Genomic DNA, 53,476 nt, shown 5'->3' on the forward strand with positions numbered 1-53,476 from the left:
GCCACGGGGGGGCGGGGGTCGGGGGCCCCGCCCCCACCCCGGGGGGGGGGGCGGGGGCGGGCACGACACGCGGACACGGCCCGGGCGCGGGCCGGGGGGGGGGAAGCACGGGGCCGGTTCCGCCCCGCCCCGGCCCAGGGCCTGGCCAGGGTGGGCGCCTGGGCCGCCGGCGGTCCGCAGCGCGCGCTCAACGCCTTCGGCATCGGCACCGATCAGACCGCCGGCCAGGCCCAGCTCTCGGTCGCCTATGACGCCGATCTGTTCGGCCGCCTTGCCAACGCCAGCGCCGCCGCCCGCGCCGCGCTGCTCGCTACCCAGGCCGCGCGCGACAATGTCCGCCTCGCCGTCACCGCGTCCGCCGCCGGCGGCTATATCGGCCTGCGCGCGCTCGACGCGCGGCTGGCGGTGCTCCGCCAGACGGTCGAGGCCCGCCGCACCACGCTCCACCTCACCCAGCGCCGCGCCGAGACCGGCTATGCCCCGATGCTCGATCAGCGCCAGGCCGAGGCCGAGCTCGCCGCCACCGAAGCGTTGATCCCCGCCACCGAGCTGGCGATCCGCCGCCAGGAAGACGCCCTCAGCCTGCTCCTGGGCGAAAGCCCCCGCGAGATCGCGCGCGGCCTCGCGCTCGATGCCCTCCACACGCCGGAAACACCCGCAGGTCTCCCCTCCGAGCTGCTCCGCCGCCGCCCGGACATCGCCCAGGCCGAGCAGAGCGTGGTCGCCGCCGATCGCTCGCTCGACTCGGCACGCGCCGCCTTCATGCCGAACATCCGGCTGAGCGCGGCCGGCGGCCTGGTCGCCTCGACGCTGATCCCCGATCCGGTCACGATCTTCTCGCTGGGCGGCAGCATCCTCGCCCCGATCTTCGAGGGCGGGCGGCTCACCGCGCAGCAGGACGCCGCCGCCGCCCGGCGCGATCAGGCGGCCTTCGCCTATCGCAAGGCCGCGCTCACCGCCTTCCGCGAGGTCGAGGATTCGCTGGCGGGCGTGAGCCGCATCGCCGAGCAGGAGCAGGTGATCGAAGGCCAGCGCACCTCGCTCGCCGAAGTGCTACGCCTCGCCACCAACCGCTATCGCGCCGGCTATTCGCCCTATCTGGAGCAGCTCGACGCCCAGCGCGCCCTGCTCTCGGCCGAGCTCGCGCTGGTCCAGGCCCGCGCCGATCGGCTGTCGGCATCGGTCTCGCTCTACCAGGCGCTGGGCGGCGGCTGGAGCCCCGACGCCCCCTGAGCCCGGATCAATCCTGCAATATCGCCGCAAGCTCGCCGAGCGGCGCGCTCTCCGCGAATTGCGGCACGCTTTCGGGGATGACGATCCAGGGCTGCTTGCGCCCGACCCAGATATGCGCGCGCGGCACGATCCCGTCGCTCGCGTCCAGCGTCCCGGCGCGCAGGATCGCCAGCCCCGGCCGGGCGCTGTTCACATTGTAGATGCGCGTGTGGCACGTCCGGCATACGAACTGCCGCGACAGCGAGCCGCTCGGATTGGTGAAGCTGTATTCGACGATCGGCCCTTCGACCGCCAGCGCACCGTCCATCACCGGCGCCTGCTCGGTGAAGGCACTGGCCGACCAGGTCTGGCAATCGAGGCAATGGCAGCAATAGACCGCCGGCAGCGTCTCCACCGCCAGCGTGTAGCGGACGGCGCCGCAACGGCAGCCGCCCGCCAGCACGGTTATGCCGCCTTCTTCAGGTGCCGCCGGCCGAGCAGCTCGGCGATCTGCACCGCGTTCAGCGCCGCGCCCTTGCGGAGGTTGTCCGAAACGCACCACAGCGACAGCCCGTTGTCGACGGTCGAATCCTCGCGCACGCGGCTGATGAAGGTCGCATATTCGCCGACGCATTCGATCGGCGTCACGTATCCGCCGTCCTCATGCTTGTCGATCAGCATCACCCCCGGCGCCTCGCGCAGGATCGTCTTGGCCTTCGCGGCCGAGATCTCGTCCTCGAACTCGATGTTGATTGCCTCCGAATGGCCGACGAACACCGGCACGCGCACGCAGGTCGCCGTCACCTTGATCTTCGGATCGAGGATCTTCTTGGTCTCCACCACCATCTTCCACTCTTCCTTGGTCGATCCGTCGTCCAGGAAGCTGTCGATATGCGGGATCACGTTGAACGCGATCTGCTTGGTGAACTTCTGCGGCACGGCGGGATCGCCGACGAAGATGTTGCGGCTCTGCTCGAACAGCTCGTCCATCCCCGCCTTGCCCGCGCCGGAGACCGACTGATAGGTCGCGACCACCACGCGCTTGATCTTCGCGGCATCGTGCAGCGGCTTCAGCGCCACCACCATCTGCGCGGTCGAGCAGTTCGGGTTCGCGATGATGTTGCGCTTGGTATAGCCGTCGATCGCCTCGGGGTTCACCTCGGGCACGATCAGCGGCACGTCCGGGTCCATGCGGTAGAGCGAGGCATTGTCGATCACCGTGCAGCCCGCCGCGGCGAACTTCGGAGCGTATTTCGCACTGCCCTCGGATCCGATCGCGAACAGCGCCATGTCCCAGCCGGTGGGATCGAAATGCTCGATGTTCTGGACCTTGTACTGTTTCCCGGTCTCGCCGTAATCGACCGTGTCGCCGGTCGAGCGCGACGAGGCGAGCACCGCCAGATCGTCGATCGGGAATTCCCGCTCGGCCAGGATGTTCAGCATTTCACGCCCGACATTGCCGGTGGCGCCAGCGACCACGACACGGTAGCCCATCACATACTCCAGATTGAGGACGAGTGGTGCCGCTACGCCTCCGGGCGCTTCGGCGCAAGCAAGCCGTGCTTTGCCCGGCCCATGGCTCCGCTTTGGCCGGATTTCCGCAAGACCCGCCGCCCCGATTCGGGTAGGATGGCGAACGGCTTGAGGGGGACCGGGCAATGCGGCGAATGATGGCGATCGTCCTGCTGGGGCTGGCCCTGGGCAGCTGCGCGTGGCGCGGCGCGCTCAAGATGGACTGCGCCGATTTCGCCGCGCGCGTGCATCCGATCGAATACACCCCGCTCGAACGCCAGATCCGCGGACTCGATCTCGAAACCCTCCCCCCGTCCGATCGCGCGCTCGCCGCCCGCCTCGCCGCCCGCGAGATCGCCCGGCTGCGTACCGATGAGAATTATCTCCGCGCCCAGTCCGGGCCACGGCGCGCGGTGCTGCTGCTCTCGGGCGGCGGGCAATGGGGGGCGTTCGGCGTCGGGCTGATGAACAAGCTGGCCGAGGAGCGGCTGTTCCCCGATGTCGCCGTCGTCACCGGCGTCAGCACCGGGGCGCTGCAGTCGCTGTTCGTCGGCGCCGGGCTCGACCGCCCCGATGCCGAGGGCGCCGCGATCCGCAAGGCGCTGGAGAACGCCTATTCCCCCGTGCGCGAAAGCGACATCGTCGATCGCGAATCGATGCAGTTCCTCGCCGCGCTCGACGGCGCCCTGGCCAATCTCAAGCCGCTCAAGCGCCGCTTCGAGGAGCGCATCTGCCCGCGCCTCTACGATCCCAAATCGCCCGAGGGCCGCGCGGGCATCTGCCTGATCGCCCGGCTGCGCGACAATCCGGATCGCAAGGTGCTGCTCGGCATGATCGAGGCCAATTCGGGCGATTTCGGCTATGTCGACGTGCAGGAGCTGCTCGCGCCCTATGGCGACAGCGACGCGGATCTGGGCAAGGCCACCCAATGCCTTGCCGGCGCCGCGATCGCCTCGGCGGCGGTGCCGGTCTTCTACCAGCAGGTCCGCGTCGACGGAAAAACCTATTATGACGGCGGCGTCCGCCAGTCGGTGTTCCTCTCCTCGGTGGTCGAGGCACGCCGCCAGGCCGCATTGCTGGTCCGTCAGGAGCGCCGGCGGCTGCTCCAGGAACGCGGCCTCCAGCCGGCCGACACGCTCGCCGCGCCCGAACCGCCGCCGGTCTATGTCATCCGCAACGGCCCCACCGCGCTCCAGCCCGACGACAATCCCCCGCCCGGCGCGCGTGCCCGGATCGATCGCAACGCCGATGCGCTCAACGCCGCCCAGCGCAGCGAGGCGATCATGGTCAACCAGCTCGAGGTCGGCTCGATCGCGGCGCTGCGCCTCAACCAGCCCGGCGGCGCGATCTGGTTCGTCAGCGCCGACGGCTACCAGAACTATACGCCCACCTACGACCTGCATGTCCGCTGCGGCCCGCTCAAGACCCCGCGCGAGGCGATGTTCATCCCCGCCTTCATGCGCTGCATGATGGATTACGGCCGAAACCGCGCCACCGGCGGCGAGCCCTGGATCGACCTGTGCCATTATGACGGCACCGAGACCCGCACGATCTGCAAGCGTCCGGGCGACGCCGCGCCGGCGCGGCTGATGCGCTAGAATCGTCGCGCCGCCGTTCCTTTCTCATACCAGGGCCTGCTGCGCTTCACCAACGCGACGATCGACAGCATCACCGGAACTTCCACCAGCACGCCGACCACGGTGGCCAGCGCAGCGCCGGAGTTGAGCCCGAAAAGGCTGATTGCGGCCGCCACGGCCAGCTCGAAGAAGTTGGAGGCCCCGATGAGCGCGGCGGGCCCCGCCACGCACCAGGCGACGCCCAGGCGCCGGCTGAGCCAATAGGCGATACCGGCGTTGAGATAGACCTGGAACAGGATGGGCACGGCAATCAGCGCGATGACGAGCGGCTGCCGGAGGATCTGCTCGCCCTGGAAGCCGAACAGCAGGGCGAGCATGGCCAGCAGGCCGGCCAGGCTGACCGGCCCCGATACCGCGAGGAGCCTGTCGAAGGATCGCCGGCTGCGGCGCAGCAGTATCCGCCGCGCGAACTGGGCAACCACCACCGGCACGACGATGTAGAGCGCGACCGACAGGGCAAGCGTGTTCCACGGCACCGTGATCGAAGCCACGCCCAGCAACAGGCCGACAAGGGGCGCGAAGGCGAAGACCATGACGAGATCGTTCAACGCGACCTGGCTCAGGGTATAGCCCGGCTCGCCGTCCACGAGGTTCGACCAGACGAAGACCATGGCCGTGCAGGGCGCGGCGGCAAGCAGGATGAGCCCGGCAATATATCCGGATGCCTCCCCGGCCGGGAGCAAAGGCGCGAACAGATGGCCGAGGAAAAATGTCCCCAGCAGCGCCATCGAGAAGGGCTTGACCGCCCAGTTGACGAACAGGGTCACGCCGACGCCGCGCCAATGCCGGCGGACGCTCCCCAGCGCCCCGAAGTCCACCTTGAGCAGCATGGGGACGATCATCAGCCAGATCAGCAAGGCGACGACGAGGTTGACCCGCGCCGCTTGGAGCGCCGCGATCGCTGCGAACAGTCCGGGAAGCATATGCCCCAGGGCGACGCCCGCCACGATGCAAAGCGCCACCCACAGGGTCAGATACCGCTCGAATATGGTCATGCCGGTCCTTCGATCAGCGCTGTCGGGCGGCGGCGGTCATTGCCGCGTCGCCTCCACGACCTCGCCGTCCTCCTTCACGAAAACGCTCTTTTGCGGGGTCGGCAGGAGCTCCAGGACGACCTCGGACGGCCGGCAGAGCCTGACGCCCAGCGGGGACACGACGAGCGGCCGATTGATGAGGACGGGATGCTCGATCATGGCATCCACCAGCGCGCCGTCGCTCAGGCTCTCGTCGCCCAGTCCAAGATCCGCATAGGGCGTGCCTTTCTCCCGCAGCAGGGCGCGGGGCGTGATCCCGGCGCGGGCGATCAACTGGACCAGCAGGGCGCGGCTCGGCGGGGTCTTGAGATATTCGATGACATGGGGTTCGATCCCGGCATTGCGGATCATCGCCAGCACGTTCCGGGAAGTGCCGCATTCGGGATTGTGGTAGAGGATGATGTCGGTCATCGCGCCCGCGTTCAGCAACAGGCGAGTTCGGCCAGAAGCGGCTCGCAGAGTTCCGCCCGGCCCTGGCAGCAGTCCTTCGCCAGAAAGAGCATCAAGGCCCGCAGCCCGCCGATATCGGCACGCTGGATCTGCTGGCGCCCGCGTTTCTCGGACAGGACCAGCCCGGCCTTGGCAAGCACCGCCAGATGAGTCGAAAAGGTGCTTTGGCTCAGCCCCGAGGCTTCGACCAGCTGGCCGGTCGACAACCCATGGGGCTCATGCCGCACCAACAGGCGAAAGGCATCCAGCCGCGTGGGATGCGCCAGCGCGGCGAGAGCGGAGAGTGCGCGTTCCGAGTCCATGCATCGGGATTAACCGATGATTTCCTGCCGCTCAATACCCATCGGAAATTCCCGATGTAAAGGGCACCCCTTGCAATGTAGGATTTGAGCGCCGACCCCGGGGATCGGCTCTTTCTCATCGTCGAGGCACAGGAAACGCAGGCAAGCCCGCGTCCCGAAATACCCCTTTGGGGAGTCAACTTGGTCAACCGGCGGAGTCAACCGGTCCGGCGAAAATCCGCCGAACCCGTGGATTTCCGCCCAACCGGCGCGAGCCTGTTACTTGCCCTCCGTCCCCAGCCGCCGGTCCAGGAAGCCCAGGATCGTGCCCCAGAGATGCTGGCTGATGCCGGGGCCGCCCACGCGGTGGGTATAGCCGGGATACATCATCATCTCGAACGGCACCTCATGCTGCTGGAGCGTCGCCGCCATCGCGGTGGTGTGCTCCAGCACGACATTGTCGTCGGCCATGCCGTGGACGATCAGCAGCGGGTCGGCGATCTTGGCCGCATCGGCGATATTGTCGGACTTCTCATACGCTTCGGGCACCTTGTTCGGATCGCCCATGTAGCGCTCGGTATAATGGGTGTCGTAGAGTTCCCACTTCGTCACCGGCGCCCCCGCCACGCCCGCGGCGAACACGCCCGGCGCGGATTCGAGCATCTTCAGCGTCATGTATCCGCCATAGGACCAGCCATAGATCGCGATCCTGTCCGGATCGACGAAGCCCAGGCTCTTCAGATAGCGCGCCCCGGCAAGCTGGTCGGCGACTTCCACCGAACCCATCGCGTGCCAGATCGCGTCCTCGAATTCCTTGCCGCGATTGGCCGATCCGCGATTGTCGATCTGGAACCAGATATAGCCGCGATCGACCAGATATTGCTGGAGCGCGCCGCCCCAGGCCCGCGTGACGGTCTGCGAATGCGGTCCGCCATAATGCTGGAAGAACACGGAGTAGCGCTTGCCCGGCTCCAGCCTGGGCGTAATCATCTCCCAGTGCAGCACCGTGCCGTCATCGGCCTTCACCGTGCCGAAGGTCCGCTCGCGGTGGCCGGCGAGATAGGGATGATAGGGGTGATCCGCCGCAGTCACCGCATTCTCGCTCACCCAGGCCAGCCGCTTGCCGGTGGCGTCGGCCAGATAGACCTGGCTCGGCTGGTTGATGTTCGATCGCGTCACGATCGCCCGCGTCGCCGATCCATCCATCGTCGCGCTGTTCCACCAGCCCGCCTCGGTCAGCCGCGCCGGGACGCCCGGCTTGGCGTAATCGACCGAATAGAGCTGCCGCTCCAGCACATCGTCCTTGTTGCCCAGGAAGAAGACGCGGTGCTTCGCCTCATCGACATAGGTAGCGTCGATCGCGACTTCCCAATCGCCCTTGGTGAGCTGGGTCCATTTCCCCGCCTTCCAGCGATAGAGATGGCCGTGCCCGTCGCGCTCGGACCACCAGATCAGGCTGCCGTCGGAGAGCGGCTCGAAGCCGTTGGACAGGTTCACCCAGCTCCGCGGCTCCGATTTCTCGGTGAAGAGGATGCTCGACTTGCCGGTCGCGGGATCGACCTTGAGCATGTCGAGCACGGTCTGGTCGCGGTTCTGGCGCTGGACGTAGAGTGCGCTGCCGTCCTTCGCCCAATCGACCCGCGCGACATAGATGTCGGTCTCCTTGCCCAGATCGACCTTCACCCGGTTCGCGCCGGCCGGGTCCATGACATAGAGCTCGACCAGCGCATTGGGCGTGCCCGCCTTGGGGTAGCGCTGCTGGTAGATATTGGTGCCCTCGGCGCCGATCGCGGCGCGGGTGACGATGCCCACCGGCGCCTCGTCGAACCGCTCGACCGCGACATAGCGATCGCCCGGCGACCACCAATAACCGCTGAACCGGTCCATCTCCTCTTGGGCCACGAACTCGGCCTCGCCCCAATGGACGGTATCCTTGCCGTCCTGGGTGATCGGCGCGGCCTTGCCGGTCGCCAGGTTCATCACCACCAGATTCTGGTCCTGGACATAGCTGGCATAGCCGCCGGCCGGGCTGATCGCGGCGTTGAGCTTCGGCCCGGCGCCGGCGGGCAGCTTCTCGGCCTTGCCGTCCAGCGTGGCGCGATACAGCTCGCCTTCCAGCGGCACCAGGATCGATCGGCTGTCGGGCGCCCAGTCATAGGCGACGATGCCCTTGCTCCCGCCGATGCGGGCGCGCTCGCGCTGCATCTTCTCGGCCTCGGAAAGCTCGGCGCCGCTGCCGACCTTCTTCGAATCGACCAGCATCCGCCATTCGCCGCTGGTGGTATCCATCGCCCACAGGTCGAAGCGCTCCTTCTCGTCGGCGCGGGCACGCAGCAGCGTCAGCCATTTGCCGTCGGGCGAGAGCTTCATCGCCCGCGGCGCCGATCCGGCGATGTCGGGGCTGGAGAAGACGCGATCGAGCGTCAGGCGGCTCACCTGCGCGTTCGCGTCAGCCGGCACGATCAGCGTTCCACCCGCGGTCAAAGCCAGACCCAACAGCCATTTGCGCATACCTTATTCGCCTCCCTGAGCGCGCGCGTTATCGCGGGGGATCGCGGCGCGGTAAAGAGCGCAGGCGAAACGAACCCCGGATCGCGACGCCGGCCATGCCCAACGCCGCGATAACCTTCATTTTCGGAAACCCTTAAGCACGCGCGCCGGTTTTTACGGGACAGGGAGAAAGCCGCCATGTCCATGAATACCGATATCGCCAAGCTGGACGATCTGATCGTCACCACGATCGACAGCATCCGTGGCTATGAACATTCGGCCGGCCATGCCCAGGCGGGGCGCTATGCCGATTTCTTCCGCTCGATAGCCGCCGAACGGCGCAACGTCGTCGCGCGCCTCCAGGCCGCCAGCCGCGAACTGGGCGGCACCCCGGCCGAATATGGATCGACCGCCACACGCCTCCATGGCCGCTGGGAGAAGCTCCGCCGCGCCCTGGACGGCGACGGCGTGGCGCTGGTCAGCGAAGTCGAACGCGGCGAGGAGCATCTGAAGGAAGCGTTCGAGCGCGCGATGCACGACGACCACCTCTATCCGGATACCCGCGAGTTGATCGCCCAGTGCCATGAATCGGTGCTGCACGGCTATGACCGCGCCCATGCGCTCGCACATCAGTTCGAAGCCACCAGGGGCTGAAACGGAAAAGGGCGCGGACACCTTCGTGTCCACGCCCTTGTCTCGAAAAGCCGGAGCTTATTCGGCGGCGGCCGTCTCGGTCGGGCGCACGTCGCGGCGCTCGGCGATACGGGCCGACTTGCCGGTGCGGCCGCGCAGATAATAGAGCTTCGCACGACGCACGACGCCGCGGCGGACGACTTCGATCGAATCGATGTTCGGCGAATAGAGCGGGAAGACACGCTCGACGCCCTCGCCGAACGAGATCTTCCGCACGGTGAAGTTGGAGCCCATGCCCTTGTTCGAACGCGCGATGCACACGCCTTCATAGTTCTGAACGCGGGTGCGCTCGCCTTCGACGACCTTCACGCCGACCTTCAGCGTGTCGCCCGCGCGGAATTCCGGAATCTTCTTCGCCGCGTTGAACTTGGCGATCTGCTCGGCTTCGAGCGTCTGGATGACGTTCATGTCATTCGTCCTTGTTTCGTCGCCGCGCGCCAGAGGGAGACTGGGCCCGAGCGCCCTCGTGGCGCTCCCAAAGGTCCGGCCTCCTTAGCCGTGTATCGGTCTCGGCCATGTGCTTTCGCCAGGCCGCGATCCTCGCATGATCCCCCGATCGCAGCACTTCGGGGATCGTGCGCCCTTCCCATTCAGCAGGTCGGGTATATTGCGGATATTCGAGAAGCCCCGTTTCGAAGCTCTCGTCCACGCCGCTGGAAGGCGCGCCCATTACTCCGGGAATGAGCCGAATGCAAGCGTCGAGCAGCGTCAGCGCCGCCATTTCCCCGCCGGACAGGATATAGTCGCCGATCGAGACCTGCTCGATCGCGCGCGCCTCGAACAGCCGCTCGTCGATCCCCTCGAACCTGCCGCACAGGATCGTCACGCCCGGCCCGTCGGCAAGCGCCCGCACCCGCTCCTGCGTGAGCGGCGCGCCGCGCGGCGTCATCGCCAGCATCGGCCGCCCCGGCGCGACGCTGTCGAGCGCGGCGGCGAGCACGTCGGCACGCATCACCATCCCCGCCCCGCCCCCCGCCGGCGTGTCGTCCACCGAGCGATGCCTGTCAGTGGCGAAGTCGCGGATCTGCACCGCCTCCAGGCCCCACAGCCCCTCGCGCAGCGCCCGCCCGGCGAGGGAAATGCCGAGCGGCCCGGGAAACATCTCCGGATAGAGCGTCAATACGGTCGCGGCGAAGGTCACAGGGTCCAGTTCTCGATTTTCAGGCCGGGGATGTCTGCGAAGTCGCCCGGATTATTCGTTATCAGCGTCATGCCGACTGCAAGGGCATGCGCGGCGATCAACCTGTCGAAACGCGCCCGTTTGAACGGAAGCGTTCCATAGATCCGCGCCGCCGTCTCATCGAAAGCCAGCACCGGTATATTGGCGACGAATGCCGCCAGATCGGGCGCATCCTGAGCATTCGCTCCGTAACCGACTGCGATCTCGGCAAGCGAAACGGCAGAGACGAACAGCGTATCAGCTGACTGGTCCGCTACGCGCGCAGACAATGTCGGCGACGCGTTGTTCAACAAGTAGATGCAGATATCGCTGTCGAGCAGGAACAGGCCGTCAGCCATCCCGTTTCAGCCGCTTGCCTTCCCAGTCCAATTCCCGCTCTTCGAAGATGCGATCCTCGGGCTTCAACGGCTTCAGCCATGGCGCTTTCCCGGCGAAACCGCTGATATCGATCTTCCGCTTCGGTGCCTCTACCGGTTCGACCACATAGCGCCCCTGCTCCTCGCGCACGCGCATCTCCATGCCTTCCTTCAGGCCCAGCGCCTTCGGCAGCCGCAACGCCACCGAATTGCCCGACTTGAACACCTTGGCGCGATATTCCTCGCCCATGCCGATCCTCCGTATATACGCAATGTATATACAGCGCACCACAGGGTCAAGGAGACAGGACCGGCACGGCCGAAACGGTCATCAAACGATTGCCGAAAATAGCCGCACTCCCTACGAGAATGCGCAATTGGGGAGAGTATGGACGATGCACATCCGGTCCGCCTTGGCCGCCCTCGCCTTCGCCGCGGCGACGCCCGCCGCCGCACAGGTCGCCGCGCCCGCGGAAACGGTGCAGACCGGGGACGTCGATCGCTTCTGGACCGCCTATGACGCAATCCGCGCGGCCCAGGATCCGGCGCAGAAGCTCGCGCTGGTCCAGAGCATGTACATCGACAAGGGCACGCCGGGCCTCCACGCGCTGATGGCCGCGCGGCGCTACACTGCCCAGCAATATGTCGACGCGATCGGCAACTGGCCCAAATTCTGGACCTCGGTGCGCCCGCTCACCGCGCGCGCCCTCCAGGCCGCCGCGCCGCTCTCCCGCGATATCGAGAAGTTCCGCCAGCTCTATCCGGCACTCAAGCCGGCGAGCATCACCTATGCGGTGGGCGTGCTGCGCACCGGCGGCACCACCACCGGCAACATGGTGCTGATCGGCGCCGAGCTGGCGCTGGGCGACGAGACGGTGGACGTGTCCGAACTCCCCGAGCCGCTGCGCACCCGGCTCGGCACCTTCTTCAAGAGCCGGCCCTTCGCCAATAACGGCCAGAACAACGTCCACGAATATGTCCACACCCAGCAGCAGGATTCGGGCGAGCTGCTGGTCGGCCGCATCGCGATGGAGGGCGTGGCCGAGTTCGTCGCCGAGCAGATCACCGGCCGCCGGCCCGCCCTGCCGCTCTACACCTATGGTCCCGCGCACGAAGCCGAGGTCCGCGACCGTTTCCGCGCCGAGATGGACGGCGATGCCTGGGGCAACTGGCTCTACAACAGCGCCGACAATGCCTTCGGCGTCAGCGACATGGGCTATTATGTCGGCTATCGGATCGCCCAGGACTATTTTGCCCGCGCGGCGGACAAGAAGCGAGCGATCAAGGAAATGATCGAGCTGCCTTATGCCGATGCCGCCGCGGTGAAGGCGTATATCGCCAGGTCCGGCTATCTCGATTAGGCCGAGCGCTCAGCGCTCGATAAAGGCTTCGGAGACGATCAACCGCTCCGCGTCCCATTCGGGCACCGCTTCGGGCCGCATCGGCACCATGAAGCGCCTGGCGTCGGGCCGCTCGATCTCGAGCACGTCCCCTGCACCGTAATTGTCGATCGCGATCACCTTGCCCAGCGCCTCGCCGCCCTCCGAGACGACGGGCAGGCCGAGCAGGTCGATATGATAATATTCGCCCTCGCCCAGCGGCGGGAGGGCGGAACGCGGGACGGTAAGCTGCGTCCCGCGCAGCGCCTCGGCGGCGTTGCGATCGGCCACCTCGGCGAAGCGCGCGATCGCCCCGTTCGATCCGGGCCGGATCGACTTGAGCGTCAGCGCGCCGCCGTTGAACGACTGGTGCGCCCCAAGATCCTCGGCGAAGACCTTGAGGCGGACCTCGCCCGTCACGCCATGCGCGCCGATGACGGCGGCGAGCGTGACGGGCCGATCGCTGGCCAAGGATCAGGCCTCGGCCGGCGGGGTCTCTTCGGAAACCGCCTCGGCGACCTGCTCGGCCTCCGGGGTCGGCGCTTCGGTCGCGGCTTCCACCTCGGCGGCGATCACCGCTTCGGCTTCCTCGTTGCTGTCGGCGGCCGGAGCCTCGGGCGCCGGCGCGGCAGCGGCCTCGGCGGCGGCTTCCTCGGCAGCCTTCAGCTTCTCGGCACGCTCCTCGGCGCGCTCGGTGGCCTTCTCGCCCGGCTTGCCCTTGTTCGGGTTGCTGCGCGCGGCACGCTCCTTGACGCCGGCGGCGTCAAGGAAACGGGCGACGCGATCGGTCGGTTGGGCACCGACGCTCAGCCAATGCTTGGCGCGGTCGCCGTCGAGCACGATGCGCTTCTCGTCGTCCTTGGCGAGCAGCGGGTTATAGGTGCCGATCTTCTCGATGAACTTGCCGTCGCGGGGCGAACGGGCGTCCGCGATCACGATCCGGTAATAGGGGCGCTTCTTGGAACCACCGCGCGAGAGACGCATCGAAATAGCCATTAATAGTCCTTCTTGATATTCAGAGTTTATATTCGGGTTTAACTTATTTCTTCTTCAACAAATTCTCGAAGCCCGGCGGCAGGTTCGCGCCGCCCGGCATGCCGGGCAGGCCGCCGCCCATCTTGCCCATCATCTCGCCCATCTCCGGGCCGCCCAGGGCATTGCCGATGCCGCCCATGCCGCCGCCGGGGCCGCCCTTGCCGAGCATGCCCAGCATGCCCTTCAGGCCGCCCATCTTCTTCAGCCGCTTCATCGCGGTCTGCATTTCCTGGTGCATCTTGAGCAGCTTGTTGACGTCCTGCACGGTCGTCCCCGAGCCCTTGGCGACGCGGATCTTGCGCTTGGCGTTGAGCAATTCGGGCTTGGCGCGCTCCTTGGGAGTCATCGACGTTATCATCGCGTCCATGCGCAGCAGGATCTTCTCGTCCATGCCGCCGCCGGCCATCGCGGCCTGGGCCTTCTTCATGCCCGGGATCATGCCCGCCAGCGCACCCAGCCCGCCCATGCGGCGCATCTGCTGAAGCTGGCTGCGCAGGTCGTTCATGTCGAACTGGCCCTTGGCGAGCCGGGTCGCCATGCGCTCCGCGTCTTCCTGCTGGATCGACTCGGCCGCGCGCTCGACCAGCGAGACGACGTCGCCCATGCCCAGGATGCGGCCGGCGACGCGCTTGGGATGGAACGGCTCGATCGCATCGAGCTTCTCGCCCATGCCGGCAAACTTGATCGGCTTGCCGGTGACGGCCCGCATCGAAAGCGCCGCGCCGCCGCGGGCATCGCCGTCCATGCGGGTCAGGATCACGCCAGTCAGCGGCACCTGAGCCGAGAAGCTGGAGGCGACGTTCACCGCGTCCTGGCCGGTGAGCGAATCGACGACGAGCAGGATCTCGGCCGGCGTGGCGATGTCCGCCACCGCCTTCATCTCGTCCATGAGCTGCTGGTCGACGTGCAGGCGGCCCGCCGTGTCGAGCATCAGCACGTCATAGCCCTGGAGCTTCGCCGCCTGGAGCGCGCGCCGGGCAATATCCACCGGCTGCTGGCCCTGGACGATCGGCAGCGTCGCCACCTCGGTCTGGGTGCCGAGCACCGCGAGCTGCTCCTGCGCGGCCGGGCGATTGACGTCGAGCGACGCCATCAGCACCTTCTTGCCCTGCGTCTTGCTCAGCAGCTTCGCCAGCTTGGCGGTGGTAGTCGTCTTGCCCGAGCCCTGGAGGCCGACCAGCATGATGACAGCCGGCGGCGTGACCGCGATCTCGAGCTCGGACGTGTCCGAACCGAGCATGTCGACCAGCGCGTCATGGACGATCTTGACGACCTGCTGGCCCGGCGTGATCGAGCGCAGCACCTGCTGACCGACCGCCTGCTCGGTAATCTTGTCGACGAAGTCGCGCGCCACCGGAAGCGCGACATCGGCCTCCAGCAGGGCGATCCGCACTTCGCGCATCGCGGTGCGGACATCGGCTTCATTGAGCGCACCGCGCCCGCGCAGGCGCTCGAAGACGCCGCCAAGCCGTTCGCTCAGACTATCGAACATGGGTCCGGTTCACTCCAAAATTCATCGCCGATCCGCCAAACGCAAAACACGCCGGCGGACGAAACCTCGTCGGCCGGCGTCACCCCTCGGGGTGGCAATGTCTCGCGTTCCACGGGAACGGCAAGTGGCGCCCATAGCGGGACTGGCCCCGCGATGCAACCATTACGCATTTAACCTGATCTATACTCTCCGCATGTGAGAAACGCCCATCCGCATGGGGAGCCTATCCCGGCAATGTCGCTGGTCCACGAAGAAGACATTCACAACAATAGAGAATCGCACCCGAGCATTGTCACGGGTGCGATCAGCGTCGCCGCGATCCTGCTTTTCGTCGGAACGGGCAGCTCGGTCCTGTCCAAGACCTTGCAGCACTATATGTCGGGCACCGAACCGGCCGACCAGACGCTCGTCATCGCCCTGCTCCTGAACGTCGCGCTGATCCTGTTCGGCTGGCGCCGCCACCATGCGCTGTCGATGGAGGTCGAGATCCGCGCGGCGGCGGAGGAGCGCGCCCAGCATCTCGCCAGCCGCGATCCCCTCACCGGCTTCCTCAATCGCCGCAGCCTGGCCGAGGAAGGCGCCGCGATGTTCACCCGCGCCCATCGCCGCCGCAAGGCGATGGCGCTCGTCATGCTCGATCTCGATCATTTCAAGACGATCAACGACATGCATGGCCATGCCGTGGGCGATGCGCTGCTGCGCGGAGTCGCGACCGAGATCGCCCATGCCATGCCCCCGATCGCGCTCACCGCGCGGCTGGGCGGCGACGAATTCTCCTGCGGCTTCCTGTTCGATCCGGCCGAGCCCGGCACGGTGGAGCGCATCGCAGAGCGGCTCGTCAGCCGCATGGCCCAGCCGTTCGAGGCCGAGGGGCTTCGCCTCCACATCTCCTGCTCGCTCGGCATCGCCCGTTCGGACTTCGACTGCGCCAGCATCGACGCGCTGATGCGCTCGGCCGACATCGCCATGTACCAGGCGAAGAAGGCGGGCCGGAACCGCTATGCCTGGTTCGACCAGTCGATGGAGCGCGAGCTCCAGACCCGCAACGAGCTGGAAAGCGGCCTCCGCCTCGCCATTCCGCGCCAGGAGATCGTCCCCTATTTCGAGCAGCAGGTCGACTTGTCGACCGGGCGCCTCCACGGCTTCGAAGTGCTCGCGCGCTGGGAGCACCCCACCCGCGGCCTGATAAGCCCCGACCTGTTCATCCCGATCGCGGAGGAGACCGGCATGATCGCCGATCTCTCGCTCTCGATCATGCGCCAGGCGTTCATTGCCGCGCGCGACTGGGATTCCTCGCTCAGCCTGTCGATCAACGTCTCGCCCTGGCAGCTCCGCGACGCCTGGCTGGCGCAGAAGATCATCAAGGTGCTCACCGAGACCGGCTTCCCCGCGAACCGGCTGGAGGTAGAGATCACCGAAAGCGCGCTGTTCGACAATCTGGCGCTCGCCCAGTCGATCGTCGGCAGCCTCAAGAACCAGGGCATCCATCTCGCGCTCGACGATTTCGGCACCGGCTATTCGTCGCTGGCGCATCTGCGCGCGCTGCCCTTCGATCGCATCAAGATCGACAAGAGCTTCGTGATGTCGCTGAACGAAAGCGCCGATTCGGCCGCGATCGTCAATGCGATCATCAGCCTGGGCGAGAGCCTGAACCTGCCGATCACCGCCGAGGGCGTCGAGGATGCGGGGATCGAGGAGCGGCTGCGCGTGCTCGGCTGCGCCAAGGCGCAGGGCTGGCATTATGGCCGCCCGCTCTCGGTCGCCAGCGTGCGCCGCCTGCTCGCCGAGCGCCGCCTGCTCCAGCATGTCCCCGCGCCTCCGGAACCCGCCGAAGTCACCGCCGGCCAGCGCCGCGCCGGCTGAGCGGCCCTTTTCCCCTATAATCGTCATCCCGGCGAAGGCCGGGATCCAGAGTTTCCCTGCCGCGTCGCTTGTGGCTCTGTATCCCGGCCTTTGCCGGGATGACGGCTGGGAGGTTCCCTCGGCGCGCGTGGACTTCCGGCGCCGGCAACCCTAGATCGCTCGCCAGATGCCGATCCCTGCGCCGCATGTCGTCAACCTGGGCTGCCGCCTGAACCTCGCCGAGGGGGAGTCGATCCGTGCCCTGCTGGCGGGCCGCGACACGATCGTGGTGAACAGTTGCGCGGTCACCAACGAGGCGGTCAAGCAGACCCGCCAGGCAATCCGCCGCGCCCGCCGCGACCGGCCCGATGCCGAGCTGGTCGTCACCGGTTGCGCCGCGCAGATCGACGCGCAAGCCTTCGCCGCGATGCCCGAGGTCGATCGCGTGATCGGCAATGCCGAAAAGCTGCTTCCCGCCGCCTGGGCCTCGTCCGCCGAGGTACAGGTGCAGGACATCATGGCCGTGCGCGAGACCGCGCCGCATCTTGCCGCCAGCTTCTCCACCCATGCCCGCGCCTTCGTCGAGGTCCAGAACGGCTGCGACCATCGCTGCACCTTCTGCGCGATCCCGTTCGGGCGCGGCAACAGCCGCTCGGTGCCCGCCGGCGCGGTGATCGACCGCATCGCCGCGCTCGCCGAGCATCATGCCGAGATCGTCCTGACCGGCGTGGACCTTACCAGCTACGGCCCCGATCTCCCGGGCGCGCCGTCGCTAGGCCGGCTCGTCGAACGCATCCTGACCCATGTCCCGCGCCTCCAGCGCCTGCGCCTCTCCTCGCTCGACGGCATCGAGGTGGACGACCGCCTCTTCGCGCTGCTCACCCAGGAAGAGCGGATCATGCCGCACGTCCATCTCTCGCTCCAGGCGGGCGACGACATGGTCCTCAAGCGGATGAAGCGCCGCCACAGCCGCGCGCAATCGGTCGCGCTCGCCCGGCGCCTCCACGCCGCCCGGCCGGACATCGCGATCGGCGCCGACCTGATCGCCGGCTTCCCGACGGAGACCGAGGCGATGTTCGAGAACAGCCGCGCGCTGATCGCCGATTGCGGCATCGTCCACGCACATATCTTCCCCTATAGCCCGCGCGCCGGCACCCCCGCCACGCGCATGCCCCAGATCGAGCCCGAGGTCGTGAAGGCCCGCGCGGCCCGCCTCAGGGAAACCGCGGCGGAACAGCGCGGACGCTGGCTGCAAAGCCTGATAGGCACCACCCAACAAGTGCTGGTAGAGCGCCCCGGAGACCGCGGCCATGCCGGCAATTTCGCCGAGGTGCGCCTCGCGCCAACCCAAGTCGGAGAGATCGTGACTGTGAAAATCGAAGCGGTTCGGGATGGAAAGCTGATCGCATGAGCAGCAACCCCTCCTGGCATGAGCGCCTGCTCGGCGGCTTCCGCAAGACGTCCGACCGGCTGCTCGGCAATCTCGCCGGCCTCAGCCTCGCGCGGCTCGACGAAGCGACGCTCGACGAAATCGAGGAAGCGCTGATCGCTTCCGATCTCGGCCCCGCCACCGCCGCCCGCGTTCGCGCGCGCCTCGCCGAGGGGCAGTTCGAGCGCAACCTGGAGGAGCTCGGCATCCGCCTGATCGTCGCGGACGAAGTCGCCAAGACGCTCGAGCCCGTCGCCAAGCCGCTGGAGATCGAGGCATTCCCCCGCCCCCAGGTGATCCTGGTGATCGGCGTCAACGGATCGGGCAAGACCACCACCATCGCCAAGCTCGCCAACCAGCTCCTCGACCAAGACTATAGCGTGATGCTGGCGGCCGGCGACACGTTCCGCGCCGCCGCGATCGGGCAGCTCCGCACCTGGGCTGAGCGGATCGGCGTGCCGATCGTCTCGGGCGCCGAGGGCGGCGACGCTGCCGGCATCGTGTTCGAAGCGGTCAAGCAGGCCACCGAGAAGGGCATCGACGTGCTGATCGTCGACACTGCCGGACGCCTCCAGAACAAGCGCGAGCTGATGGACGAGCTCGCCAAGATCCGCCGCGTCCTCGGCCGCCTCAATCCTGCGAGCCCGCACGACGTGGTGCTCGTGCTCGACGCGACCACCGGCCAGAACGCGCTCAGCCAGATCGAGGTGTTCAAGGAAGTCGCCGGCGTCACCGGCCTCGTCATGACCAAGCTCGACGGCACCGCACGCGGCGGCGTGCTGGTGGCGGCGGCCGAAAAATACGGCCTGCCCATCCACGCGATCGGCGTCGGCGAGAAGGTCGACGATCTCCGCCCGTTCGATGCGCAGGAGGTTGCGCGGATCATCGCCGGCGTGGAAGGAGCTGCCAATGGCTGACAATTCCAAGCCCGCCGTATCGCCGGGCCTCCGCATGGCGATCGATTTCGGTCCGCTGATCGTGTTCTTCGCGGTCAACAGTCTTGCGTCCGGCCCGCAGATCGCCCGCATCCTCACCGCCACGGTCGCCTTCATGGTGGCGATGGTGGTGGCGATGGCGCTGTCGTGGTGGCGTGCGCGGCACATCTCGCCGATGCTGTGGATCACCGGCCTGCTGGTGCTCGTGTTCGGCGGGCTGACGCTCTATTATCACGACCAGACCTTCATCCAGGTCAAGCCGACGATCGTCTACGTCATGTTCGCGGTAATCCTGGGCTATGGCCTGATCGCCAACAAGCCGCTGCTCCAGATGCTGCTCGAATCCGCCTATCCCGGCCTTTCGGCCAAGGGCTGGCGCCTGCTGACGATCAACTGGACCGGATTCTTCGCCGCCGCCGCGCTGCTCAACGAAGTCATGCGCCACCTGCTCGACTGGGATCGCTGGGTGCTGTTCAAGGCCTGGGGCATGATCCCGCTGACGCTCGTCTTCGCGATGCTCAACATCCCGATGCTGCTCAAGCACGGCCTCCAGCTCGAAAAGCCCGAAGACGCCCCGCTGCCGCCAGAAGGCTAAGCTGAGCGACATTCAGAATTATGGGGCGCTGACCACAACTGGGTCGTCACCCCGGCCGAAGTGCCGGGGTCTACTGTGCGGCTGGGAGAGCGCCTCGAGCCTCTAGCCGCTCTCTCGCGGATAAGTAGACCCCGGCACTTTGGCCGGGGTGACGACGGAGGAGTACCGGCACGCCTCCGTGCCGAGTGATCGATCCGCGCCAAGACCCGAGGAACTGCACAGAAAAAAGGGGCGGCGGGCCATGGCATGGCCCGCCGCCCCTTTTTCTTGGATATTGTCGGGATCAGCCCTGGTCGGCCCGGCTCGCGCCTTCGCCGTCGAGGTTCTGGGCCACGAATTCCCAGTTCACCAGATTGTTGAGCAGCGTGTCCACGAACACCGGACGCGCATTGCGATAGTCGATGTAATAGGCGTGTTCCCACACGTCGATCGTCAGCAGCGGCGTCACGCCGTGCGCCACCGGCGAATCGCCGTCGTGGAACGACGTGACCTTGAGCTTGCCGTCCTCGAGCACCAGCCAGCCCCAGCCGCTCGCGAAATGGCCGACGGACTCCGCCTTCAGCTTCTCGACCAGCGCTTCCTGGCTGCCGAAACCCTCGGCGATCAGTTCGGCCAGCTTGCCGGTCGGCGCCTGCTTCTCCGGCGAGAGGCACTGCCAGAAGAAGCTGTGGTTCCAGATCTGCGAGCTGTTGTTGAAAAGGCCCTTGTTGCCCTTTTCCTTGGCATATTTGATGACGTCGGTCAGCTTGGCGCCCGCCAGTTCGGGGATGTCGGCCACCAGCTTGTTGGCGTTGTCGACATATGCCTTGTGGTGCTTGCCATAGTGGAAATCGAGCGTCTCGGCCGACATGTGCGGCGCCAGCGCATCCTTGGCATAGGGCAGTTCGGGAAGTTCGAAGGCCATTTTTGGATACTCCGTCCGGGGTTTCGTCCGCCCAACGATCGGCCGGGCTTGCAGGTCCGCCCTAGCGCCGAAAAGGCGCGCCTGTCCCGCAAAAATCATTGCAGGCGGCAAACGAATTTTCCGAACACGTCCAGCGAACCCAGGCGATCAATGCGATCAGCCCCCCGCCCCCAGCAGTTCGTGCCGCTTGAGCGCATGGCGGAGCTGGTCATAGGTCAGCCCCAGCGCCTCGGCGGTGGTGCGCTGGTTGAAGCGGTGCTCGGCCAGCGCGCGCGACAGCAATTCGCGCTCGAACCGCGCCACCCGCGTCTTGAAGTCCGCCGGGCCGTCAAGCGCCGGCATCGCGGGCGCAGCCTCCACCGCGGCGGGCGCGGAAGCCGCCGGAGTGGCCGCGCCCTGCGCCGTCCGCGGCCGATAGGGCGACTGGAACGGATCGATCTCGATCGCGTCGATCGGCCCGTCATGCTCCCAGCGATAGACCGCGCGCTCCACCACGTTGCGCAGCTCGCGGACATTGCCCGGCCAGTCATAGTTCTGGAGGATATCGAGCGCGTTCGGCCCCCAGCCCGGCCAGTCGACCCGGCCGATCTCGGACGCCATGCGCCGCCCATAGAATTCGGCCAGCACCTCCACGTCGCCCGTCCGGTGCCTGAGCGGCGGCAATGTCACCACCTCGAAGCTCAGCCGGTCGAGCAGGTCGGCGCGGAACGTCCCCTTCTCCACCCGCTCGGGCAGATGCTCGTTGGTCGCCGCGACGATGCGCACATCGACCCGGATCGGCCGCGACGAGCCGATCCGCGTGACCTCGCCATATTCCACCGCGCGCAGCAGCCGCTCCTGCGCGCCCATCGAGAGCGTGCCGAGCTCGTCGAGGAACAAGGTGCCGCCATCGGCCTCCTCGAACCGCCCCGTCCGCGCCTTGGTCGCGCCGGTGAAGGCACCCGCCTCGTGCCCGAACAGCTCGGCCTCGATCAGCGTCTCGGGCAAAGCCGCGCAGTTCATCACCACCAGCGCCTGATCCCAGCGCGGGCTCAACCGGTGCAGGCGCTCGGCCACCAGCTCCTTGCCGGTCCCGCGCTCGCCGATGACGAGCACCGGCCGATCGAGCGCGGCCGCCCGGCTCGCGCGTTCGAGGGCGTCGAGAAAGGCCGGCGACTGGCCGATGACATGCGTTGCGCGTTCCACACCAAATCCTTGGCGAATTTTCCCAATTGTTGGCAAGGAAATTTTGCAGCCCTCACCGCCGAAAAGCCGGAAAACGGCGGAAAACCGTGAGTTTCAAAAACTGGCACGGCTTCTGCAGAGCTGTGAGCAAGCCCGATGACGGGCCACGAAACAAGCCAAGGTTCAAGGAAAAAGACCATGACCTACCAAGCCGCCACGCTTCGCAATGCCTTTGTCGCAGTCGCCTTCACCTTCCTCGCCAGCGCCATCTTCATGGCCGGCGCGGTCGGCCCCGCGATCGCCTGAGGCGCCACGAGGTCTCCCCATCTCACCTCCCTCGGTGAGAAGGGCCCCGCCGGAAGGGGTACCCCCTAACCCCTTCCGGCGGTAACCAAAGTACGAAGGAGTTCATCAAATGGGCATTTTTTCGCGAACCCGGGACATCATCGCCGCCAACGTCACCGACCTGCTCGACAAGGCGGAAGACCCTGCCAAGATGATCCGCATGATCATCCTCGAGATGGAGGAGACGCTGGTCGAGGTCCGCGCCAGCGCGGCGCGCACCATCGCCGACCAGAAGGAGATGCGCCGCCACATCGTGAAGCTCGAAAAGCTCCAGGAGAGCTGGACCGAGAAGGCCGAGCTGGCGCTGTCGAAGGGCCGCGAGGATCTCGCCAAGGCCGCCCTGGTCGAGAAGCAGAAGGCCGGCGACATGTGCGACCAGCTCGCCCAGGAGATCGCGGTGCTCGACGAGACGCTGAAGGCTTCGGAGGAGGACATCGCCAAGCTCCAGAACAAGCTGCGCGAGGCCCGCACCCGCCAGAACTCGATCGTCGCCCGGCTGGAGAGCGCGAACAACCGCGTCCGCCTGCGGGAGATGACCAACGGCACGAAGATGCAGGACGCCTTCTCGCGCTTCGACGTCCTCGAACGCCGGGTCGATTTCGCCGAAGGCCGCGCCGAAGCGGCCGGCCTGGGCGGCGCGCCCAAGACGCTGGAGGAGGAAATCGCCGAGCTCCGTTCGTCGGAGAAGGTCGATGCCGAGCTCGAAGCGCTGAAGGCACGCCTGGGCAAGGGAGCCTGATCGATGGAAGACGTGCTCGGCATCCTCGTCGGTGCGCTCGCTGTCGTCATCCTCTTCCTGGGCCTGCCGTGGCTGATCTTCCACTACATCACCAAGTGGAAGCAGGCCGCATCGCTGACCGGAGAGGATGAGAAGCTCCTCGACGAACTCCACTACACGGCCCGCCGGCTGGAAGAGCGGCTCACGACGATCGAGCGGATCATCGCCGCCGACAATCCCGACTTCCGTCCCAGCCAGTCCACGGAGCCTTCGCCCTACGACCTCAGCAGGAGGAACTAAGATGTCCGCCAGCCGCACCAAATTCTATCTCGACAAGCAGAATGCCAAATGGTCGGGCGTGTGTGCCGGGATCGCCGATTATACCGGCATCGACGTGACCTGGGTGCGGGTGGGCGCAGTGCTGCTCACCTTCGCCACCAGCGGATGGCCGCTGATCGCCTATTTCGTGATCGCCTGGATCGCGAATCCCAAGCCGACCGGGCTCTACGATACGCCGGAAGACGCCAAGTTCTGGCAAGGCGTGCGATCGAACCCCAAGCGCTCGGCACATGCGGTCCGCTCGACCTTCCGCGACATCGATCGCCGGCTCGCCGACATCGAGATGTACTATACGAGCCGCAACACGCGCCTCGCCGACGAGATCGACAGCCTGCGCTGAGGCGCAGGCGGTCAACAGGGAGGAAACCCATGCAGGATGGAATGATCTTCGTGGTGCTCCTGGTCGGGATTTCGACCATGGGCTGGCTGGCCAACAACTGGATCCGTGCCCGGCACGGCTACCCGGTCGAGAATGAGTGGAAGGGCACGACCGCCAAGGGCGACCCCGATGCCGAGCGCAGGATCGAGCTTCTCTCCTCGGAGAACGAGCGCCTCACCGGCCAGATCTCGCGCCTGGAGGAACGGATCTCGGTCCTGGAACGGATCGCCACCGATCCCGCCGAGCGCACCGCCCGCGAAATCGACGCGCTGCGCTGAGAAAGGAGTTCGACATGATTAACCCCCTGCTCATCCCCATCCTCGGCATCTCCTGCGGACTGCTCGCCATCATCGGCGGCGTGTTCATCAAGCCCTGGCTCGCGCTCCAGCAGCGCAAGATGGAGCTCGAAGCCCAGATGGTCGCCGAAAAGGCCGCCCAATATGCCGCCCAGACCGAACGGCTCGAACAGCGGGTCCGGGTGCTCGAACGAATCGTGACCGACCGCGGCATCGACGTCGCGGATGAAATCGAAAAGCTGCGCGACGCGCCGCTCAACTAAAAGGATAGTCCCATGATCGTTTTGTTCGCAGTGCTGACGGCACTGTGCGGGGGGTCTATTGCCCTCGCGGAAAGCCGCGATCGCCCCCGCCGCCGCGCAGAGCGCACGGCCCGGCTCGCAGCCCAGCAATCGAACTGAGCGCCGCCGCGCTCGCACAAGAGGGAGGAAGGCCAGATGAACCCGTTCGAAATGGTCGTCGCGATCATCGTGGTAGTGACGATCGGGCGCGTGCTCACGGCCCGCTACGGTGTCCACAAGGACAAGCACGGCAACGAATATCTCCGCGCCGACCCCGCGGAAGCCGCCGAGAATGCCCGGCTCCGCGAAGAGCTCCGCTCGCTGAAAGAGCGGGTCCAGGTGCTGGAGCGCGTGATTACCGACAACAACAGCAGCCTGCGTCTCGATGCCGAGATCGAAAAGCTGCGCGACAACAACCGCGCCTGATGCGCCCCTGACTAGGGAAACATGGCAATGACCAACGATCCCAATCTCTATCTCACCCTTGCCGCCTCGGGCCTTGCCGGCCTGGGCATGGTGACGGCGGCGAGCCTTTCGGGCTGGCGCGGCTGGCTGGCGCTCAAGCACCAGGAGATCACCACCCGCCAGGCCGCCCGCACCGCCGGCGACCAGGAGCCGGCCGGCATCCCCTCCGCCGCTTCGCGCATCGAGATCGCCGACCTCAAGGAACGCATCCGCAAGCTCGAAGCGATCGCGGCAGGCGTGGATCTCTGATCCTCGCCCCAGCCAAAACCGTCATCCCGGCGAAGACCGGGATCCGGAGCCAAACAGGGCATCGCTCGTGACTCCTGGATCCCGGCCTTCGCCGGGATGACGATCGAAGGATCGAAGGGCGGTGGAATTGTCTCGGGCCGGCGCTATAGCCCGCATCCATGCCGAGCCTCGCCGAACTCCAGGACGAATATGAATTCCTCGAAGCCGATGATCGCTATCGCCTGCTGATCGATCTCGGCCGCGGCCTGGAGCCGATGCCCGATCCGCTCAAGACCGACGCGACCTTGGTGCGGGGCTGTTCGGCGGCGGTGTGGGTCTATCCCACCCGCCGCGACGATGGCCGGCTCCATTTCCTGGCCGATTCCAACGCCGCGATCACCAAGGGCATCATCGCCCTCGTCCTGCTGACGGTCCAGGATCGCGCCCCCGCCGAGATCCTCGCCACCGACATCGACGCCGCGCTGGCGCCGTTCGACCTGCGCAACCAGCTCAGCTCGAACCGGACCCAGGGCATCCCCAACATGATCGCCCTCATCCGCGACACCGCCGCGCGCTACGCCTGAAAGATAGCCCTCTCCCGCTTGCGGGAGAGGGTTGGGTGAGGGTTAAGTGCAATGCACGATCGAATCGCACCTTCATCCGACTCACCCTCACCCCGGCCCTCTCCCGCAAGCGGGAGAGGGAGAACTATCCGACGGATAAAACAGCCCCTATTTCTGGAAGGTCTTGACCCCGAACGCGCAGGTGCCGCCGCACTTCTCCATCGTCACGCGCGCGACATAGTTGCCCGACGCATCCACCCCGACGATCGGGAAATCGTCGGTCTGGTCGTCCTTGTCGACCAGCTTGCCGCTGGCATCGTACAGATGGATGTCGAGATTCTCGCAATCGCCGTCGCAGACGCCGATGATCTGATATTCGCTGGCGCCGTTCAGCGCGAGCTGGAAGACCTGCTCCTTGCCCTGCTCCAGCGAGCCGCGGCGCTCCCAGCCGGTGGCGGTATAGCCCTTGTTCGAATAGATCTCGCTGGCCTTGTCGAAGAGCTGGCCGATGATGTCGTCGGCCCCCGAAGCCGCGACCGGAACGGCGGCGGCGATCAGGGCGGCGAGGCCCATTCCGGCTTTGAGCAGCATCGATATTCCCCCGTAATCCTGTATTAGCTGTCCCCGCCGCATGCCGCCAAGTCAAGCGCCCAGGCCGAGCTCATCCGCCAATTCGGCCATGTCGGCGCGTGCGGGCACCAGCAGCCAGTCGCGCGAGGCGGCTCCGTTGACCACCGTCACCGCGCCGCGCGGGCACACGCCCAGGCACTTCACCTCGACGATCCCCGCCCCGGCCTTGCGCCCCTTCTTCAGCCCCAGATATTTGCGCAGCGCCTTGGCCAGCGGCGTCCTGCCCTTCGGCCCGAAGCCGCCGTCGAGCTTCTTCGAGCACTTCGCGCACACCAGGATCGCATTGTCCCAGTTGGAACGGACATGGTGCTTCAATCGGGCTTCCAGGTCCGGCGCTCCTCCGCTGCCTTGAGCACCTCATAGGCCGCCTGGATCGCCTGGAAGCGCTTCGCGGCGTCGGCATCGCCGGGCTTCACGTCCGGATGATTGGATTTCGCCATCCGCCGCCACGCCATCCGCACCGCTTCGAAATCGGCGTCGACCTCGAGATCGAGCACTTCCAGCGCGCGCATCTCGTCGCGCGAGCGGCTGCCGTCGCCCGGCCCCGCCCAGCCATTATACTTCGCCTCGGTATAGCCCGATGCGTCGCGCCGCTCCTCGGCTTCGCGCTTGGCGGCTTCCTCGGCGGTCAGCCCCTCGAAATAATTCCAGTTGCGATTGTACTCGCCCGCATGCGTCTCGCAGAAATACCAGCGCTCGGGGCTGTTGGGCGATTTGGGTGCGGGCCGGTCCCCCGGTTCCTCGCAGCCGTGCCGGTCGCACAGCCGCACCTTCACGGCCTCGCGCTCGGCGCCATAGCTGCGCCAGCGCGGGAAGCCCCAGTCCTGAGATCGTGTCTGACGTGCCATCTTGTCCCGCAGATAGGAGGACGCGGCCCTATACGCCAGCGCGATGACGGAAATATGCCAGAGGGTCTATAAGCCGGGTTCTGTCCACCCCTCCCAAGAATCCCTGGGCGAGGCTGTGCGGCCATTCCTCTAGGCGGCGGATCGCTCCGCCGCTCAAGCAACCAACCCGGACGACGAGGCGGAACACCTCATATGCCGTCCCTATTCGGTCTTGCTCCCGGTGGGGTTTGCCATGCCGCTTCCGTTACCGGTCGCGCGGTGCGCTCTTGCCGCACCCTTTCACCCTTGCCCTTAGCCCGCCGTCCGAAAACTTGGGGCCAGTGGGCGGTCTGCTCTCTGTGGCACTTTCCCTGGGGTCGCCCCCGCCGGGCATTACCCGGCACCGTCGTTTCCGTGGAGCCCGGACTTTCCTCGCGTGCTTGCGCACCCGCGGCCGCCCAACCCTCTGGCACGCGCCGCTCTAGCGCACCCCCGCCCGAGCGCAAGCGGTCAATCGCCCTCGGGCGCGTCCTTGTCCTCGGCTTTTTCGGTTTCATCGACGGCGGCGACCGCCGTACCCCAGGCCTGGACCTCGACCCGCCACAGCGATTGCAGCGGCCCGGCGGCGATCGCGGCGCGGCGATAGTCGGATGCGACGCCCATCACCCCGTCCGCGCCGCTGACCTGCGCGACGCGATTGAGCGCGGCGACGGCTTCCGCGGCGTTCGGCGCATTGACCGATGCGGTCTCCTGCCCATTGGCGTCGCCCCGCACCGTGCCGACCAGGCGCACGCGCACCGGGCCGATCGGCATCATCGAGGGTCGGATTCCATTGGCGCTCACGGCAAACACCTCCGTCCCTCCTATACTCCTCCTTTACCTGCGAAAGGGTGAAGGAATATATTGAACGGCGCGGAAACCGTCTTGGCTTCGATCAGTCGTCGCCCTGCGGCTTGGGCAGCAGCAGCGCGAGCAGGATGCAGCGGCACTCGCCGTCGATCTCGCCGTCGATCAGTTCGGGCCGGAAGCGGCGCTGGAACGCGATCACCGCCGCCTCGCGATCCTCGACGTCATAGCCGAAGCGCTCCAGCGCCAGCATGAAGCCCGCATCGGGCCAGCCGGGATCGACCAGGTTGCGCGTCGGCCGCGGCAGCGCGAGCCTGAGCCGCGCCAGGGCATGCCAGTTGAACAGCTCGCCCGGATCCTGCTTGCGCGCCGGCGCCACGTCCGAATGGCCGACCACATTGCCGCGGGTGATGCCGTGCCGCGCCTTGATGTCGGCGACGAGCGGGATCAGCGCGCCCATCTGCGCGGCCGGAAAGGGGCGATAGCCGAATTCATGCCCCGGATTGACGATCTCGATCCCGATCGAGGCGCTGTTGACGTCCTTGATCCCGCGCCAGTGCGAGCGGCCCGCATGCCAGGCGCGCTTGTCCTCGTCCACTAGCCGCAGGATGCTGCCGTCCTCGTCCACCACATAATGGGCGGAGACCTTGGCCTCCGGATCGCGCAGCCGCGCGACTGCGGCCCCGGCGCTTTCCATGCCCGTATAATGGAGCACGATCATCGTGATCGGCAGCGCGCGCGCGTCGAAATTCGGCGAGGGCGCGGACATGATGGCAAGACCGTCGGACATCGCCGCTAGTTAGGGCGCGCCGGGTGCCGCCCGCAAGCGGTTCAGCCCGCCGCGGCGCGCGACGCGGACGGGCAGCTCTCCACCGCCTTGTAGAAGCCGCGATATTCGTCGCTCGGCACGAAATGCTCGGTCTGCCCGATCACCGTCTCGCCCGCGCCCAGCACCAGCATGCCGCCCGGCCGGATCGCCGTGGCAAGCCGGTCGAACACCTGGCGCCGCAGCGCCACCGAGAAATAGAGCATCACGTTGCGGCACAGGATGATGTCGAACCGGCCCGAAGGCGCCGGATCGCCGGTCAGGTTGTGCTGGCGGAACTGCACCTTGCGCACCAGCTCCGGCTTCGCCACCCAGTCGCCGCCCACGGTGTCGAACCAGTTGACCATGCGCCGCACCGGCAACCCGCGCTGGATCTCGAACTGCGAGAAGCGGCCGCTGCGCGCGCGCGTCAGCGCCGCCGGCGAAACGTCGGTCGCGACGATCTCAGGCAATTGGCCGCCCAATGCCTCGATCTGCTCGGAAAAGAGCATCGCGAGCGAAAAGGGCTCCTGCCCGGTCGAGCATCCGGCGCACCAGACCCGCAGGCGCCGCCCATGTCCCTCGGCATGCATCGCGCGCGCCGCGTCGGCGATCGTATCGAGCACCGCGGCGTCGCGGAAGAAGCTGGTCTCCTGGTTGAGCAGCGCATCGACCACCTTGTCCGCGAGCTCCCCCGTCCGCGCGGCGATCAGTTGCGCCACCAGTTCGTCCAGCGTGGTCAGGCCGCGCTCGCGCAGCACGGGCTTCAGCGCCGTCTCGATCCGCCAGGAGCGATTGGCCGCGATCTGCTGCCCGGTGCGCTGTTCCAGCAGCGCGGTAATCATCATCATCGTGCTCGGCGTGCCGGGCGCCGTCTGTGCGGAGAGGTGGATCATTCCCCCGCCCCTTCGCGCGCGATCAGCCGGCCGATCTCGTCGGGCGGCAGCACCGCGCTGGCCCGGCCCGCATTCGCGATGGCGCCGGGCATGCCCCACACCACCGAAGTCTCGCGGTTCTGCACCAGCACGCGCGCGCCCGCATCGGCCAGCCGCTTGGCGCCCTCGCACCCGTCGCGCCCCATGCCGCTCAGCACCACGCCCACCGCACGATTGCCGAACACGTCGGCCACGGTCTCGAACATCGGATCGACCGAGGGCATGCAGCCGCTCAGCGATTTCTCGTCGGTCAGGCGGATCGATGCGCCGTCGGACATCCTGACCACGCGCATATGCGCGTCGCCCGGCGCGACGACGATCCGGCCCGGCCGGATCCGCATGTGATTGACCGCGACCTCGCACGGGCGCCCGCCGAGCACCGCGAGCTGCGCCGCGAAATAGCTCATGAACGACACCGGCAGATGCTGCGTCACCAGGATCGGCACCTGGAAGCTCGCCGGGATCGCGCGGAGCAACTGGCTGAGCGCATGGATGCCGCCGGTGGAGGCGCCGATCGCGACCAGCTCGAAATCGTCGGATGCCGTCGCCGCCGGGATGGCACGCGTCACATGCGGCACGGAATCGTGCGGCGCGTCGAACAGCTTGGCCAGCCGTTCCTCCAGCACTTCGGCGAAGCGCCCGCCGAACGCGCCGATGCCGGGCTTCACCAGCGTATCCGCCGCGCCCAGCGCCAGCGCCTGCACGGTCACCGCCGCGCCTTCGTCGGCGCTCGAGGAAACGACCAGCACCTTGGCGCCCCTGCCCGCCGCGAGCATATCGGGCAGCGCGGTCAGGCCGTCGATCCCGGGCATCTGGATGTCGAGCAGGATGATGTCGACGCTGTGCGCCCTGAGATAGTCGAGCGCCGCGCGCACGTCGCCCAGCGCGGCGGCGACGCGGAAGCGCCGCGTCCCTTCCACCATCCGCCCCAGCACCGAACGCGCGACGACCGAATCGTCGACGATCAGCACCTGCGCCGGGCCGGCGGCCACGCCGCCAAAGGCCGCGTCCGCTATAGGATGGGGGTTGGACACCCGGCTATTCTCCTGGGCGTGGCCCGTTCAGGCGACGCCGACGATCTGCAGCTTGCTTTCCAGGGTCTCGCGATCGAACGGCTTCATCACATATTCGTCGGCGCCGGCTTCGATCGCGGCGCGGATATAGGCCATGCCGTTCTCGGTGGTGCAGAACACCACCTTGGGACGGTTCGGCAGACCCGAATCCTTCAGCGCGCGCAGGAAGTCCATGCCGCTCATCACGGGCATGTTCCAGTCGAGCAGGATCACGTCCGGCGGGGTCGACAGGCAGGAATCGAGCGCCTCGCGGCCGTCACCGGCCTCGCGCACTTCGAAATCGAGCGTCTCGAGAATATGCCGGGCGACCTTCCGGATCACCTTCGAGTCGTCGACGACGAGACAAGTCTTCATTTTGCCCTGTTCCCCGTTGGCAGGTGTCATTGGACAGCCCTTTTACCCCGAAGGCGTAATCTTCGCGTTAATCCGATAATCTCATTGTAGAGCGGTCGAGCCCGGAACGAGCGATGCCAGGTCGATTGCGAGGATCGGCTCGCCGTCGCGCTCGATGATCCCGCGCCCCGCGCTGCGCCACGCCGCGTCGAGCGAGATGCCGCCCGCCAGCGGCAACAGGTCGAACGGCGCCACATCGTCCAGCGAATCGACCAGCAGCGCATAATGATGCCCCTCGACGCGGGTAATCACCGCGCGCTTCGCCTGGCCGCCAGCATCGAGCCCCAGCGCCGATTGCGTATCGACCACCGTCACCACCCGGCTCCGCAGCGCCGCCAGCCCGCGGACATGCCCGGATGCGCGCGGCACCGCAGTCACCTCGCCGATATCGACCACCGACTCCACCTGGTCCGAATCGATCGCCACCGCACGACCCGCGATCTGCGCGATCAGATAGAGATGCGCCATTATTGCCCAGCCTTTCCGGCCACACGGGCCTCGAGCGCGGAGAGAAGCCCCGCGCGATCATAACGATAGACGCTGTCGTCGCCCTGTTTCGCGGCACGGCGGCGGCGCAGGCGCACGATCGGCGCACCCGCCTCGCTCGGCATCGGCGCATCCTCGGAGGAGAGCACCACCGCCGGAGTCTCCCCGGCGGCAAGCTGCGCGGTGACGCGATAGCCCGCGGATTCGAGCAGCGGCCGCACGAACGACGCCATCCACCCGTCCTGGTCGCCCGCGATCAGGCAGAGCGGCGCATCGTCCTCGACCTCGCGATCGGCATGCTCGTCGAACACCCAGAGCACGTCGAGCAGTTCGACCTGCTCGCCGTCGATCAGCATCACCCCGGCCACCGGCCCCGCCTCGCGCGCCGGGGCGATCTCGCGCGGCAGGATGATGATGTCGAGCGCCTCGTCGATCGCGTAGCTCACTTCGGTCGCATCGTCCTTCAGGCGCAGCACGTTGAGCTTGCGCCGCCCCTCGATCTCGCCCTGCGCGGCCAGCGGCAGGATGCGTCCGTCGATCGCCAGCCGGAAGCGTCCGGCGGCGAAGCGCACCTGCTCCGCCAGCACCTGCTCGACCCGGTCGACCGCCGCGAGCGGCACCGCGCGGCGCATCCCGTCCAGGTCGCAGAACAGCAGCGCCGGCACGCCCGGCGCCTCGGCGGCTTCCTCGGCCTCGTCGAAGGCGTGATCCGCGTCGCGATTGAAGTTGAGCCCCGCCACGCTCGCCATGCCCGCGCAATCGAGCAGCAGCATCGGCAGGCCGGAATCCGGCAGCGTCTGGCCGGCATAGAGCCCGGTGGTCATCACTGCGGGAGACGCCGGCTTGATGACCAGTTCCTCATTGTCGAGCACGGTATCGACGGCGAGCGCATAGCTGCCCTCGCTCACGCTGACGATCGCGAGCATCTGGCTGCCGCCATGCTGCTCGGAACGCGGGCCACGCTCCAGCCCCAGCAGGTTCGCCAGGTCGAGCAGCGGCATCCGCCGCTCGCGCACCGTCGCCACCTGGGTTCCGCCCAACACGTCGATGCGGATCGCCTCGCCGCGCTCGGTGACGATCTCCTCGATCGACTGGCGCGGGATCGCGAAGCGCTGGTTGCCCGAACCCACGACGATCGCCGAGATGATCGACAGCGTCAGCGGCACATGGATCGCGATGCGCAGCCCCTTGCCGGGCACATTGTCGAGCTCGACGCGGCCGCCGATCTGCTCGATCGAGGCGCGGACCACGTCCATGCCCACGCCGCGGCCAGAAACCTCGGAGACCTCGTCCTTGCTCGAAAGCCCCGGCTGGAAGATCAGATCGAGCTTGGCCCGCTCCGAAAGCGCCATCAGCTCGCGCTCGCTGCGCCCGCCGGTCGCGGCCAGCTTCTTTATCAGCCGCTCGGTATCGATGCCGCGCCCATCATCGGCGATCTCGACGATGATCTGGTTGCCCGATTGGCGCGCGGCGACGCTCAGCCGGCCATTCTCGCGCTTGCCCACCGCGCGGCGCATCGCCGGCGCCTCGATGCCGTGATCGATCGCGTTGCGGACGATATGAACCAGCGGATCGCGCATCACCTCGATCATCTCGCGATCGAGCTCGACGTCCGATCCCTCGATATGCAGCGTCACGGACTTGCCCAGCCCCGCCGCGGTATCGCGCACCATGCGCGGCAGCGCGGAGAACAGCGCGTCGATCTTCTGCATCCGCGTCCGCGTGACGGTATCGCGCATCTCGCCGACGGTCAGCGACAGCCGCTCCAGCGCCGCCTCGATCGCGGGATCGATATCGCCATGGCGCAGCCGCCGCGCCAACTCGTTGCGGGCCAGCACCATCTCCGACATGCCCGACATCATCCGATCGAGCAGCTCGACGTTCAGGCGAACGCTGCGCGACGGCGCGCGCTGCACATTCGCCGACGACAGCATCGCGACGTGATCCGATCCCTGGGCCAGCGCCGCGATCAGCAGTTCCTCGCCGCTGTCGGGCACGCTGTTGCCCGCGTCGATCGCCTCGACCAGCTCGCCGATCCGGTCGACCACGCCCAGCACCGCGTTCACCAGCCCGCGATCCGGCTCGCGCTCGCCCGAGCGCACCTGCGCCAGCACGCCCTCGGCGGCATGGGCCAGCCGCTCCAGGCGCGGCAGGTCGAGAAAGCCGCAGCTTCCCTTCACCGTGTGCACGAATCGGAAGATCGCATCCAGGCGCGCGCCGTCGCCGGGATGCGCTTCCCAGGCGACGATCTCGCCTGAAAGCGCCTCGAGCGTCTCGCGCGTCTCGGCGATGAATTCCTGTAACAGGTCGTCCATGAGGCCCCGGAGCAAATTTGCAGGGACCACAATGGGGGTTAGAGGGTTAATTCGCGGTTAGCCCGCAGCCCGAAACGCCTCATCCTTGATAGGAGGGGTTTGGAGCCCTCAACCCACCCGGAACTGCGCGCCGAACAGCAGCACTTCGGAATCGGGCGGGCTCACCTGCAGCACGCCGTCGCCCTGCGTCACCAGCGCATGCGCGAGATATGCCGCCGCCGCGCGCGGCGTGATCGGCAGTTCGTCCTTGCCCCCGGCCAGCGCGCTGCGCAGCTCGGGATCGAGCACGATGCGCGGCCCGTCGGCGCGCACCACGATCTCGATCTGGCCTTCGTTGATCTCGGCGCCGATATCGAGCTGCCCGCCGCGGATCAGCGCGTCGCCGCCGATCAGCGCGAGGTTGAGCAGCACCTTGATCGCCTGTTTGGGCAGCACCGGATCCTCGACCATCCAGCCGATCTTCACCCGGTGATTGTCGCCGAACAGCCCCTCGATCGCCGCCTGCGCCTCGCGCGTATCGACGGTCTCGCCGAAACCGCCCGCCGCGCCGAAGGCCAGCCGGAAGAATTTCAGCTTGTTCGCCGAAGCCTTGGCGCTCTCGCTCAGCAGCTCCAGGCAGCGCGCGCGCATCTCGGGATCATGCTCGTCGGCGAGCAGTTCGAGACCGTTGTTGAGCGCCCCGACCGGGCTCAACAGGTCGTGGCAGAGCCTGGAGCAAAGCAGGCTCGCGAATTCGGTCGGGCTGATGTTCAAGGATATGGCTCCGCTTCCCCAACGGGCTTCTTAGGCGCAGCCACGCCGATGCTGCAAGCTACGCCTAATGTCGGGGAAACCAGCCGCTATACTACCCGCCGTCCCGAGAAAAGCTGGATCAGCCCGACGACGAGCGCGACGATCAGAAGAATGTGGATCAGCCCGCCGGCGACATGAAGCGAGAAGCCCAGCAGCCAGAGCACGACCAGGATAACGACGATAGTCCACAACATGGCGATACCTCTCCGATATGGTTCTGGAATGCCAACGTGTTGCGGGGCCGAAACGTTCCACTTCCAGCCTTCTTAGCCCTCTCCCGCTCGCGGGAGAGGGTTGGGTGAGGGTCAAGCGCAATGCACTATCGATCGCATCCTTCTCACCCTCGCGGGAGCGTGGAGAAAGAATTATGCGATCTCCAGCGCCACCGCCTCGAACCGCCCATGCAGCCCGCGCTCCCCCGCCCGCCAGGCGGTCACCGTCTCGCCCCCCACGACCAGCCACAATTTCCCGTCCGGAGCCGCCATCGCCGCGTCGGTAGCGGAAGGCGTCGCATCGCCGCTCGGGTGCGAATGCCAATACCCTACAACTCTCGGCCCACCCGCCCGCTCCGCCCGCAGCGCCGCGAACAGCGCGCCCGGCTCGATCTCGAACCGCGTCTCGGGCTGTTCCGCGACATTCCCCGTCGCCCGGAAACCGGTTATCCCCACCCCGTCGCCGAACAGCAGCCCGCACGCCTCAAGCGGCGCAGCATCGGCGGAAAACCGTCGAATACCGATCAGTACAGATCTTGAAATGGTCATCCGCATCCCCATTTACGGTAAAACATGAATCAAGGGGTTTCCATCATCGAAGCGCGCATCGCGGAGGCGGCCAATGGCTGGCGCCTCGATCGCGCGCTGGCGGACGCGGTGCCGGCGCTCTCGCGCGAGCGGCTGAAGGTGCTGATCGCCTCCGGTCAGGTGACCGGCCCCGACGGCCTCGCCCGCGATCCCGCGCGCAAGGCCCAGGCCGGCGCGCTGTTCAGCGTCGCGGTGCCCGAGCCCAGGCCCGCGCACAACGAAGCACAGGACATCGCGCTGAACGTCGTGTTCGAGGACGAGCACCTGATCGTGATCGACAAGCCCGCGGGCCTCGTCGTCCATCCGGCGGCGGGCAATCTCGACGGGACGCTGGTCAACGCGTTGCTGCATCATTGTCACGGAAGTTTGTCGGGCATCGGCGGCGTCGCGCGGCCCGGCATCGTCCACCGGATCGACAAGGATACGTCGGGGCTGCTGGTCGCCGCCAAGACCGATCGCGCCCATGTCGGCCTCGCCGCGCAGTTCAAGGCGCACTCGATCGACCGGCGCTACAAGGCGATCGTCTCGGGCCGGGTGCAAACTTCCGCGGGCACAGTGGATGCTCCGCTCGCCCGTTCGCCCCAGAATCGCAAGAAGATCGCGATAGTTAAGGGAAATGGCGGCAGGCACGCGATCACCCATTGGCGCAAGATCCGCGAACTTCGGGATGCAGCCCTTCTGGAATGCAGGCTCGAAACCGGAAGGACGCATCAGGTCCGCGTCCATATGGCATCGATCGGCCATGCGTTGCTGGGCGATCCCGTATACGGAACTTCGCGCGGGCATCGTGCGCTTTTGGCAACCTTGAATTTCCACCGGCAGGCCTTGCATGCCGCACATCTCGGGTTCATCCACCCCGTGAAAAGTAACGCTTTGGCGTTCCAAAGCGAAATGCCTTCGGACATGCAGGAACTGTTCGATAACCTCTTTGTATAATTTTCGGCACTACGCCCCTGTGGCATTGTGCCCCTCGTGAAAGGGAGATTGGATCATGGCTAGCGGCAGCAACGTCCCGGCGACGATCCCCGCACTTGGCGGAGAGGCGAGCCTCAACCGCTATCTCGCTGAGATCAAGAAGTTCCCCATCCTGGCGCCCGAGCAGGAATATATGCTCGCCAAGCGCTTCCAGGAACATGGCGACACCGATGCGGCGGCGCAGCTCGTCACGTCGCACCTGCGTCTCGTCGCGAAGATCGCGATGGGCTATCGCGGCTATGGCCTGCCGGTCAGCGAGTTGATCTCCGAGGGCAATATCGGCCTGATGCAGGGCGTGAAGAAGTTCGAGCCCGATCGCGGCTTCCGCCTCGCCACCTATGCGATGTGGTGGATCCGCGCCTCGATCCAGGAATTCATCCTGCGCTCGTGGAGCCTGGTGAAGATGGGCACCACCGCCGCGCAGAAGAAGCTGTTCTTCAACCTGCGCCGGATGAAGGCCAAGCTCGATGCGTTCGAGGACGGCGACCTGTCCCCCGAGCATCTCGCCAAGATCGCCACCGATCTGGGCGTGACCGAGGACGAGGTCACCTCGATGAACCGCCGCATGGCGATGGGCGGGGATACCTCGCTCAACGTGCCGATGCGCGAGGATGGCGAGAGCCAGTGGCAGGATTGGCTGCAGGACGACAGCCCCCTGCAGGACGAGGCCGTGGCCGAGGCCCAGGAAGCGGACGTCCGCCACTCGATGCTGACCGAGGCGATGGACGACCTCAACGAGCGCGAGAAGCACATCCTCACCGAGCGTCGCCTGACCGACGATCCCAAGACGCTCGAGGAGCTGAGCCAGGTCTATGGCGTGTCGCGCGAGCGCGTCCGCCAGATCGAGGTCCGCGCCTTCGAGAAGCTGCAAAAGGCGATGATGCGCCTGGCCGGCGAGAAGCGGCTCCTCGCCGCCGTCTGAGGCCAACTGGACTTGGCGGGCGGCCGGGCATAGCCTGGCCGCCTCGCCGGGTGGAGGGGGCTTGCGATGTGGAAGTGGATCAAGATTCCCAAGGGCATCGCGTTGGTCGCGTTCGTCCTGCCCTGGATGACGGTTTCCTGCTCGGGCACCCGGCTGATCTCCGCCACCGGTTTCGGCCTCGCCTTTGGCCGCTACACCGCCGACGTCCCGCTGAATCGCGCCGCGAGCGCCTCCAGCCGCGCCGAAATGAACCTCTGGCTCATCCTCGCCCTGGCCGCGATCGTCATCGGCCTGATCGTCTCGCTGCGGCCCTCGGGCAAGGCCAATGCGCTGGTCCTCACCGCCGCCAGCGCCGCCGGAGTCGCGCTGATCTGGCTCGGCACGATGCGCTACAGCAAGTCCGCGCTGCTCGCCGAAGCGGCGAAGCGCGGCGGCGGCAGGGCGCGCGATCTCAACGATTTCGCCACCGGCATGGATCGCACCGCCGCCGCGATGATCCAGGTCGACTGGCATTTCGGCTTCTATCTCGCCATACTCGCGCTCGTCGCGGCCGGCGTGATGGCGTGGCTCAGCTATAGCGGTCGCGATACGGCGGTGGAGCAATCGGTCCGCGAGGCCATGGCCAATGCCGCCGCCAAGGCGGCCCCGCCCGAACCGCCGATCACCTGCCCCACTTGCGGCCGATCCAATCCGCCCGGTACACGCTTCTGCCCCGAAGACGGCACCGCCCTGCGCTGAGCCTTTCAACCCGAAGTGACCGCCCCCAAGTGACCCAAGCCTGTCGTTCCCGGAAGCCCGGCTCATGAAGCCTCCCTTGTGGCGCCGCCTCGCCTTCCTGCTGCTCAAGATCGTGCTGGGTTTCCTGCTGCTCTCGGTGCTGTGGGTCGCGATCCTGCGCTTCATCGCGCCGCCGATCACCTTCACGATGATGGGCGACATTGTCGGCGGCCACGGCGCGACGCGGCAATGGATGCCGCTTTCCCGCATCGATCCCAGCATGGCCCGCGCCGTGATCGCCGCCGAGGATTCGCGCTTCTGCCAGCATCACGGCTTCGATCTGAAGGCGATCGAGCAAGCCTATGCCCGCAACCAGAAGGGCGGCCGCATCCGCGGCGGCTCGACGATCAGCCAGCAGACCGCGAAGAACGTCTTCCTGTGGCAGGGCGGCGGCTATGTCCGGAAAGCCTTCGAGGCCTATTTCACCGTCCTGATCGAGAATATCTGGGGCAAGCGCCGGATCATGGAAGTGTATCTGAACATCGCCGAGACCGGCATCGGCACCTATGGCGTCAATGCCGGCGCGATGCGCTATTTCAAGCACGATGCCTCCCGCCTCTCCGATCGCGAGGCCGCCCAGATCGCCGCGGTCCTGCCACTCCCGAAGAAGCGCGCGGCGATAGATCCAGCCGGCTATACCCGCCGCTATGGCAACCGGATCAACGCGCGGATCGGCGTGGTCGCCGGCAGCGGCTACGACAATTGCCTGCGCTGATGGAACCCATCCACATCGCCGCCGCGCTGATCGACGACGGCGCGGGCAACATGCTGCTGGTCCGCAAGCACGGCTCGGACTTCTACATGCAGGCCGGCGGCAAGATCGAGCCGGGCGAGGCACCGGTCGAAGCGCTGCGCCGCGAACTGGAGGAGGAGATCGGCCTGCTCCTCGATGCCGTCCCCGCCTATCTCGGCCGCTTCCGCGCCGATGCGGCGAACGAGGCCGGCCGAGGCCGGCCGCGTGGTGGAGGCCGAGTTGTTCCACCTCACCACGCCGCACCAGCCCATCGTCGCCGCCGAGATCGCAGAGGCGCGCTGGGTCGCGATCGATCGTGCTTCTGAACTCGTGCTGGCGCCGATGACGCGCGATCACGTCCTCCCGATCGCGCTCGCGCTCTGAGCTGGCGCCCCTCCCCGGCGAAGGCCGGGGCCAGGATCGACGCAGATGCTCCCTTGCGATCTTGGTGGAAACTGGGCCCCGGCCTTCGCCGGGAGGGGATTGCCAACGCTCCCGGTCAAACTTCAGCGATTGGTGATGGCGTCTCCGGCATCCTTCGCCGTGTCACCGACCTCCTTTGCGGCATCGCCCACCTTGTCGGCGGCCTGGGTGACCGCATCGGTCTTCAGATTCTCGCGACTGTTCTGGTTGAACAGATACACCGCGCCGATCACCACTGCGATCAGCAGCACGAGCCCAACCACCAGCGCAACACCGCTGCCGCGGCGCTCCACGATCACGGTGCTCCCGCCGGTTTCGGTGACGCGCTCGGCAGTCACGCCGTCGCTACGCTCGGTTACGCGCTCAACCATCCTATCCTCCTCGAATTGCTGCGAAAGCAACCGAGAGCGAAGGCGATGGTTCCGCCGGCCCTGATTCAGATCAGAAAGGCAGCTTGAAACCCGGCGGCAGCGGCAGGCCGCTCGTCATCTTGCTCATCGCTTCCTGCGAGGCCGCATCCGCCTTGGCGCGCGCATCGTTGAAGGCCGCTGCCAGCAGATCCTCCAGCATGCCCTTCTCGCTCGGGCTCAGCAGCGAATCGTCGATGTCGAGGCCGATGATCCGGCCCTTGGCCGAAGCCTTGACCTTCACCAGCCCGCCGCCGGAAACGCCCTCGACTTCGATCGTGTCGAGATTGGCCTGGGCCTTGGTCAGCTCCTCCTGGACGTTCTGCGCCATGGCCATGATATCTTCGAGGCTCTTCATGCCTGATTGCTCCGTGTCGTGGTCCAGCCGATCAGCTCGGCATCGGGAAAGGCTTGCATCGCGGCGGCGACCACCGGCGAGCGGAGCACCGCTTCGCGCTCGGCCGCCTCGTTCGCCGCCTGCTGCTCGCGCAGCGTCGGCGCCGTGGCGCCTTCGGCCACTCTTAGCCGCCAATTGGTGCCGGTGGTATCCTTTAGCGCGGCACCGAGATCCTTCACGAAATCATAGGGCAGCGGCCGCGCCGCACCAAACTCGATCTCGGTCCCCTCGAAACGCACCGGCCGCAGATAGTCGCGCACCTGCGTCGCCAGCTGGAGCCGGCGATTCTGCTCCAGATGCTCGGCAAGCTGCGCCATCGTCGCGGGCATCGCCGGCTGCGACGATTGGGGAGCTGCGGCAGTTGCGGACACCGCCCCGCCCGCGATCTGCCGCGCCAGCTCGCCCGGATCGGGAAGCTGCGAGGCATGGATCACCCGCAGCAGCGCCATCTCGCACGCCTCGATCGGCAGCACCGCGCGTGCCACCTCGTCATGCCCGCGCAGCAGGAGCTGCCACAGCCGATGCAGCGCCGCGAACGAGAGCCCCGCGGCCCAGTCCCCCAGCGCCTTCAATTCCTCGGCCGATTGCCCGGCCACCGCCTCGGTGCCGAGCTTGGCGAGCGTCACCCCGTGCACCGTCTCCAGCAGCGTGCGCAGCACCGCCAGCGGATCGACGCCCAGGTCGTATTGCCCGCGCAATGCCGCCAGCGCGCCCGGCGCGTCGCCCTCCAGCAACAGTCCGAACAGCGCGCGGATCGCCCCGCGGTCCGACAGGCCGAGCATCGCCCGCACCGCGTCGGCCTTCACGCCCTCGCCCTCCAGCCCCGCATGCGCGATCGCCTGGTCGAGGATAGAGAGCCCGTCGCGCGCCGACCCTTCCGCCGCGCGCGCGATCATCGCCAGCGCCTCGGGCTCGGCTTCGACGCCTTCCTTTTCGGAGACCATCGCGAAATGCTCGGCCAGCTTCTCGGCCGGGATACGGCGCAGGTCGAAGCGCTGGCAGCGCGACAGGACCGTCACCGGCACCTTGTTCACCTCGGTCGTGGCGAACAGGAACTTCACATGCGCCGGCGGCTCCTCGAGCGTCTTCAGCAGGCCGTTGAACGCCGCCTTGGAGAGCATATGGACTTCGTCGATGATGTAGATCTTGTAGCGCGCCGAAACTGCGGCATAGCGTGACGCCTCGATGATCTCGCGGATATCGTCGATGCCGGTATGGCTGGCGGCGTCCATCTCGATCACGTCGATATGGCGCCCCTCTGCGATCGCGCGGCACGGCTCGCAGACGCCGCAGGGATCGATCGTCGGCCCGCCCTGCCCGTCCGGCCCGATGCAGTTGAGCGCCTTGGCGATCAGCCGCGCGGTGGAGGTCTTGCCCACCCCGCGCACCCCGGTCAGCAGGAAGGCATGCGCCAACCGGTCGCGCTTGATCGCATTGCCCAGCGTGGTGACCATGGCGTCCTGCCCGATCAGCTCGGAAAAGGTCTGCGGCCGATATTTGCGCGCCAGCACGCGATAGGCTTCGGCCCGCCGCGGCTGGGGCGGCTCGTCTAGGCCAAGGAAGGATTCTTCGGACATCACCGCCTATCTAGGCGGCCGCCCGGCGTTTGTCGAAGCCTCAACGCAGGCGGCGGGATGCGTCCATGCGCTTATGCCTGCCTGCTATGATCGAGACGCTGGCATATTCCACGCCGCGAAAACTCCGCCCGGCCGGAACGCTTGTCAATGTGAGGAAAGGTGGGAGCCGGAACGACCCGACACGAAATCGTTACGGCTGCTTCCTTCCGGATCTGACCGGGTTGGCGACGGCATCGTCCGCCCGACTCCCGCGGCGCATATGGGGGAAGGTTTCGATCGAGGCAAGAGCGGCTCGGCAAGGGTCGGGAGCGTCCGGGTCGGGGACGCTCCCATTCGCTCCTGGCTTAGCGCCAGGCACGAACCTTGCGGCAGACGCGGACGCGGCGGTGCCCACGCCGCTCGGTCTTGCAGACGGTGCGCCAATAGGCCCGGCGGTGACGGCGCTGGTCAAAGGCTTCCGCAGCCGCGGCATGGCTCACCACGGGCTTGCCGGCCGAAATCGGCGCGGCGGAAGCGGTGGCGGGAATGGCAAAAGTGGCGACAGCCGCCGCCGCGAGAAGCGCGATCATCTTCATTCGGTCTCTCCTGTGCAAGAATCCCCCTGCGTCAGGCGAAATCGTTACGGGTAGGAGATGGTTCCACGGCAATGCGATAAATCAAACGCGCGGCCGATCGGGGCGCCTCGCCCTCCCCGGAAGGTCAGCGCCCCTGCATGTCGCGATGCTGCGGCGGCATCCGCACGGTCAGCCCGTCCAGCTCGGGCGTGAGCAGGATCTGGCAGGCGAGCCGGCTGGTGCGCGTCGCGCCCATCGCGAGATCGAGCATGTCCTCCTCCTCCTCGCTGGCCCGCGGCAGCCGCGCGAAATCCTCCGCCGCGACGATCACATGGCAGGTGGAGCAGGCCATCTGCCCCTCGCACGTGCCCTCCAGCGGCTGGCCGTCATTCTGCGCGACTTCGAGCAGGCGATGGCCCTCCGGCGCCGCCACCTCATGAGTCTCATTCCCGTCGGCACTGACGAAGCGGACACGGATCACGCGGCGACCTTCTGCCCGCGCGCGGCGGCGGTGATGCGGTCGAGCGCGGTCATCAGTTCCTCTTCGGTGGTGTAGCGGCCAAAGCCGATACGGATGCTCGACTTGGCCTCGGCATCGCTCAGCCCGATCGCCCGCAGCACATGGCTGGGCCGCCCCGATCCGCTGGCGCAGGCGGAACCCGCCGAGAAGGCGATATCGCGCAGGTCGCTCATCAGCCGCGCAACATCCAGCCCCGCACGGCGGAGGTTGAGATTGCCGTGATAGCGCTCGCCCAGCGATCCATTGAGCGTCCAATCGGCGCCCATATGCTCCAGCGCGGCGCGGAAGAGCTGCTCGGCATGGGCATGGTCCGCCCCGAAGCGCTGCTTGGCGAGCAATGCCGCCGCGCCGAACCCGGCGCAGAGCGCCGGCGACAGCGTGCCCGATCGCCCCGCCGGCTCCTGCCCGCCGCCATGCAGCAGCGGCTCCAGCGTCACCCCGTCGCGGATCCAGAGGCCGCCCACGCCCTTCGGCCCATGGATCTTGTGCGCCGATACCGCGATCAGGTCGCAGCCATCGGGAATAAGTTCGCGGCCATAGCCCTGCACCGCGTCGCATAGGAACAGCGCCCCCGCCACATGCGCCAGACGGGCGATCTCCTCGACCGGATGGATCACCCCGATCTCGTTGTTGACCAGCATCGCCGCGACCAGCCCCGTCCCCGGCACGATCGCCTCCCGCGCCGCCGCCATATCGGGCAGCCCGTCCGCTCCGACCGGCACCACGATCGCCTGCCGCCCCTTGCGCGCCTCGGCCTCCACCGTGTCGAGCACTGCGGCATGCTCGGTCGCAAAGGTCACGATCGGGCCGGTGCTGCCCTTGATCGCCCAGTTGAGCGCCTCGGTCGCGCCGCCGGTGAAGGAGAAGGTGCCGCCGCCCGGCAGCAGGTCGGCGATCTGCTCGCGCGCCACCTCCACCGCCGCCCTGGCCGCGCGCCCGGCGGCATGGGCCGAATGCGGATTGGCATATTGGCTCTCCAGCCAGGGCAGCATCGCCGCCAGCGCCTCGGGGGCGAGCGGCGTCGTTGCCTGATAATCGAGATAGATCATGCCGCCCGCGCCTTCGCTTCGCCCGCGATCGTCCGCCACATTTCGGCGAAGCGATCCACTTCCGCCTCGCCGGTCGCCCGGCCGAAGCTGACCCGCACGACTTCGCGCAATTCCGGCTCCTTCCAGCCCATCGCCGTCAGCACATGGCTCGGCCGCATGCTCCCGGAGGAACAGGCGCTTCCCGCCGACACCGAAATGCCGGAAAGATCGAACCGGATGAGCTGCGCCGCCGAGGAGACGCCCGGCATCCGATAGGCCCCGATCGCCGGTGTCCGCGCGCTCGCCTCCGCCACGACTTCCCCGCCGGCATCGCGGATCAGCCCGTCGAGCCGCGCCCGCAGCTCCGACAGCCGCCGCATATCCTCCGGGATCGCCACCGCCGCGGCATAGCCGAGCGCGCCCGGCAGATTCTCGGTCCCCGCGCGATAGCCCTTTTCCTGCCCGCCCATCGGCAGCAAAGTCGCGAAGTCCCGCACCAGCAGCGCCCCGATTCCCGGCGGCCCGCCGCGCTTGTGCGCCGATAGCGCGACCAGATCGGCATGGCGGATCACCGCATCGTCGGCCCGCGCCGGCATCTGCGCCGCATCGATCAGCAGGATGCCGCCGGCCCCATGCACGATCGCCGCGATCTCCGCGATCGGCTGGCGCACCCCGGTCTCGCTGTTCGCCCATTGCACGCAGACCAGCGCCCGCGTCCCCGGCAGCGCCGCGCGCAGGGCATCGAGGTCCACAATCCCGTCCGCCCCCACCGGCAGCACCGCCGCACCCTCGGAATGCCGCAGCACCGAATCATGCTCGACCGCCGTGATCAGACGCCGCTCCGCCATCGATCGCGTCAGCGCCATATGGAGCGATTCGCTCGCCCCGCCGGTCAGCACCAGCTCGTGCGCCCAGCCGTAAGCCGCCGCGATTCGGCCCCGCGCCTCCTCCAGCGCCGCCCGCGCCGCGCGGCCCTCGGCATGCGGCGAGGAGGGGTTCGCCCAGTGGCGCATGCCCTCCGCAACGGCCGCCATCGCCGCGTCCAGCATCGGCGTAGTCGCTGCATGATCCAGATAGATGCGTGTCGCCAAGTCCGTTCCAATTGCGAAAGAAAGCGTGTTGCCTATATAGCGCCCAACTCCCCGCGCTCCACATGCGCGATCCTTATTCAGCAGGACACGCCTTGCCCGAAGTTATTTTCCCCGGCCCCGAAGGACGTCTCGAAGGCCGTTTCGCCCCCGCACCGCGCCCGCGCGCGCCGGTCGCGATGATCCTCCATCCCCATCCCCAGGCGATGGGCACGATGAACAACCGCATCGTGCAGGAGCTTTACAAGACCTTCCAGCGCCGCGGCTTCGCGACGCTGCGCTTCAATTTCCGCGGCGTCGGCAAGAGCCAGGGCACGTTCGACAACGGCGTCGGCGAGCTCTCGGACGCCGCCTCCGCGCTCGATTGGGTGCAGAGCTTCCATCCCGAAGCCTCGACCACCTGGATCGCCGGGGTCAGCTTCGGCGCGTGGATCGGCATGCAGCTCCTGATGCGCCGTCCGGAGATTCGCGGCTTCATCTCGGTCGCGCCGCCGGCGAACATGTACGACTTCACCTTCCTGGCGCCCTGCCCCAGTTCGGGCATCATCATCCAGGGCGAGGCGGACGAAGTCGTGACGCCCAGCGCGGTGCAGAAGCTGGTCGACAAGCTGCGCACCCAGAAGCACATCACGATCCATCACGATACGATCCCCGGCGCCAACCATTTCTTCGAGCATGAGATGCCGGAGCTGATGGGCAGCGTGGACCGCTATCTCGACATGCGGCTGGACCCGAACTCGCCGATCCGGTGAGCTTTCGGCCTCGCTGAAACGAAAACGCCCTCCATCCGGCATGCGGATGGAGGGCGTTTTAATCTTCTTCGGCCGGGGTGACGGATAGAGGCGCAGCCGGCGCCGATCCCGCTAACGCTTCGCCAGATTCCGCGCACCACCGGCAAGCATCGCGGCGGTCGCTTCCTCGGCGCTCCGATAGGCTTCCTGAAATTCGGCGCTCCAATATTTGAGCTCGTCGAGCGGGATTCGCTCGCCGCTCACCGCGCAGAGCACATAGGTTCCGGCGCGCAGCACCGTATAATCGGGAGTATCGTAGCGGATTTCCGCAAGTCTGCCTGAGTCGAGCATCCCGACTTTCTAGCGGCAGAGCCCGCGCAGTCCAGTTCGGTGCTACCCTATACGGCGGCCAGCACGCCCGGCCCGAACCATTCGCGCATCTGCGAGAGATAGGTTTCCTCCGACGTCGTCCAGCGCAGCTCGGCGAGCGCCTCGCTGTCCGGGCCGGCCGGATAGCGCAGCCGATCGCTCGGATCGGTCGCGGCGGCGAACGCGGCCTCGGCGATCTGCCGCTCGGTCGCATAGCCGAACGGATAGTCCCCCAATTTCGCGAACAATTGCGCGGCATAGGCCTGATAGGGCTCGGAAAGCAGCCCGGCCATCCGCTCCGCGCCATTGGCCGCGAAGCTTGTCGTCGGTGCCAGCCCCGGCTCCACCAGCCGCGCCCGCACGCCGACATTGCTCAGCTCGTAATCGAGCGATTCGGTGAACGCCTCGATCGCCGCCTTGCTGGCGCAATAGGGCGCGACCAGCGGCATCGGCGCGATCCCCGCCGAGGAAGTGAAGTTGACGATGATCCCCGAACCGCGTGCCCGCATGTACGGGATGATCGCCTGGCACACCGCCATCACGCCGAAGGTGTTGGTCTCGAAGACTTCGCGGATGGTCTCGGCCGGGGTGATCTCGAACGCGGAGAACAGACCGATCCCCGCATTGTTCACCACCACGTCGATCGCGCCGAACGCGGCCATAGCCTCGTCGATCGCGCGCGCGATGCTTGCGGAATCGGTGACGTCGAGCCCGACGACGCGCACCTGATCGCCGGCCCTGTCGAACAGTTCGGGCTGGGGCCGCCGCATCGTCGCCACCACGTTCCAGCCGCGTTCGAGGAACAGCTCGGCAGTCGCCTTGCCATAGCCCGAGGAAGTTCCCGTAATCAGTATCGTCTGCGTCATGTCGCTTCTCCTTCGTAGGAAGTCTCTAGCCACGCACATCCCGATGATACATAATGCATCATCTGCAATTCATGCTCGATCGTCTGAAATGGATCCCCTCGCCTCCGTCATCGACCTGCTGCGCCCGCGCACCCTGCTCTCGAAGCGCATCAGCGGCGCGGGGCGCTGGGGCGTGCGCTACGACGCCTATCGCGATCCGAGCTTCTGCCTCATGCTCGTCGGCGCCTGCTGGCTAACCGTCGAGGGCGCCGCCCCGCTGCGGCTTGCGGCCGGCGATTTCCTGCTGATGCCGGCGACGCCCGCCTTCGCGCTGACCAGCGATCGGGACATGGCGAAGGAGAAGCTGCCCCTCGGGCCGGATTCGACGGGGCTTCGCGAGCTTCGGCACGGCGATCCCGATGGCGAGGCTCCGGTGCGCATGATCGGAGGCTTTTTCCGCTTCGATGCCGGCAATGCCGCGCTCCTGCTCGATCTGCTGCCCGCCACGATCCATATCCGCTCCTCCGATCCCGGCGCCGACCGGCTACGCCAGATCGTGCGCCTCATCAGCGACGAGGTGGACGGCGACGCGCCCGGGCGCGATCCCATTCTGGAGCGCCTCGCCGAAGTCCTGCTGATCGAGGCGCTGCGCTGGCGCCCCGGCGAGCGCGACCTGCATCCCCATGGTCTACTCGCCGGCCTTGCCGACGCGCAGGTCGCCGTCGCGCTGCGGCGGATGCACGGGGACGTCGCCTATCCCTGGACGATCGTCGAGCTCGCGCGCGACGCGGGCATGTCGCGCGCGAGCTTTGCCGAGCGGTTCGCCCGGACGGTCGGCATGCCGCCGATGCAGTATCTGCTACGCTGGCGCATGGCGCTTGCCCGGGACATGCTGCGCCATCGCTCCGGACAGCTCGAACAGGTCGCCGCGGCGATCGGCTATCAGTCGGCAAGCGCCTTCAGCACCGCCTTCAGCCGCCACATGGGCATGCCGCCCAGCGCCTTCGCGCGGATACCCGCAATGGAGGGATAGCGACGCCTCTTATCCCCCTCGTCACCCCGGCCGAAGTGCCGGGGTCCACCGGGATGCTGGGAGAGCCGCTTGAGCTTCGAGGGGCTCTCTTGAGGATGAGTGGCCCCCGGCACTTCGGCCGGGGTGACGGATGAGAGGCGTGCGCTCGCCTAAACCGTCCAGACCAGCACATTGCCGAGCAGCACCACGGCAGCGACGATCATCAGCACGCCCTTCTGCCGCTCGCCCCTGCGCCACGTCGTCACCCCGCCCCAGACGAGCGCGCCCGTGGCGATCACCGCGATGCTGAGCATCAGCGCATTGATCCGGGGATCGAACATCACAACAGCCGGCTGATGCCGTAGACAAGCGCCGCGATCGCCAGCCCCGCTCCCGCGAAATAGGCGATCGCGCGCGGATCGCGGCGATAGACCATCATCAGGAAGCCGAAGATGATGTAGCCGAGCGGCCGCAGCACGAAGCTGAGGGCATTGGCCGCCACCGCGCCGAATCGATTCGCCATCCCTAGTCCCTGGATCCCAACACCCGTGCATAGGCGTCCGGATCGGCATTGCCCCCGGAAAGGATCACCAGCAAGCCCGGTTCGGGATCGACCTTGCCCGCAAGCACCGCCGCGAGCCCCACCGCGCCGCCCGGCTCGACCACGACCCTGAGCCGCGCCGCCGCCCAGCGCTGCGCGTCGCGTATCTCCGCCTCGCTCACCGCAACGCCCGTAGCCCCGCGCCGCGAGAGCACGTCGAAGGTGAGCGGAGAAACCTCCTTCGTCTGCAACGCATCGCAGGCCGTGGGCGGCGGATTGTCGCCCACCGGCTCGATCCACCCCGCCTCCAGGCTGCGGCGCATGTCGTCCCAGCCCTCGGGCTCGGCCACGGTGATCTGCGCATCGGGAAGCGCCAGCGTGATACCCGCCGCCAGCCCGCCGCCGCCGCACGGGATCACCACCCGCGCCGGATCGGGCAGCTTCATCTCCACCATCTGGGTCATCGCCTCGATACCGGCGCTGCCCTGCCCCTCGATGATCCAGGGATCGTCGAAGCTCGGCACCAGCACGGCGCCGCGGGCATGGGCCAGATGCGCGGCGATCTTCTCGCGGCTCTCGGTCGCGCGGTCGTAGCGGACCACTTCGGCGCCCATCGCCATCGTCGCCTCGATCTTCACCCGGGGTGCATCGGCGGGCATCACGATCACCGCGGGAATGCCGATTCGCTTCGCCGCCCAGGCGATTCCCTGCGCATGGTTGCCCGAGGAATAGGCCACCACCCCTTTCTCGCGCGCCTCCGCATCCAATGCGGTGAGCCGATGCCAGGCGCCACGGATCTTGAAGGCGCCGATCGGCTGCAGATTCTCGGCCTTGAAGCAGACCGGAACCCCGCGAATTTCTGCTGTAAATAGAGGTGTTTGCGGCAGGATCGCTGCAATCTTTGCCGCAGCATCCCGCACCCCTGCCCGCGTCGGTTGTCGCACAATTGTCACTTTCCACCCCGCCATGAAATTCCAGACCCGAGAATCACTTTACACACCCCCCACTCGTCCTTATGTGCCGCCTTCCGCTGCCCCATGGGACTTCCAACCGCAAGGCAGCTTTCGTCAATGTTTGCCGCAAGGCATTTGGAGGTCCCTTGAGTTGCACAAGCATCATAGCGCGCTGGGGTTAGCTGCTACCCTTCGTCCGGTTCAGCCGGTCACGCTCGTTCGCCCGCACGCCGCATCGCGGGCTGCCCGTTTCTTCGCAGAGAAGTTTCCGGGCCGCTCGATGTATGCGGTGAAGGCGAACCCTTCTCCCGAGCTCCTGCAGATCCTGTGGGATAGCGGAATCACGCATTACGACGTCGCCTCGATCGCCGAGGTGCGGCTGGTCTCGTCGACCCTGCCCGAAGCCACCTTGTGCTTCATGCACCCGGTCAAGGCCCAGGAGGCCATCGCCGAGGCGTATTTCGAGCATGGCGTCCGCGTGTTCAGCCTCGACAGCCTCGAAGAGCTCGACAAGATCGTCCGCGGCACCAAGGGCGCGACCGACCTGACGCTCTGCGTGCGCCTGCGCGTCTCTTCGGATCATTCGAAGCTCAGCCTCGCGTCGAAGTTCGGCGCCGGCCCGGGCGAGACGAAGCCGCTGCTGATGGCCGCCCGCCAGGTCGCCGATGCCCTGGGCATCTGCTTCCATGTCGGCAGCCAGGCGATGTCGCCCGAAGCCTATGCGAACGCGATGGAGCGCGTCCGCATCGCGATCGTCGAGGCCGGCGTCACCGTCGACGTGATCGACGTGGGCGGCGGATTCCCCTCGTCCTATCCGGGCATGGAGCCGCCGCCGCTCGAGCGCTATTTCGCGACGATCCACCGCGCGTTCGAGAGCCTGCCGGTCTCCTATTCGGCCGAGCTCTGGGCCGAGCCGGGCCGCGCGCTGTGCGCCGAGTACAGCTCGCTGATCGTGCGCGTCGAGCGGCGCCGCGGCTCCGAGCTCTACATCAACGACGGCGCCTATGGCGCGCTGTTCGATGCGGCGCATATCGGCTGGCGCTTCCCGGTCGAGCTCCTGCGCGAGCCGGAATCGAACGCCCGCGACGTGGAGTTCAGCTTCTACGGCCCGACCTGCGACGATATGGATCACATGGCAGGTCCGTTCCTGCTGCCCGCCGACGTCCAGGCGGGGGACTATATCGAGATCGGCATGCTCGGCGCCTATGGCTCGGCGATGCGGACCGCGTTCAACGGCTTCGGATCGGACCAGACCGTGATCGTCGACGACGAGCCGATGACTTCGCTCTATGTCGCCGCCGACGAGGAACGGGCGCTGCCCTCGAACGTCGTAAAGCTGTAATAGGCAAGACCTAACAATCCTTCTCCCCCCTCCCGCTTGCGGGAGGGGTCGGGGGAGGGCCGTTGGGGTGGGCACACCCCTCCCCTAACCCCTCCCGCAAGCGGGAGGGGAATTTACGGGTTTCCGCGTCCCCTTAACGACGGCGGCCATGTGAAGATGGGAGAACCCATGACCGACACCCTCACCAAGACGGCAGCGGCCAACGCGCCGATCAACGACACCCGCAAGGCGGAGCTGCTTTCGAAGCAGGTCAAGCATATCGACATCAGGAGCTTCGACGCACGCCCGATCGTCGAGGCGATGGCCGATATGAGCTTCACCAGCCGCGACCTCGGCCGCGCCACCGGCATCTACAACCAGATGCTCGCCGACAAGGACTGCACCGTCGTCCTGGTGATCGCCGGCTCCACCTCGGCCGGCGGCTGCATGGACCTCTATGCCGAGCTGGTGCGCAACAACATGGTCGATGTGGTCGTCGCCACCGGCGCCACGATCGTCGACATGGATTTCTTCGAAGGGCTCGGCCACAAGCATTATCAGGCGCTCGAAGTGCCCGACGACGATACGCTGCGCTCGCTCTATATCGACCGTATCTACGACACGTACATCGACGAGGAGCAGCTCCAGGACTGCGACCACACGATCAACCAGATCGCGAACGAGCTGGAGCCCAGGGCCTATTCGAGCCGCGCCTTCATCCGCGAGATGGGCAAATATCTCTCGGAACACGGCAAGAAGGAGAACAGCCTGGTCAAGCTCGCCTACGAGCATGACGTGCCGATCTTCTGCCCGGCCTTCGTGGACTCCTCGGCCGGCTTCGGGCTAGTCAAGCATCAGGTCGACAATGCCAAGGCGGGCAAGCCCTATCTGATGATCGACGCGGTGGCGGACTTCCGCGAGCTGACCGAGATCAAGATTGCGGCGGGCACCACCGGCCTGCTCATGATCGGCGGCGGCGTGCCGAAGAACTTCATCCAGGATACCGTCGTCTGCGCCGAGATCCTGGGCCATGAGAATGTCGAGGTGCACAAATACGCGGTGCAGATCACCGTCGCCGACGTCCGCGACGGCGCCTGCTCGTCCTCGACCCTCCAGGAGGCTGCAAGCTGGGGCAAGGTCAACACCGGCATCGAGCAGATGGTGTTCGCGGAAGCGGGCTCGGTGATGCCGCTGCTGGCGTCCGACGCCTATCACCGCGGCCACTGGAAGGACCGCGCCAAGCGCGGCTGGGCCAAGCTGTTCGCTTGACCTGATTAAGCCCCTCCCCTGAAGGGGAGGGGCTTATTTCTTTGGCGATCCCCGGCTAACCTCCCCGAAAAGCGAGGAGAGAGCCATGCCGATCACCCGCCGCAATGTCCTCGGCGCCGCCGCCGGGCTGAGCATCGCCGCCACGGCCAGGGCGCAGACCACCCCACCGCCGCCAATCCAATGGCCCCCCGCCGAGCATTTCCCGCTCTGGCCCGGCAAGGCCCCCGGCAGCCCCGCCACGCTCCCCGTCCCGCACAACGAGCGCAACGGCTACAGGGGCGAGGAGCTGTGGCTACGCGGCATCGACCGGCCGATCGTCGGCGTCTACCGCCCCGCAAGCCCCGATGGCCGCGCCGTGCTGGTCATCCCCGGCGGCGGCTATGGCTTCGTCTCGGTCAGCAACGAGGGCATCGACGTCGCCGCGACGCTCACGCCGCACGGCGTCACCGTCTTCGTCCTCGCCTATCGCCTCCCCGGCGACGGCTGGAGCGACCGCGCGCAAGTGCCGCTGCAGGATGCCCAGCGCGCGATGCGGCTGATCCGGGCGAACGCCGCCAAATGGAGGATCGACCCCACGAAGCTCGGCGTGCTCGGCTTCTCGGCGGGCGGTCATCTCGCCGCCGATCTTTCGGTAGCGCATGACGAGCGCGTCTATGCCCCGATCGATGCCGCGGACACCCAGCCGGCGCGGCCTGCCTATGCCGGGCTGGTCTATGCCGTCGTCTCCTTCGCAAGCGCGGGGCTCAACAGCCGCTCGGCGGCGATGCTGCTCGGCGACAACCCCGATCCGGCCCTGACCGCGCGCCGCACCCCGCTCGATCGCGTCACCGCCGCGATGCCGCCGGTCTTCCTGCTCCATGCGATGGACGACGGCACCGTCCCGATCCAGCAGAGCCTGGCGATGATCGACGCCTGTCGCCGCGCCAAGGTGCCGGTGGAGGCGCACCTGCTCGAAAGCGGTGGCCACGGCTTCGGCGCGATGCACCTCCCCGCCGACGCGCCCGGCCGCCTATGGCCCGAGATCTTCGCGCGCTGGAACGCAAAACACTAACTCCATTCGTCACCCCGGCCGAAGTGCCGGGGTCCACCGGGATGCTGGGAGAGCCGCTGGAGGCGTGAAGGGCTCTCTGGAGGAGGAGTGGACCCCGGCACTTCGGCCGGGGTGACGGATCATGCTTCGTCGGCACCCTCTCCAACCGCAAGTTGCGCCGCCCCACCGATTGATGCAGCCTCCCCGCATCCTGGGGAGGAACCACCATGCACAGCCAAATTCTCGCGCCCGTCGTCGCGCTCATCGCCTGGACGATCGTCATGTGCGTCTGGATGCTCGCGGTCCGCCTTCCGGCGCTGAAGAAGGCCGGGATCGACATGTCCAGGGCGCGCGGCGGGCGTCCCGGCATCCTCGACGGCCTGGTCGAGGAGCGCGCCCAATGGCCCGCGCACAATTACAACCACCTGATGGAGCAGCCGACGCTGTTCTACGCGATCGCACTGACGCTGGCCCTGCTCGGCGCCGGCAACGGCATCAACGCGTGGATCGCCTGGACCTATGTCGGCCTGCGCATCGCCCACAGCATCGTCCAGGCGACCTTCAACAAGGTCTCGGTCCGCTTCCCGCTGTTCGTACTGTCGACCTTCACGCTGTTCGCGCTGACGCTCCACGCCGCGATGGCGATCCTGCACGCGGCCTAGCGGAACAGCCGAGCCAGGCTCCGCTCCAGCATCAGCAGCTGCCACAGCGTCCGGCCATGCTCGGCGCGGCCGGCGCGGTGATCGTCGGCCAGCCGGGCGATCGTATTCGGATCGAACCACCCGCTGCCGAGCAGCACCGGCGATCGCGCCAGCCCTGCCGCTTCCTCTGCCAGCGCCTTGCGGAACCAGGCGCTTACCGGCGTCAC

At 67.2% G+C, this 53,476-nt stretch carries 68 protein-coding genes and 2 other RNA genes (1 of these 70 cut by a window edge); 27 read left to right on the forward strand and 43 right to left on the reverse strand.

Annotated elements, in window-relative coordinates; genetic code table 11:
• On the forward strand, positions 1-1,233 hold a 1,233-nt coding region (locus tag HB724_RS05360), incomplete at its 5' end, for an efflux transporter outer membrane subunit (protein WP_213979883.1).
• A gap of 7 nt (positions 1,234-1,240) precedes the next feature.
• Here HB724_RS05360 and HB724_RS05365 read toward each other — a convergent pair.
• Positions 1,241-1,675: a GFA family protein gene (locus HB724_RS05365; protein WP_213979884.1), complete on the reverse strand. Its 435-nt coding sequence runs from the start codon at positions 1,673-1,675 to the stop codon at positions 1,241-1,243.
• Positions 1,676-1,677: 2 nt separating this feature from the next.
• Positions 1,678-2,706 (reverse strand): aspartate-semialdehyde dehydrogenase, encoded by a 1,029-nt coding sequence (locus HB724_RS05370; RefSeq protein ID WP_213979885.1) that lies wholly within the window; start codon positions 2,704-2,706, stop codon positions 1,678-1,680.
• A gap of 164 nt (positions 2,707-2,870) precedes the next feature.
• On the opposite strand from HB724_RS05370, the gene HB724_RS05375 reads away from it, so the two are divergent.
• Entirely contained in the window at positions 2,871-4,322 is a 1,452-nt protein-coding gene (locus tag HB724_RS05375) for a patatin-like phospholipase family protein (protein ID WP_213979886.1), read from the forward strand.
• On the opposite strand, the gene arsB is transcribed toward HB724_RS05375, so the two are convergent.
• From arsB to HB724_RS05395, 4 genes are all read right to left on the reverse strand, one after another.
• Complete coding sequence (arsB, locus tag HB724_RS05380; protein WP_213979887.1) at positions 4,319-5,356, reverse strand: ACR3 family arsenite efflux transporter; 1,038 nt, start codon at positions 5,354-5,356, stop codon at positions 4,319-4,321. The genes HB724_RS05375 and arsB overlap by 4 nt on opposite strands.
• Before the next feature lie 36 nt (positions 5,357-5,392).
• On the reverse strand, positions 5,393-5,806 hold the full coding sequence (arsC, locus tag HB724_RS05385) for an arsenate reductase (glutaredoxin) (RefSeq protein WP_213979888.1): 414 nt from the start codon (positions 5,804-5,806) through the stop codon (positions 5,393-5,395).
• A gap of 11 nt (positions 5,807-5,817) precedes the next feature.
• Positions 5,818-6,147 carry a metalloregulator ArsR/SmtB family transcription factor gene (locus HB724_RS05390; RefSeq protein ID WP_213979889.1) on the reverse strand — a complete coding sequence of 110 codons (330 nt, stop codon included), beginning with the start codon at positions 6,145-6,147 and terminating at the stop codon, positions 5,818-5,820.
• A gap of 258 nt (positions 6,148-6,405) precedes the next feature.
• The gene (locus tag HB724_RS05395) at positions 6,406-8,637 is read right to left on the reverse strand and encodes a S9 family peptidase (protein ID WP_213979890.1); all 2,232 of its coding nucleotides are present in this window, start codon (positions 8,635-8,637) and stop codon (positions 6,406-6,408) included.
• A gap of 177 nt (positions 8,638-8,814) precedes the next feature.
• On the opposite strand from HB724_RS05395, the gene HB724_RS05400 reads away from it, so the two are divergent.
• Complete coding sequence (locus HB724_RS05400) at positions 8,815-9,270, forward strand: PA2169 family four-helix-bundle protein (protein ID WP_213979891.1); 456 nt, start codon at positions 8,815-8,817, stop codon at positions 9,268-9,270.
• A gap of 57 nt (positions 9,271-9,327) precedes the next feature.
• Here HB724_RS05400 and rplS read toward each other — a convergent pair whose 3' ends face one another.
• The 4 genes from rplS to HB724_RS05420 are packed head-to-tail and all read right to left on the reverse strand — an operon-like array spanning position 9,328 to position 11,095.
• On the reverse strand, positions 9,328-9,717 hold the full coding sequence (gene rplS / locus HB724_RS05405) for a 50S ribosomal protein L19 (RefSeq protein WP_213979892.1): 390 nt from the start codon (positions 9,715-9,717) through the stop codon (positions 9,328-9,330).
• A 1-nt stretch (position 9,718) separates the two neighbouring features.
• Positions 9,719-10,450 (reverse strand): tRNA (guanosine(37)-N1)-methyltransferase TrmD, encoded by a 732-nt coding sequence (gene trmD / locus HB724_RS05410; protein ID WP_213979893.1) that lies wholly within the window; start codon positions 10,448-10,450, stop codon positions 9,719-9,721.
• Positions 10,447-10,827 carry a type II toxin-antitoxin system VapC family toxin gene (locus HB724_RS05415; RefSeq protein WP_213979894.1) on the reverse strand — a complete coding sequence of 127 codons (381 nt, stop codon included), beginning with the start codon at positions 10,825-10,827 and terminating at the stop codon, positions 10,447-10,449. Before HB724_RS05415 ends, trmD begins: the two co-directional genes overlap by 4 nt.
• Positions 10,820-11,095, reverse strand: coding sequence for an AbrB/MazE/SpoVT family DNA-binding domain-containing protein (locus HB724_RS05420; RefSeq protein WP_213979895.1), 276 nt, complete (start codon positions 11,093-11,095; stop codon positions 10,820-10,822). The genes HB724_RS05415 and HB724_RS05420 overlap by 8 nt, the downstream gene beginning before the upstream one ends.
• A 145-nt stretch (positions 11,096-11,240) precedes the next feature.
• Between HB724_RS05420 and HB724_RS05425 the strand changes: the two genes are divergently transcribed.
• Positions 11,241-12,206: a DUF2268 domain-containing putative Zn-dependent protease gene (locus tag HB724_RS05425; protein ID WP_218625079.1), complete on the forward strand. Its 966-nt coding sequence runs from the start codon at positions 11,241-11,243 to the stop codon at positions 12,204-12,206.
• Between the two features lie 9 nt (positions 12,207-12,215).
• On the opposite strand, the gene rimM is transcribed toward HB724_RS05425, so the two are convergent.
• Genes rimM through ffh form a run of 3 tightly spaced genes read right to left on the reverse strand, consistent with a single transcriptional unit; the run spans position 12,216 to position 14,751 of the window.
• Positions 12,216-12,695 (reverse strand): ribosome maturation factor RimM, encoded by a 480-nt coding sequence (gene rimM / locus HB724_RS05430; protein WP_213979896.1) that lies wholly within the window; start codon positions 12,693-12,695, stop codon positions 12,216-12,218.
• A 3-nt stretch (positions 12,696-12,698) separates the two neighbouring features.
• Positions 12,699-13,220 (reverse strand): 30S ribosomal protein S16, encoded by a 522-nt coding sequence (gene rpsP, locus HB724_RS05435; RefSeq protein ID WP_213979897.1) that lies wholly within the window; start codon positions 13,218-13,220, stop codon positions 12,699-12,701.
• A 43-nt stretch (positions 13,221-13,263) separates the two neighbouring features.
• The gene (gene ffh, locus HB724_RS05440; RefSeq protein WP_213979898.1) at positions 13,264-14,751 is read right to left on the reverse strand and encodes a signal recognition particle protein; all 1,488 of its coding nucleotides are present in this window, start codon (positions 14,749-14,751) and stop codon (positions 13,264-13,266) included.
• A gap of 234 nt (positions 14,752-14,985) precedes the next feature.
• Here ffh and HB724_RS05445 point away from each other — a divergent pair, with 234 nt between their 5' ends.
• The 4 genes from HB724_RS05445 (at position 14,986) to HB724_RS05460 (ending at position 19,552) form a co-directional block, all read left to right on the forward strand.
• Positions 14,986-16,614 carry an EAL domain-containing protein gene (locus HB724_RS05445; RefSeq protein ID WP_213979899.1) on the forward strand — a complete coding sequence of 543 codons (1,629 nt, stop codon included), beginning with the start codon at positions 14,986-14,988 and terminating at the stop codon, positions 16,612-16,614.
• A gap of 166 nt (positions 16,615-16,780) precedes the next feature.
• Complete coding sequence (gene mtaB / locus HB724_RS05450; protein ID WP_213979900.1) at positions 16,781-18,004, forward strand: tRNA (N(6)-L-threonylcarbamoyladenosine(37)-C(2))-methylthiotransferase MtaB; 1,224 nt, start codon at positions 16,781-16,783, stop codon at positions 18,002-18,004.
• A complete protein-coding gene (gene ftsY / locus HB724_RS05455; protein ID WP_213979901.1) occupies positions 18,001-18,939 on the forward strand; it encodes a signal recognition particle-docking protein FtsY in 939 nt (312 codons plus the stop codon). Before mtaB ends, ftsY begins: the two co-directional genes overlap by 4 nt.
• Complete coding sequence (locus HB724_RS05460) at positions 18,932-19,552, forward strand: septation protein A (RefSeq protein WP_213979902.1); 621 nt, start codon at positions 18,932-18,934, stop codon at positions 19,550-19,552. The genes ftsY and HB724_RS05460 overlap by 8 nt, the downstream gene beginning before the upstream one ends.
• Positions 19,553-19,835: 283 nt before the next feature.
• Here the strand turns inward: HB724_RS05460 and HB724_RS05465 are convergent, their stop codons facing one another.
• Complete coding sequence (locus HB724_RS05465) at positions 19,836-20,456, reverse strand: superoxide dismutase (RefSeq protein ID WP_213979903.1); 621 nt, start codon at positions 20,454-20,456, stop codon at positions 19,836-19,838.
• Positions 20,457-20,612: 156 nt separating this feature from the next.
• Positions 20,613-21,641: a phage shock protein operon transcriptional activator gene (pspF, locus tag HB724_RS05470; RefSeq protein ID WP_213979904.1), complete on the reverse strand. Its 1,029-nt coding sequence runs from the start codon at positions 21,639-21,641 to the stop codon at positions 20,613-20,615.
• 394 nt (positions 21,642-22,035) lie between these two features.
• Between pspF and pspA the strand changes: the two genes are divergently transcribed.
• The 8 genes from pspA (at position 22,036) to HB724_RS05510 (ending at position 25,255) form a co-directional block, all read left to right on the forward strand.
• Positions 22,036-22,704, forward strand: a complete 669-nt coding sequence (gene pspA, locus HB724_RS05475) for a phage shock protein PspA (protein WP_213979905.1) — start codon at positions 22,036-22,038, stop codon at positions 22,702-22,704.
• Between the two features lie 3 nt (positions 22,705-22,707).
• Entirely contained in the window at positions 22,708-22,983 is a 276-nt protein-coding gene (pspB, locus tag HB724_RS05480; RefSeq protein WP_213979906.1) for an envelope stress response membrane protein PspB, read from the forward strand.
• A gap of 1 nt (position 22,984) precedes the next feature.
• Positions 22,985-23,362 carry an envelope stress response membrane protein PspC gene (pspC, locus tag HB724_RS05485; protein ID WP_213979907.1) on the forward strand — a complete coding sequence of 126 codons (378 nt, stop codon included), beginning with the start codon at positions 22,985-22,987 and terminating at the stop codon, positions 23,360-23,362.
• A gap of 29 nt (positions 23,363-23,391) precedes the next feature.
• Positions 23,392-23,679, forward strand: a complete 288-nt coding sequence (locus HB724_RS05490) for a hypothetical protein (protein ID WP_213979908.1) — start codon at positions 23,392-23,394, stop codon at positions 23,677-23,679.
• A gap of 14 nt (positions 23,680-23,693) precedes the next feature.
• Complete coding sequence (locus HB724_RS05495) at positions 23,694-23,960, forward strand: hypothetical protein (RefSeq protein WP_213979909.1); 267 nt, start codon at positions 23,694-23,696, stop codon at positions 23,958-23,960.
• Positions 23,961-24,134: 174 nt separating this feature from the next.
• Entirely contained in the window at positions 24,135-24,404 is a 270-nt protein-coding gene (locus HB724_RS05500; RefSeq protein WP_213979910.1) for a hypothetical protein, read from the forward strand.
• A gap of 27 nt (positions 24,405-24,431) precedes the next feature.
• Positions 24,432-24,692 carry a hypothetical protein gene (locus HB724_RS05505; protein ID WP_213979911.1) on the forward strand — a complete coding sequence of 87 codons (261 nt, stop codon included), beginning with the start codon at positions 24,432-24,434 and terminating at the stop codon, positions 24,690-24,692.
• Positions 24,693-24,850: 158 nt separating this feature from the next.
• Positions 24,851-25,255, forward strand: a complete 405-nt coding sequence (locus HB724_RS05510) for a SufE family protein (RefSeq protein ID WP_213979912.1) — start codon at positions 24,851-24,853, stop codon at positions 25,253-25,255.
• A 147-nt stretch (positions 25,256-25,402) separates the two neighbouring features.
• On the opposite strand, the gene HB724_RS05515 is transcribed toward HB724_RS05510, so the two are convergent.
• From HB724_RS05515 to HB724_RS05580, 14 genes are all read right to left on the reverse strand, one after another.
• A complete protein-coding gene (locus tag HB724_RS05515; RefSeq protein ID WP_213979913.1) occupies positions 25,403-25,825 on the reverse strand; it encodes a hypothetical protein in 423 nt (140 codons plus the stop codon).
• A 51-nt stretch (positions 25,826-25,876) separates the two neighbouring features.
• Positions 25,877-26,179: a (2Fe-2S) ferredoxin domain-containing protein gene (locus HB724_RS05520; protein WP_213979914.1), complete on the reverse strand. Its 303-nt coding sequence runs from the start codon at positions 26,177-26,179 to the stop codon at positions 25,877-25,879.
• Complete coding sequence (locus HB724_RS05525; protein WP_213979915.1) at positions 26,176-26,712, reverse strand: J domain-containing protein; 537 nt, start codon at positions 26,710-26,712, stop codon at positions 26,176-26,178. The genes HB724_RS05520 and HB724_RS05525 overlap by 4 nt, the downstream gene beginning before the upstream one ends.
• Positions 26,713-26,765: 53 nt before the next feature.
• An RNA gene (gene rnpB / locus HB724_RS05530) (RNase P RNA component class A) lies at positions 26,766-27,161 on the reverse strand.
• A gap of 40 nt (positions 27,162-27,201) precedes the next feature.
• On the reverse strand, positions 27,202-27,534 hold the full coding sequence (locus HB724_RS05535; protein WP_213979916.1) for a hypothetical protein: 333 nt from the start codon (positions 27,532-27,534) through the stop codon (positions 27,202-27,204).
• Between the two features lie 91 nt (positions 27,535-27,625).
• Positions 27,626-28,327: an N-acetylmuramoyl-L-alanine amidase gene (locus tag HB724_RS05540; protein ID WP_213979917.1), complete on the reverse strand. Its 702-nt coding sequence runs from the start codon at positions 28,325-28,327 to the stop codon at positions 27,626-27,628.
• A gap of 41 nt (positions 28,328-28,368) precedes the next feature.
• Complete coding sequence (locus HB724_RS05545) at positions 28,369-29,238, reverse strand: protein-glutamate O-methyltransferase CheR (protein WP_256731345.1); 870 nt, start codon at positions 29,236-29,238, stop codon at positions 28,369-28,371.
• Positions 29,235-30,248: a chemotaxis-specific protein-glutamate methyltransferase CheB gene (gene cheB, locus HB724_RS05550; RefSeq protein WP_213980010.1), complete on the reverse strand. Its 1,014-nt coding sequence runs from the start codon at positions 30,246-30,248 to the stop codon at positions 29,235-29,237. Before cheB ends, HB724_RS05545 begins: the two co-directional genes overlap by 4 nt.
• Before the next feature lie 90 nt (positions 30,249-30,338).
• Complete coding sequence (locus tag HB724_RS05555; RefSeq protein ID WP_213979918.1) at positions 30,339-30,704, reverse strand: response regulator; 366 nt, start codon at positions 30,702-30,704, stop codon at positions 30,339-30,341.
• A gap of 81 nt (positions 30,705-30,785) precedes the next feature.
• Positions 30,786-31,211: a chemotaxis protein CheW gene (locus HB724_RS05560; protein WP_213979919.1), complete on the reverse strand. Its 426-nt coding sequence runs from the start codon at positions 31,209-31,211 to the stop codon at positions 30,786-30,788.
• On the reverse strand, positions 31,211-33,544 hold the full coding sequence (locus HB724_RS05565) for a chemotaxis protein CheW (RefSeq protein ID WP_213979920.1): 2,334 nt from the start codon (positions 33,542-33,544) through the stop codon (positions 31,211-31,213). Before HB724_RS05565 ends, HB724_RS05560 begins: the two co-directional genes overlap by 1 nt.
• Before the next feature lie 108 nt (positions 33,545-33,652).
• The gene (locus HB724_RS05570; RefSeq protein WP_213979921.1) at positions 33,653-34,297 is read right to left on the reverse strand and encodes a histidine phosphotransferase family protein; all 645 of its coding nucleotides are present in this window, start codon (positions 34,295-34,297) and stop codon (positions 33,653-33,655) included.
• A gap of 86 nt (positions 34,298-34,383) precedes the next feature.
• Positions 34,384-34,530, reverse strand: coding sequence for a lmo0937 family membrane protein (locus tag HB724_RS05575; RefSeq protein WP_213979922.1), 147 nt, complete (start codon positions 34,528-34,530; stop codon positions 34,384-34,386).
• A gap of 171 nt (positions 34,531-34,701) precedes the next feature.
• Positions 34,702-35,097 carry a M67 family metallopeptidase gene (locus tag HB724_RS05580; RefSeq protein WP_256731346.1) on the reverse strand — a complete coding sequence of 132 codons (396 nt, stop codon included), beginning with the start codon at positions 35,095-35,097 and terminating at the stop codon, positions 34,702-34,704.
• A gap of 24 nt (positions 35,098-35,121) precedes the next feature.
• Here HB724_RS05580 and HB724_RS05585 point away from each other — a divergent pair, with 24 nt between their 5' ends.
• The 5 genes from HB724_RS05585 to HB724_RS05605 all read left to right on the forward strand — a co-directional run bounded on the left by HB724_RS05585 (position 35,122) and on the right by HB724_RS05605 (position 38,869).
• Positions 35,122-36,072 carry an RluA family pseudouridine synthase gene (locus HB724_RS05585; RefSeq protein ID WP_213979924.1) on the forward strand — a complete coding sequence of 317 codons (951 nt, stop codon included), beginning with the start codon at positions 35,122-35,124 and terminating at the stop codon, positions 36,070-36,072.
• A gap of 55 nt (positions 36,073-36,127) precedes the next feature.
• Entirely contained in the window at positions 36,128-37,033 is a 906-nt protein-coding gene (gene rpoH, locus HB724_RS05590; RefSeq protein ID WP_213979925.1) for an RNA polymerase sigma factor RpoH, read from the forward strand.
• 66 nt (positions 37,034-37,099) lie between these two features.
• Positions 37,100-37,771, forward strand: a complete 672-nt coding sequence (locus tag HB724_RS05595; protein WP_213979926.1) for a zinc ribbon domain-containing protein — start codon at positions 37,100-37,102, stop codon at positions 37,769-37,771.
• A gap of 64 nt (positions 37,772-37,835) precedes the next feature.
• On the forward strand, positions 37,836-38,525 hold the full coding sequence (gene mtgA / locus HB724_RS05600) for a monofunctional biosynthetic peptidoglycan transglycosylase (RefSeq protein WP_213979927.1): 690 nt from the start codon (positions 37,836-37,838) through the stop codon (positions 38,523-38,525).
• On the forward strand, positions 38,525-38,869 hold the full coding sequence (locus HB724_RS05605; RefSeq protein ID WP_213979928.1) for an NUDIX domain-containing protein: 345 nt from the start codon (positions 38,525-38,527) through the stop codon (positions 38,867-38,869). The genes mtgA and HB724_RS05605 overlap by 1 nt, the downstream gene beginning before the upstream one ends.
• 180 nt (positions 38,870-39,049) lie before the next feature.
• Here HB724_RS05605 and HB724_RS05610 read toward each other — a convergent pair whose 3' ends face one another.
• From HB724_RS05610 to HB724_RS05645, 8 genes are all read right to left on the reverse strand, one after another.
• Positions 39,050-39,337: a hypothetical protein gene (locus HB724_RS05610; protein ID WP_213979929.1), complete on the reverse strand. Its 288-nt coding sequence runs from the start codon at positions 39,335-39,337 to the stop codon at positions 39,050-39,052.
• 70 nt (positions 39,338-39,407) lie between these two features.
• The gene (locus tag HB724_RS05615) at positions 39,408-39,731 is read right to left on the reverse strand and encodes a YbaB/EbfC family nucleoid-associated protein (protein ID WP_213979930.1); all 324 of its coding nucleotides are present in this window, start codon (positions 39,729-39,731) and stop codon (positions 39,408-39,410) included.
• Positions 39,728-41,347, reverse strand: a complete 1,620-nt coding sequence (locus tag HB724_RS05620; protein ID WP_213979931.1) for a DNA polymerase III subunit gamma/tau — start codon at positions 41,345-41,347, stop codon at positions 39,728-39,730. The genes HB724_RS05615 and HB724_RS05620 overlap by 4 nt, the downstream gene beginning before the upstream one ends.
• A 155-nt stretch (positions 41,348-41,502) precedes the next feature.
• Positions 41,503-41,600: signal recognition particle sRNA small type (gene ffs, locus HB724_RS05625), an RNA gene on the reverse strand.
• A gap of 91 nt (positions 41,601-41,691) precedes the next feature.
• Entirely contained in the window at positions 41,692-41,922 is a 231-nt protein-coding gene (locus HB724_RS05630; RefSeq protein ID WP_213979932.1) for a hypothetical protein, read from the reverse strand.
• 124 nt (positions 41,923-42,046) lie between these two features.
• Positions 42,047-42,382, reverse strand: a complete 336-nt coding sequence (locus tag HB724_RS05635; RefSeq protein WP_213979933.1) for a 2Fe-2S iron-sulfur cluster-binding protein — start codon at positions 42,380-42,382, stop codon at positions 42,047-42,049.
• Positions 42,379-43,470 carry an aminotransferase class V-fold PLP-dependent enzyme gene (locus tag HB724_RS20435; RefSeq protein ID WP_213979934.1) on the reverse strand — a complete coding sequence of 364 codons (1,092 nt, stop codon included), beginning with the start codon at positions 43,468-43,470 and terminating at the stop codon, positions 42,379-42,381. The genes HB724_RS05635 and HB724_RS20435 overlap by 4 nt, the downstream gene beginning before the upstream one ends.
• Positions 43,467-44,540 (reverse strand): aminotransferase class V-fold PLP-dependent enzyme, encoded by a 1,074-nt coding sequence (locus HB724_RS05645; RefSeq protein WP_213979935.1) that lies wholly within the window; start codon positions 44,538-44,540, stop codon positions 43,467-43,469. The genes HB724_RS20435 and HB724_RS05645 overlap by 4 nt, the downstream gene beginning before the upstream one ends.
• Between HB724_RS05645 and HB724_RS05650 the strand changes: the two genes are divergently transcribed.
• The gene (locus HB724_RS05650) at positions 44,531-45,289 is read left to right on the forward strand and encodes an alpha/beta hydrolase (RefSeq protein ID WP_346344671.1); all 759 of its coding nucleotides are present in this window, start codon (positions 44,531-44,533) and stop codon (positions 45,287-45,289) included. The genes HB724_RS05645 and HB724_RS05650 overlap by 10 nt on opposite strands.
• Before the next feature lie 111 nt (positions 45,290-45,400).
• On the opposite strand, the gene HB724_RS05655 is transcribed toward HB724_RS05650, so the two are convergent.
• The gene (locus HB724_RS05655) at positions 45,401-45,619 is read right to left on the reverse strand and encodes a DUF2093 domain-containing protein (protein WP_213979937.1); all 219 of its coding nucleotides are present in this window, start codon (positions 45,617-45,619) and stop codon (positions 45,401-45,403) included.
• Between the two features lie 47 nt (positions 45,620-45,666).
• Positions 45,667-46,503 (reverse strand): SDR family oxidoreductase, encoded by an 837-nt coding sequence (locus HB724_RS05660; RefSeq protein ID WP_213979938.1) that lies wholly within the window; start codon positions 46,501-46,503, stop codon positions 45,667-45,669.
• An 88-nt stretch (positions 46,504-46,591) separates the two neighbouring features.
• On the opposite strand from HB724_RS05660, the gene HB724_RS05665 reads away from it, so the two are divergent.
• Complete coding sequence (locus HB724_RS05665; protein WP_213979939.1) at positions 46,592-47,515, forward strand: AraC family transcriptional regulator; 924 nt, start codon at positions 46,592-46,594, stop codon at positions 47,513-47,515.
• Between the two features lie 149 nt (positions 47,516-47,664).
• Here the strand turns inward: HB724_RS05665 and HB724_RS05670 are convergent, their stop codons facing one another.
• From HB724_RS05670 to HB724_RS05680, 3 genes are read right to left on the reverse strand one after another with little or no spacing between them, the layout of a single operon-like run.
• Positions 47,665-47,835 carry a hypothetical protein gene (locus HB724_RS05670; protein ID WP_213979940.1) on the reverse strand — a complete coding sequence of 57 codons (171 nt, stop codon included), beginning with the start codon at positions 47,833-47,835 and terminating at the stop codon, positions 47,665-47,667.
• On the reverse strand, positions 47,835-48,017 hold the full coding sequence (locus HB724_RS05675) for a hypothetical protein (RefSeq protein ID WP_213979941.1): 183 nt from the start codon (positions 48,015-48,017) through the stop codon (positions 47,835-47,837). Before HB724_RS05675 ends, HB724_RS05670 begins: the two co-directional genes overlap by 1 nt.
• 2 nt (positions 48,018-48,019) lie before the next feature.
• Complete coding sequence (locus HB724_RS05680) at positions 48,020-48,988, reverse strand: threonine/serine dehydratase (protein WP_346344672.1); 969 nt, start codon at positions 48,986-48,988, stop codon at positions 48,020-48,022.
• Positions 48,989-49,139: 151 nt separating this feature from the next.
• Between HB724_RS05680 and HB724_RS05685 the strand changes: the two genes are divergently transcribed.
• From HB724_RS05685 to HB724_RS05700, 4 genes are all read left to right on the forward strand, one after another.
• Positions 49,140-50,330, forward strand: coding sequence for a type III PLP-dependent enzyme (locus HB724_RS05685; RefSeq protein ID WP_213979943.1), 1,191 nt, complete (start codon positions 49,140-49,142; stop codon positions 50,328-50,330).
• Between the two features lie 168 nt (positions 50,331-50,498).
• A complete protein-coding gene (locus HB724_RS05690; protein ID WP_213979944.1) occupies positions 50,499-51,578 on the forward strand; it encodes a deoxyhypusine synthase in 1,080 nt (359 codons plus the stop codon).
• Positions 51,579-51,663: 85 nt separating this feature from the next.
• Positions 51,664-52,629, forward strand: a complete 966-nt coding sequence (locus HB724_RS05695) for an alpha/beta hydrolase (protein WP_213979945.1) — start codon at positions 51,664-51,666, stop codon at positions 52,627-52,629.
• 206 nt (positions 52,630-52,835) lie between these two features.
• Entirely contained in the window at positions 52,836-53,270 is a 435-nt protein-coding gene (locus HB724_RS05700) for an MAPEG family protein (protein ID WP_213979946.1), read from the forward strand.
• Here the strand turns inward: HB724_RS05700 and HB724_RS05705 are convergent.
• Positions 53,267-53,476, reverse strand: the 3' portion of a protein-coding gene (locus HB724_RS05705; protein WP_213979947.1) for an XrtA/PEP-CTERM system amidotransferase. 1,683 nt of this gene lie beyond the right edge of the window; only the last 210 of its 1,893 coding nucleotides appear in the window; its start codon lies off the right edge, out of view; its stop codon occupies positions 53,267-53,269. The genes HB724_RS05700 and HB724_RS05705 overlap by 4 nt on opposite strands.

The organism is Sphingomonas sp. dw_22, assembly GCF_018449795.1.
Classification (GTDB): domain Bacteria; phylum Pseudomonadota; class Alphaproteobacteria; order Sphingomonadales; family Sphingomonadaceae; genus Sphingomonas.

Coding starts and splice junctions, on each gene's coding strand:
- HB724_RS05370 (WP_213979885.1), bottom strand. CDS start 2,706: ATGGGCTACCGTGTCGTGGTCGCTGGCGCCACCGGCAATGTCGGGCGT.
- HB724_RS05375 (WP_213979886.1), top strand. CDS start 2,871: ATGCGGCGAATGATGGCGATCGTCCTGCTGGGGCTGGCCCTGGGCAGC.
- arsB (WP_213979887.1), bottom strand. CDS start 5,356: ATGACCATATTCGAGCGGTATCTGACCCTGTGGGTGGCGCTTTGCATC.
- arsC (WP_213979888.1), bottom strand. CDS start 5,806: ATGACCGACATCATCCTCTACCACAATCCCGAATGCGGCACTTCCCGG.
- HB724_RS05390 (WP_213979889.1), bottom strand. CDS start 6,147: ATGGACTCGGAACGCGCACTCTCCGCTCTCGCCGCGCTGGCGCATCCC.
- HB724_RS05395 (WP_213979890.1), bottom strand. CDS start 8,637: ATGCGCAAATGGCTGTTGGGTCTGGCTTTGACCGCGGGTGGAACGCTG.
- HB724_RS05400 (WP_213979891.1), top strand. CDS start 8,815: ATGTCCATGAATACCGATATCGCCAAGCTGGACGATCTGATCGTCACC.
- rplS (WP_213979892.1), bottom strand. CDS start 9,717: ATGAACGTCATCCAGACGCTCGAAGCCGAGCAGATCGCCAAGTTCAAC.
- HB724_RS05415 (WP_213979894.1), bottom strand. CDS start 10,827: ATGGCTGACGGCCTGTTCCTGCTCGACAGCGATATCTGCATCTACTTG.
- HB724_RS05420 (WP_213979895.1), bottom strand. CDS start 11,095: ATGGGCGAGGAATATCGCGCCAAGGTGTTCAAGTCGGGCAATTCGGTG.
- HB724_RS05425 (WP_218625079.1), top strand. CDS start 11,241: ATGCACATCCGGTCCGCCTTGGCCGCCCTCGCCTTCGCCGCGGCGACG.
- rpsP (WP_213979897.1), bottom strand. CDS start 13,220: ATGGCTATTTCGATGCGTCTCTCGCGCGGTGGTTCCAAGAAGCGCCCC.
- ffh (WP_213979898.1), bottom strand. CDS start 14,751: ATGTTCGATAGTCTGAGCGAACGGCTTGGCGGCGTCTTCGAGCGCCTG.
- HB724_RS05445 (WP_213979899.1), top strand. CDS start 14,986: ATGTCGCTGGTCCACGAAGAAGACATTCACAACAATAGAGAATCGCAC.
- mtaB (WP_213979900.1), top strand. CDS start 16,781: ATGCCGATCCCTGCGCCGCATGTCGTCAACCTGGGCTGCCGCCTGAAC.
- ftsY (WP_213979901.1), top strand. CDS start 18,001: ATGAGCAGCAACCCCTCCTGGCATGAGCGCCTGCTCGGCGGCTTCCGC.
- HB724_RS05460 (WP_213979902.1), top strand. CDS start 18,932: ATGGCTGACAATTCCAAGCCCGCCGTATCGCCGGGCCTCCGCATGGCG.
- HB724_RS05465 (WP_213979903.1), bottom strand. CDS start 20,456: ATGGCCTTCGAACTTCCCGAACTGCCCTATGCCAAGGATGCGCTGGCG.
- pspA (WP_213979905.1), top strand. CDS start 22,036: ATGGGCATTTTTTCGCGAACCCGGGACATCATCGCCGCCAACGTCACC.
- pspB (WP_213979906.1), top strand. CDS start 22,708: ATGGAAGACGTGCTCGGCATCCTCGTCGGTGCGCTCGCTGTCGTCATC.
- pspC (WP_213979907.1), top strand. CDS start 22,985: ATGTCCGCCAGCCGCACCAAATTCTATCTCGACAAGCAGAATGCCAAA.
- HB724_RS05490 (WP_213979908.1), top strand. CDS start 23,392: ATGCAGGATGGAATGATCTTCGTGGTGCTCCTGGTCGGGATTTCGACC.
- HB724_RS05495 (WP_213979909.1), top strand. CDS start 23,694: ATGATTAACCCCCTGCTCATCCCCATCCTCGGCATCTCCTGCGGACTG.
- HB724_RS05500 (WP_213979910.1), top strand. CDS start 24,135: ATGAACCCGTTCGAAATGGTCGTCGCGATCATCGTGGTAGTGACGATC.
- HB724_RS05505 (WP_213979911.1), top strand. CDS start 24,432: ATGACCAACGATCCCAATCTCTATCTCACCCTTGCCGCCTCGGGCCTT.
- HB724_RS05510 (WP_213979912.1), top strand. CDS start 24,851: ATGCCGAGCCTCGCCGAACTCCAGGACGAATATGAATTCCTCGAAGCC.
- HB724_RS05515 (WP_213979913.1), bottom strand. CDS start 25,825: ATGCTGCTCAAAGCCGGAATGGGCCTCGCCGCCCTGATCGCCGCCGCC.
- HB724_RS05525 (WP_213979915.1), bottom strand. CDS start 26,712: ATGGCACGTCAGACACGATCTCAGGACTGGGGCTTCCCGCGCTGGCGC.
- HB724_RS05540 (WP_213979917.1), bottom strand. CDS start 28,327: ATGTCCGACGGTCTTGCCATCATGTCCGCGCCCTCGCCGAATTTCGAC.
- HB724_RS05545 (WP_256731345.1), bottom strand. CDS start 29,238: ATGATCCACCTCTCCGCACAGACGGCGCCCGGCACGCCGAGCACGATG.
- HB724_RS05555 (WP_213979918.1), bottom strand. CDS start 30,704: ATGAAGACTTGTCTCGTCGTCGACGACTCGAAGGTGATCCGGAAGGTC.
- HB724_RS05560 (WP_213979919.1), bottom strand. CDS start 31,211: ATGGCGCATCTCTATCTGATCGCGCAGATCGCGGGTCGTGCGGTGGCG.
- HB724_RS05565 (WP_213979920.1), bottom strand. CDS start 33,544: ATGGACGACCTGTTACAGGAATTCATCGCCGAGACGCGCGAGACGCTC.
- HB724_RS05575 (WP_213979922.1), bottom strand. CDS start 34,530: ATGTTGTGGACTATCGTCGTTATCCTGGTCGTGCTCTGGCTGCTGGGC.
- HB724_RS05580 (WP_256731346.1), bottom strand. CDS start 35,097: ATGACCATTTCAAGATCTGTACTGATCGGTATTCGACGGTTTTCCGCC.
- HB724_RS05585 (WP_213979924.1), top strand. CDS start 35,122: ATGAATCAAGGGGTTTCCATCATCGAAGCGCGCATCGCGGAGGCGGCC.
- rpoH (WP_213979925.1), top strand. CDS start 36,128: ATGGCTAGCGGCAGCAACGTCCCGGCGACGATCCCCGCACTTGGCGGA.
- HB724_RS05595 (WP_213979926.1), top strand. CDS start 37,100: ATGTGGAAGTGGATCAAGATTCCCAAGGGCATCGCGTTGGTCGCGTTC.
- mtgA (WP_213979927.1), top strand. CDS start 37,836: ATGAAGCCTCCCTTGTGGCGCCGCCTCGCCTTCCTGCTGCTCAAGATC.
- HB724_RS05605 (WP_213979928.1), top strand. CDS start 38,525: ATGGAACCCATCCACATCGCCGCCGCGCTGATCGACGACGGCGCGGGC.
- HB724_RS05610 (WP_213979929.1), bottom strand. CDS start 39,337: ATGGTTGAGCGCGTAACCGAGCGTAGCGACGGCGTGACTGCCGAGCGC.
- HB724_RS05615 (WP_213979930.1), bottom strand. CDS start 39,731: ATGAAGAGCCTCGAAGATATCATGGCCATGGCGCAGAACGTCCAGGAG.
- HB724_RS05620 (WP_213979931.1), bottom strand. CDS start 41,347: ATGTCCGAAGAATCCTTCCTTGGCCTAGACGAGCCGCCCCAGCCGCGG.
- HB724_RS05630 (WP_213979932.1), bottom strand. CDS start 41,922: ATGAAGATGATCGCGCTTCTCGCGGCGGCGGCTGTCGCCACTTTTGCC.
- HB724_RS20435 (WP_213979934.1), bottom strand. CDS start 43,470: ATGATCTATCTCGATTATCAGGCAACGACGCCGCTCGCCCCCGAGGCG.
- HB724_RS05655 (WP_213979937.1), bottom strand. CDS start 45,619: ATGCTCGACTCAGGCAGACTTGCGGAAATCCGCTACGATACTCCCGAT.
- HB724_RS05660 (WP_213979938.1), bottom strand. CDS start 46,503: ATGACGCAGACGATACTGATTACGGGAACTTCCTCGGGCTATGGCAAG.
- HB724_RS05665 (WP_213979939.1), top strand. CDS start 46,592: ATGGATCCCCTCGCCTCCGTCATCGACCTGCTGCGCCCGCGCACCCTG.
- HB724_RS05670 (WP_213979940.1), bottom strand. CDS start 47,835: ATGTTCGATCCCCGGATCAATGCGCTGATGCTCAGCATCGCGGTGATC.
- HB724_RS05675 (WP_213979941.1), bottom strand. CDS start 48,017: ATGGCGAATCGATTCGGCGCGGTGGCGGCCAATGCCCTCAGCTTCGTG.
- HB724_RS05690 (WP_213979944.1), top strand. CDS start 50,499: ATGACCGACACCCTCACCAAGACGGCAGCGGCCAACGCGCCGATCAAC.
- HB724_RS05695 (WP_213979945.1), top strand. CDS start 51,664: ATGCCGATCACCCGCCGCAATGTCCTCGGCGCCGCCGCCGGGCTGAGC.
- HB724_RS05700 (WP_213979946.1), top strand. CDS start 52,836: ATGCACAGCCAAATTCTCGCGCCCGTCGTCGCGCTCATCGCCTGGACG.